Source organism: Acidimicrobiales bacterium, assembly GCA_041394265.1.
Classification (GTDB): Bacteria; Actinomycetota; Acidimicrobiia; order Acidimicrobiales; family SZUA-35; genus JBBQUN01.
This window is the reverse complement of sequence record JAWKIO010000005.1, coordinates 4302764-4360434: the sequence shown is the minus strand read 5'-3', so window position 1 is coordinate 4360434 and position 57671 is coordinate 4302764. Positions and strand designations below refer to the sequence as shown.

Here is a 57671-nt window from a genome sequence, read left to right as displayed (position 1 = left end):
GCGGTGGGTGAGCCACCACGCTGCACGTGGCCGAGGATGGTGACCCGAGTCTCGAAGCCGGTTCGCTTCTCGATCTCGGTCGCCACTCGGTTGGCGATGCCGCCCAGACGGATGTGGCCGTAGTCGTCGTACTCGTCGGCGGGGAGGTCGAAGGTGCCGGGGATCGGCTTCGCACCCTCGGCGACCACGACGATCGAGGCGTAGCGACCATTCAGATGGCGGCGGGACAGCGACGCACACACCTCATCGATGTCGAAGGGTTCCTCGGGGATCAGGGTGAGTGTGGCGCCGCCGGCGAGCCCGGCCCACGTGGCGATGTGTCCGACGTGGCGCCCCATCACCTCGACCACCATCACGCGGTTGTGGCTCTCGGCCGTGGTGTGCAGTCGATCGATGGCCTCGGTGGCAATCGAAACCGCCGTGTCGAATCCGAAGGTGCGCTCGGTGATGTCGATGTCATTGTCGATGGTCTTCGGTACGCCGACGATCGGCACACCAAGCTTGTAGAACTCGTTCGAGCACGACAGGGTGCCTTCGCCGCCGATGGCCACCAGCGCATCGATACCGAGATCCGAGATGCAGCTCAAGACACGTTCGACGCCGTCGTCGAAGGTGAACGGGTTCTCGCGACTGGTGCCGAGGATCGTGCCGCCACGTGGGAGCGTGCCACGAAGCGCGTTGATGTCGAGCATCTCGTACTCACGGTCCATCACGCCCCGGTAGCCATCGTGGAAGCCGATGAGCTCGTCGCCATAGACCTGCTCACCCTTGCGCACCACGGCGCGGATCACCGCATTCAGTCCCGGGCAATCGCCCCCGCCGGTCAGGATGCCGACTCGCATACGCGCGTACCTCCGCAGCTTTCAGATGGTCGTGTTTCGGGTTGAGAGATGCCCTGCATGACCACGCTGTCGAAGGGGCGAAGTGGATCGACTCCTCCGACAGCCTACGGGGCCGAGCCGTGCTCCCCATCGCCGACGGCATCGGCTCGGTCGACGGCCGCCTGACCATGGCAGACTTGGCTGCTGACAGCTCGCGACCGGAGGAACCACCATGTCACTCGTGATCTCACTCGATGCCGGAACCACGGGCGTTCGGGCGATGGCGGTCGATCAGGGCGGCAACATCGTCGCCCTGCGGTACCGGGAATTCACCCAGCATTTCCCGAAGCCAGGATGGGTCGAGCACGACGCCGACGAGATCTGGGAGGCGATGGCCGGCTGCATCGACGACCTCGTTCCCGAACTCGTCGAACCCGTCGCCGCCATCGGCATCACGAACCAGCGCGAGACCGTCGTGGCGTGGGACCGGCGAACGGGTGCACCGCGACATCGGGCCATCGTCTGGCAGGACCGGCGAACGGCCGACCGATGCCGGGCGCTCGAGGCCGCGGGCCATCTTCCGCTCGTTCGCAACCGCACCGGCCTCGTCCTCGACCCGTACTTCTCGGCCTCGAAGATGGAGTGGCTCCTGACCGAGGGCGGCGTCGAGTCCGATGAGCACCTTGCGCTCGGCACGATCGACACCTGGTTGATGTGGAAGCTGACCGATGGCGCCGTGTTCGCGACCGAACCGTCGAACGCCGCCCGCACCATGCTGTTCGACATTCGCCACCTGGACTGGTCCGACGAGCTCTGTGCGCTGTTCGGCGTCCCCCGGTCGGCCCTGCCAGAGGTGCGGCCGACCAGCGGCCGGTTCGGTGTCACCGCCGACACCACAAAACTGGGTGCCGGTGTCCCCATCAGCGGGGTCGCCGGTGACCAGCAGGCTGCGCTGTTCGGACAGGCCTGCTTCGAACCCGGCATGGCGAAGAACACCTACGGCACCGGCAGCTTCCTCCTGATGAACGTCGGCACGAGCTGTCCCGAGCCGGTCGAGGGCCTGCTCACCACGGTGGCCTGGTCGCTCGGCGACGACCAGCACGCCACCTACGCCTACGAGGGTTCGATCTTCGTCACCGGTGCTGCGATCCAGTGGCTGCGCGACGGTCTGGGCATCATCGACGAAGCCGCCGAGATCGGGCCACTCGCCGCCTCGGTCGATGACACCGGTGATGTGTACGTCGTCCCGGCATTCACCGGCCTGGGCAGCCCCTGGTGGGATCCATACGCTCGTGGGGCGATCGTCGGGCTGACCCGGGGCACCGGCCGAGCCGAGTTGGCTCGCGCCGTCGTCGAGTCCATGGCCTTCCAGGTGCGCGATGTGCTCGACGCCATGGGTGCCGCCTCCGGGCGGCCGCCGGCGGAGCTTCGCGTCGACGGCGGCGCGTCGGTCATGGACCTCCTGCTCGACATCCAGGCCGATCAGCTCGGCATCGACGTCACCCGCCCCCTCAACCAGGAGACCACCGCGCTCGGCGCGGCGTACCTCGCCGGCTTGGCCGAGGGCGTGTGGGCGTCGCTCGATGATGTCGTCGCCGCCTGGGGCGTCGACCGGACAGCCGCTCCGACCAGTGATCGCGCCGCCGCAGATCGACGCCATACCCGCTGGCTCCAGGCGGTCGAACACGCCAAGGGGTGGGCGACCGCCGACTGAGGCGTCAGGTCTGCCAGAGACCGAGCCGATTGCCCCACGGGTCGGCGACCACCGCCGAGCTGTGGGGGTCATCCTTGGTGACGGTGCGTACCGAGCCCCCGGCAGCCTCGAACGCGGCGAGCGCCGAGTCGAGATCGGGAGTTTCGACATAGACCACGGCGCCGGCCGCCTCGGAGCCGCGGGCGGCCTTCTCGCTGTACACCAGGCCGCCGGCCGGCGTGAGCCCGTTGTTCGGGAAGATCACGTGGTACACACCGTCGCCGAAGGGGGCGACGGGTTCGGTTCGCCATCCAAGGGCCTCGGTGTAGAAGGCCGCCGCCGCATCGCAGTCGTCGCTCAGCAGCTCGAACCACACGACGTTGGTGAGGGTGAGGTTGATCCGACCGTCATCGACGAGACGATGGCTCTCGACCGTCACCCCGTCGACCTGCTCGATCTCGGCCACGAGCATTTCCTCGAGGCCAAACGGTTCGTCGGGCAGCATCAGGAGGAACTCGTCGACGACGATGCCGTCCTTGTGGCGGTGCACGGCCACCGAGACGATGTCGGCGCGGAGGGACCCGATCCGGGAGGCGACCTGACCGAGGGCGCCCGGGCGGTCACTCATTCGGCAACGGAACAGGTGAGCAGACATGACCCGACTGTAGGGCGGTCGTCGTTCGCTCGGCGTGATCACGATGTGTTGACGTCGTTACACATCTCTGACGCAATGCTGTCACACCGACGATGACCCATCTCCGCTGGTCGCCGGACCCGATGTCTTGACCACCTGGTCAAGTTCTTCTTACTCTGGCGCTCGATGTCCTCCGCCGCCGATGCCTCCTCGCCGCCTCGACGACGGCTCACGCCGCGGGGCAAGGAACGCCGTGATCGGCTGCTCGCCTACGCCACCGAGCAGTTCGCAGCAAACGGCTTCCATCCCACCTCGGTGGCCGACATCGTCGACGGTGTCGGCGTCGGCAAGGGGGTCTTCTACTGGTATTTCCCCTCGAAAGACGAGCTGCTCCTCGAGATCCTGAGGGAAGCGCTCTACGACCTTCGTCGCACCCAGCAATCGGCCATCGTCGAGACCGACGATCCGCTCCAGCGGCTCGAGAACGGCATCCGCAGCTCGCTGGCCTGGATCTTCGAGCACGCCGACATCGTGCGGTTGATCAGTTTTGCGTGGACCGAGGAAACGTTCGCGGTCGCACTCCGGCGCGGGCGTGAGGTCACCATCGCCGACACTGCTCGCCATCTGACCGCAGCGATGTCCCAAGGGCTGATCCCCGACGCCGATGTCCACATGCTCGCCACCGCGATCCGCGGCGTCACCGACGAGCTCGGCCGCCAGTACCTGATCGACGCCGACCAGCTCGATGACGAGGTGGTCGACACCGCCGTGCGGATGTGTCTCTACGGCGTCGCCGGCGTGGCGGCGCACTGACCACGCCGCCGAGCCGAGGCGGCGATCGTGACTACGAGGCCGCGGCGGTGACCGGTTCGAGATCGGTGAGCACTCGTCGCAGACTGCGGAGCGCCTGCTGGGTGCGCTGCTGATTCTCGATCAGGGCGAAGCGGACGAAACCTTCGCCGCCGGGACCGAAGCCCTCCCCTGGCGAGGTGGCGACACCGGCCTCGCGTACCAGCTTCGAGGCAAACTCGACCGAACCCATGTGGGCGTACGGCTCGGGGATCGGTGCCCAGACGAACATCGTGCCCCTCGGCTTCGGGACGTGCCAGCCGATACGGTCGAGCCCGTCGCAGAGGACGTCGCGTCGGACCTGATAGATCTCGCGCACCTGCGCCGGATGATCGGTCGCTTCGTTCAGGGTCACGGTGGCGGCGATCTGGATGGGCTGGAACGTGCCGTAGTCGAGGTAGCTCTTCAGCTTGGCCAGTGCCCCGACCACTTCGGGGTTGCCGGCGAGGAACGCCACTCGCCACCCCGCCATCGAGTAGCTCTTGGTCATCGAGTACAGCTCGACGCAACAGTCCTTGGCCCCATCGACCTGGAGGATCGAGGGCGGCATGTACCCATCGAAGCCGAGATCGGCGTAGGCGTTGTCGTGCACGACGATCAGGTTCCGCTTCTTTGCGAAGTCGACGACCTTTTCGAAGAACGGGAGGTCGACGCACACACCGGTCGGGTTGTGCGGGAACGAGATCACGAGCGTGCGAGGCTTGGGCCAGGAGTACTCCCACGCCCGCTCGAGGTTGGCGATGAACTCGTCGCCCTCGGCGAGCGGCACCTCGCGGATGGCGGCACCGGCGAAGATCGGCCCCCAGATGTGGATGGGGTACGACGGCGCCGGGACCAGGGCGGCGTCACCGGGTGAGAGCAGCACCCACATCAGGTGGGTGAACCCCTCCTTGGCGCCGATCACGTTCAACACCTCGGTGGTGGGATCGAGCTTCACTCCCCAACGCCGCTCGTACATGTTGGCGGCGGCTTCACGCAGCTTGGGGATGCCCTTGCTTGCCGAGTAGCGATGATTGCGGGTGTTGCGGGTGGCCTCGATCAACTTGTCGACAGCGACATCGGGTGACGGCAGATCGGGGTTGCCGAAGCCGAAGTCGATCACATCGACCCCGTCTCGACGTGCCTCCATCTTCAGATCATTGATGATCGCAAGGACATAAGGCGGGAGGTGATTGATCCGGCGGAACTCCATCGTTGCAAGCTATCGGAACGCCTCCGCGGCTCGCGTCGAGATTCACCGCTCCCGCCGAGGAAACCCTCGGGACGAGGAATGTGCGTCGAATCAGGCGACGGTGCCGGCACACAGTGCTCGGCGAACCCCCACCGTGCGGGCCCACGTGGCGGCGGCGTTGCGGTCGGTCATCACCACGATCTGCACCGACTGCGCCAGCGGCTCGATGCGATCGAGCAGTGCCGTGACGTCGGCATCGTCGAGATCGCCGAAGTTGCCCTTGATCACGATCGGGATCGACACACCGGCGTTGTCGCGCACCCGCTCGGCGAGTTCCGACACTCCCTCGAAGACCGACTCGATCGACGAGGCATCGCCGGCTTCGATCCGAGCGATCCGGCGGCGCAGCTCGCTGACCCGCTGGCGGGACTCGGCGGCCTTGGCCTCGAGCCGGTCGATACGAGCCATGGCTCGAGCGTGACGGTCGAGCGCCTTCTCGGCAGCATCGAGCTCGGCTTGGATCATGCCGGGATCGACCCGGTTGGCTTCGAGATCGAGCCGTTCCTGCTCCATCAGCCAGCCGTCGGCCCAGATCGTGAGCTTCTCGGGTTCGAGGTCATCCGGCACCTCGACGTCGTTCTCGACCAGAGCGTCGTACAGCTCCCGCACACGGTCGAACCAGACCGGGTTCGGCGACTCCACCACATGCTCCTGCAACGCTCGCCCGAGATCGGCCGGCAACATGGGGCCGAAGAACTCCCGAGCCCGAGCCTTGATGCCATCCGCCACCTCGGCGAGCTGCACGGCGGTCTGGTCATACGTCATCGCGTGCCGAGCCTGGTCGACCTCGGCCTGTGCGGCGTCGACCTGATCCTCGGCCGCGCCGACCACGGCCAGCTTCTCCTCCGACGCCGTCGGCATGAGCCGGTACATGGCGTAGCCCGAGTAGCTGGTCTGGTTCACCTTGGCGAGCAGGGTGGCGATCTCGGCCTCCGTCTCGGCCGACCGCTCACGAGGACGGAACCGCCGTTCCACCTTCGGGTGGCAGAGCTGGTCCAGACGATCCTCGTCCTCGGGGCTCAACAGCACCGGCTTGGCGTCGGCTTCGGCGTCGGCGAGGAACCGCTTGGCATCAGCGAGGGCGGCCTCGGCCTGCTGCACCCTGGCGGCGATGGTGTCGAGATGACCCCGTGAACGAGCCTCGGCCCGCTGCAGCTCCTGCCACTCGGCAATGAGCTCGGCGATACCGTCGGGCGACTCGGTGATGACCGGGTTCGTGCCGTCGACGGCGGCGATCGCTTCGCGCATCCGGGCTCGACGAGCCTGGAGCTCGAGGTCGATCGGCTGCACGTGGACACCGTCGAGCTGATCCCGCAGGCGCTGCACCCGGGCAGCAGCGGTCGGCACCAGATCGGCTCGAACCTCTTCGACCCAGACCGAGTCGATCTGGGCGGCAGCGGCCAGCTGATCCAACTCGGCGACCATCTGGGGCAGGTTCGCAGCGCCGCCGGTGAACCGACTGGTCGCCATGACCACGTCCTCGGTGGTGAAGGGGCCGATGTCGGCGAGGTTCTCGCCGGTGACATCGACGAGGTGGCCGTTGTGTTCGACCAGACCGGCGAGTCCGAGACCCGAGCCGGTCACGAGCGATCGAATGGCCGAGATGAGCCGAGAACTCCGGGCCTCGTCGAGGCCGTGGACGACCGAGACGAACGGATGGAGGTCGGCGCTGCCGATGTCGGGCCCAAAGTCGAGGCGCAAGATTCTCATGGCCGAGTTGTCGTCGGGTTCGCCCGGCAACTCAAGCGGAAAGTTGAGGATTTCGCAGAAATATTTTCGAATCGCCGGAGGACCTCGGGGAATGGCGCACCGGCGCCCGGCGGGATGGGTCGGTCAGGCGGCGACGGACTGTTCGACCATGCGTCGGAACTCGCGCAACGCCGCTTCCATGATCTTGGTCTCGGCCCGGCGCTTGACGAAGCCTGGCAGTGGGACCATCAGATCGATCGTGAGCTCGTAGGTGACGCGGGTCGACGACGGGTCTTCCAGGTCGGGCTCGAACGTGTAGGACCCATCGATGCGCCGGGTGAGGTCGCCGGCCACGAGGGTCCAGCGCACGGCGTGAGGTGCGTCGCTGTAGTCGTAGTCGAGGGTGTAGCGGGTGGTGCGCCCCATGGCTTCGGCGCGGAAGTCGGCCCGAGTGGGTCGGCCACTGGCGTCGCGGGCGACGATGTCGACGGCGGTCACGCCGTGGGTCCACTCGGGATACTCCGCCAGGTTCGTCACGACGGCGAAGCAGGCGTCGGTGTCGGCGGCGACCAGCGTGTGGACGACGGCATGTTCACTACTCGACATTGGGGTGACCACTCGGACAGCCTAGTCCGCTTCTTGCTTTGGAGAGAACTCACCCCAACGAGCGCCGTACAACGACATCAAACCCATGCCGGCCAGCGGGACGAGCACGGTGAACGCAACGGGTGTGAAGGGAGCCAGACTCGCACCCGCCAAGCCCACGACGCATTGCACCGCCAGGCACGCCGCCAGCCGATTGCGGGCGAGCGCGGGCACGACCCCGCCAGTGAGGAAGAAGGCGCCCCCGAACCACAGCTCTTCGTAGCGGGATCGCCCGGCGGCCAGCACGAACGCCGCCCCGAACGCCACCGCGCCCACGAAGAAGCACACGACCGAGAAGACCGCGACCCCGTTGCGGACGATGTCGGCATCACTCAGCACACCCGCCAACGTGACGATCGAATGCAAGACGGTGACGACGATCGAGGCGCCGATGATGGCCGGTCGCACCGGCGCAGCGGAGACTGGTCGTGTCGAACTGGTGGCCCCGTCGGCAACTCGCTCGGGCTCGATCCCATCGGTGCCGTCGGCACCGGGGGCTCTTGCGGCATCGGAGGCAGGGTCGACACCGGGGGCAATGTCGGTGCGGTCGGGATCCGGCGAGGGTGGTGTGGTGGGAGTCATCGATCGCTACCTCGAGCCGCTGGTTGCCGGTGCGGATTCGTGTCGTCGGGTCCGGGTCTCGTGTCGGCGCCGGTGTCGATCGTGTCATCGATCGCCAGGCGGAGGCGATCGGCCAGCAGCTGGTAGTCGAAGCTGGTCTCGACTCGCCGGCGAGCGGCGAGCCCCATCGCTCGGCGGCGCTCGGGATCGTCGGCGAGTTGGCGGAGCGCGTCGGCGACGGCATCAGACTCGTCTGGTCGATCGACCACGATCCCGGTGACACCGTCGACCACGGCTTCGTCGGCGCCGCCGGACCGACCGGCGATCTGGGGAATCCCGACGGCCGCGGCTTCGAGGAATACGATCCCGAATCCCTCCTGTTCGAGACCGCCCCAGCGCTGGTTGCACGGCATTGCCATCAGATCGGCGGCGGCGTAGCGCTCGGCCTTCTCCTGGTCGGTGATCCGGCCGAGGAACTCGACCCGGGCACGGGCGTCGCCCGCCTGCCGACGCAGGCGCCCGAGTTCGCGCCCTGTGCCGCCGATCACCAGGCGCACATGGGGGTGAGAGGTGGCCAGCCGGCCGACGGCGTCGATCAGGGTGTGGAGCCCCTTGCGGGGTACCAGCCGTGTCACGACGGTGACGACGACGTCACGATCGTCATAGCCGAATTGACGCCGCAGCCGAGTCCGTTCGTCGGGCGACGGCGGCACGAGCCGTTCATGGTCGACGCCCGGGGGGATCACGACCGACGGCAGCGAGCGGCCGGCGCACCGCTCGGCTTCACGCAACGCATACGCACCGGCGGAGACCACGAGCGAGGCCTGGGTCAGGACCGAGCGAAGGGCGTGCGACGACCCGGGGAGTCGTCCGGGAATGGTGACCTCGGCGCCATGGAGGACGACGCCGTACGGCCGGTGCAGCCGGGGTCCGATCAGGCCGAGCGGCACTGCCGGATCGAGGAGGACCAGCGACGCATCGAGCCGCTCCGCCAAACGATCGACGCGGCGAGCCAACCACGGTGACGGCAGGAGGACCGGCTCGGGCGATCGCTCGATCCAGAATCGCTGCCGAGCGTCGAACGCCACCGCATGGGCGTAGGGAGTGGTGTAGACGTGCGCCTGCTCGGCGGGAAGCCGCTGCCACAGCTCGAGCAGGTAGTTCTGGATGCCCCCGACCTTCGGCGGGAAGTCGTTGGTGACGAGCAGATGTCGATGGTCGGTGGAGGACACGAGTGCTCAGTTTGCCTGTTCATCGGCGTCTCGGCGCGTGGACATGACCGCCGGCTCCACCACGCCGTGGAACTCGGCGCGCACCAGGTCGCTCGGGTCGTCCCTCCGCCGTTCGGCCAGCTGGTCGAGCCCGCAACGCCGAGCTGCCCAGACGGCATGTGCCCGGAGCAGTTCGTTGGGATGGTCGAGGTAGCGATCGATCAGCGGCCCGGTCTCCGGCCGGCCTCGCCCGAGATTGCCCAGGATGACCAACGCCGTCCGACGCACGACGTCGGGGTTCCGATCGGCCAGGTACCAGCGACCCACCCGGGCCATCAACTGCTGGTCCTCGGCCTCGAGCACCCAAGCGATGTCGATCCACGGGTCGGCCGCGGCGTCGGCCGGTGGTGGCGGCGAGTGGCGGTCGAGTCCGAGATTGGGTGGACAGACCTCCTGGCACTCGTCACAGCCGTACAGCCGGTCACCGAGTGCGGCTCGGAACTCGACGGGTATCGCTCCCCTCGCCTGGACCAGCCACGCCAGGCATCGACGCGCGTCGACCACACCCGGCGCCACGATGGCCGCGGTCGGACATTCATCGATGCAACGTCGACACGAACCACACCCATCGGACGCGACGGTGCGACTCGGGGTCAGCGGGGCGTCGGTGATGATGCCGCCCAGGACGAACCAGCTCCCGGCCTCTGGCACGAGCAGATTGGCGTTCTTGCCGTACCAGCCGAGCCCAGCCCGGTAGGCGACGTTGCGATCGACGAGGTGGTTGTCATCGGCGTGGACCTGGGCGAGATATCCGGCCGCTCGCAGCACGTCGGCGGCGGCCTCGAGCGCATCGCGCAACCGGCCGTAGTGGTCGGTCCACGCGTAGTGCGCCACGCGCCCGTGCAGCCCGTCGGGCGCTTCGACGTCGCCCCGGCGATAGTTCACTGCTCCGGCCACCACGGAGACCGCGCCGGGCAGGGCTCGGGTGGGGTCGGACGACCGATCCGGATTCCGGTACGTGAACATCATGTCGGCGGACAGCCCCGACGCCTTGCGCCTCGGCAGCACGCTGCGGGCCGGCTCGAGCACCTCGGCGGTGGTGACACCGACGGCATCGAGTCCGCCTCGCCGCCCGGCCGCGAGCACCGCGTCGGTCAGCGCTGAGGGGTCGTGATCGTCGGTGGCCGGGGGCACGCCACCCAGCCTGCCGCGTTCTGATGCGGAACGAGCGCGTCGGCCGGCACGTGTTTCAGCCGGCGCGGTGTTTCAGCTCTGGCACCATGCCTGCCGATTGGAGCCGCTTCATGGCGGCGAACGACGCCACGTCGATCACGACGGCCTCGTTCGGCTCCCGGTTGGTGATGAAGGTCACGACACAGTCGCTGCAGGCCTCGGTGGCCTGGAGTCGGCAACACGCACAATCAATGGTCACGCTCATGACCGTTACCGTACGGCGAACGTATGACAGCGCCCTGAGCTGCTCGAACACCGCTCGACTGCGAGCGTCTGCCGTCGTCGTGACGCCATTGGAAAGCGCCCGACGCCAGGTGCGATAGCGTCTGACGCCGTGAGAGCTCTGGAATTCCGCCGCTCAGAAGTCCGCTACGCCCGCGCCGCCGTCGCGTCGCGGCTGCGGCCCGGGTCGGGAGCCAAGACCGGCCCGCTGCACCTGATCGATGGCGCGGCCCCCTCACTCCCGGGTGAGGGCTGGCAGCGAGTTCACACCCGTCTCGCCGGCATCTGCGGTTCGGATCTGTCCACGGTCGAGGGTCAGGCGTCTCGTTACTTCGAGCCGTGGGTGTCGTTCCCGTTCGTGCCGGGCCATGAGGTCGTCGGCACGCTCGACGACGGGCGGCGTGTCGTGCTCGAACCCGTACTCGGCCACGCCGCCCGGGGATTCGAACCACCGTTCGACGGCGCCGCTCCCGGCGACGGCAACGACTACCGCCACCTCGTCAGCGGCCCGCTCGATCCCGGGATCCAGATCGGCTACTGCACCTCCACCGGCGGGGGCTGGTCACAGGAGTTCGTGGCCCACGACTCCCAGCTCCACGTCGTGCCCGACCATCTCAGCGACGAAGCCGCAGTCATGATCGAGCCGGCCGCCGTCGGCGTGCACGCTGCGCTGCGAACCCCGATCGGGCCCGGCGACTGTGTTGCGATCATCGGTGCGGGCACGGCCGGACTCACCACCTTGGCGGCGGTCCGCCGGCTCGCCGACCCCGCCACGATCATCGTGGCAGCCAAGTATCCCGAACAGGTCGATCTCGCCCGCTCGCTCGGCGCCGACCTCGTCGTCGCACCCGGCGAACTCACCCGGGCCGTCCGCCGCTTCACCGGGAGCCACATGATCGGCGACGATCTGTCGGGCGGCGCCGACGTGGTGATCGACGCCGTCGGCAATGAGGCATCACTCGAGCAGGCCATCGGCATCGCCCGTCCCCGAGGGACCGTGGTGCTCGTGGGGATGCCGGGGCGGGTCTCGGTCGACATGACGGCGCTGTGGCATCGGGAGACCGCCCTGCTCGGAAGCTACACCTACGGCACCGAGACCCTCGCGGACGGCACGGTCACCACGTCGTTCGCGCTGGCCACCGACCTGGTCGACACGGCCGATCTCGGACGACTGGTCTCGGCCACCTACCCGCTGGCGGCCTACGAGGATGCGCTCGACCATGCGGCAAACGCGGGGCGTCGTGGCTCCATCAAGGTCTGCTTCGATCTGCGCTGACCGGACGACACCACTGACGACATCACGGTCGACGCCACGCGGGCGCGACGGCGAGCGGAGGGGCGATGTCGAGCGCCCGAACCGACGTTGCTAGGCTCTCCCTCCATGGAACCCACCGCTGCCACCTCGTCCACCCTCGTCGCCGATGCCCCCGCCGAATCCTCATCGGTCGACCTCCCGGCAGGTGAGGACACCCTGATCGAAGAAGAGCTGCTCGTCGAGGAGATCTCGATCGACGGGATGTGCGGGGTCTACTAGACCCGGCCCGCTCGCCAGACGCTCCCCCACGCCGCATGTCGTCGTCTTCGCCGGCCCGCCCGGCCGCTGCCGCTGCGATCGATCCGTCGATCTTCGACGCGTCACGGCCGTGGCAGCTGCACCATCGTGTGGCGCTCCGGCCCGAACCGTTCGGGGCGATGGCGTACCACTACGACAACCGGCGCTTGAACTTCCTCCGCTCGCCCGAGCTCGTTGCCCTCGTCGAGTCGCTCGACCGGCATCCGTCGGCCCGGGCCGGCTTCGAAGCGCTGGGCATCGACGAGCGTCGCTGGCCGTCGTTCGAACGAGCCCTGGCATCGCTTGCGCTCTCGGACTTCCTCGAGCAGCGCGCCGACGACGACACCGCCCCCTACGCCGCCGCACCACTGGACTGACGCCATGACCGCTCTGACCGACGAACTCAAACGTGGCCTCGACGCGCCGATCTGCCTCACCTGGGAACTCACCTACGCCTGCAACCTCGATTGCATCCACTGCCTCAGTTCCTCGGGCCGACGCGATCCTCGCGAGCTCGATACCGCCGAAGCCAAGGCCGTCATCGACGAGATGCGCCGAATGCAGGTGTTCTACGTGAACATCGGCGGCGGCGAGCCGATGATCCGGCCCGACTTCTTCGAGCTGGTCGACTACGCCACGAGCAGCGGTGTCGGCGTGAAGTTCTCGACCAACGGATCCCGCATCGACGCCGAGCGAGCTCGCCAACTGGCGGCCATGGACTACCTCGACATCCAGATCTCCCTCGACGGTGCCGACGCCGAGACCAACGACGCCGTGCGCGGTGAGGGATCGTTCGCCACCGCCATCGCGGCGATGGAGCACCTCCGGGCCGCCGAGTTCGGCCCGTTCAAGATCAGCGTCGTGATGACCCGTCACAACATTCCCCAGCTCGACCGGTTCGAGGAGCTGGCCAATCGCTACGGGGCCGAGCTCCGACTCACCCGCCTCCGCCCCGCCGGCCGTGGCGCCGACTCCTGGCACGAACTCCACCCGTTGCCGGAGCAACAGGTCGAGCTCTATCACTGGCTGCTCGATCGCCCGATGGTGCTGACCGGCGACTCGTTCTTCCATCTCAATGCGCTGGGCGACGAGTCACTCCCCGGGCTGAATCTGTGCGGTGCTGGTCGAGTCGTCTGCCTGATCGACCCGATCGGCGACGTCTACGCCTGCCCCTTCGTCCTCCACGACGACTTCAAGGCCGGCAACGTCCGCTCCCCGGGCGGGTTCGAGGAGATCTGGCGCCGCTCCGACCTCTTCGCCGAGCTCCGGGGTCCGCAGTCGGCCGGCGCCTGCGCCAGCTGCGGCCAGTTCGACGCCTGCCAGGGCGGGTGTATGGCGGCCAAGTTCTTCACCGGCATGCCGCTCGATGGTCCCGACCCCGAGTGCGTCAGCGGCCACGGCGAGCCCGTGCTCGCCGCCGTCGGCACCGACGCACTTCCCCAGGGCACGAGCAATCACTCCAAGCCGGTCAAGGTCCTCCTCACCAAGAAGCCCTGACGTCCGCCCACCGCCCCGGTTCTGTGCGTCATTCCCACCGCCAATCACCGTTCTGTGCGTCAAAGTTCCCGTGACCGGCAACTTTGACGCACAGAACGGAGGACGCGAGGAGTTTGACGCACAGAACGGCCGAGTGAGGGGCGTTGCGGGCGTCAGGGAGACCAGGCGGCAGCGGTGATGGCGAGGAGGACGGGAGCGTCACCACTGGTGTCGAAGACGAAGGAGAGCGACTCCCAGTCGAGGCCGCCGAAGGCCTCGGTGCCGCTGAAGTGCAGCTCGACCCACTCGGCGTCGGGGAAGACCTCGGGGATGTTGCTGGGTATGTTCCCGACGCCGACCTGGACGTTGTAGCCCATCGCTTCGGTGCTGGTGACCGCCGTGCTGCCGGCCAGTGTGCGGAACCGCTCGGTCATCGTGGCCTCGATCGGATCACCGACGCCGGCCTCGACACCCCAGGTCACCACGGTGGTGTCGTCGGCGGCCGGGGTTCGCAACTGCTCGGCGGTCAGCACCACGGCGTCGTCGCCGATGAACGCATCGGATGCCACCGTGAGGCCACGATCGTCGACCAGACCGGCGAGGACGTCAGGAGAGGTCAGCCCTGCGATGGCAAGCCGAACGACATCGTTGCCTCGGAGGGGCGAGTCGCCGATGCGTTCGGGTGGCGAGACCGAGGGTTCGGGTCGGAGCAGACCGTTCTTCATCCAGCCGACGACACCGTCGGCCGTCTGGACCGGACTCCATTGCCGGCCGTCGATGTCTTCGATCACGTCGAAGAGTGTCAGCCCGGTCTCGCCGGCGCGGACCGAGCCAACGGCCGCGCTGTCGGTGGACGGTTCGGCATAGAGCGTGACGATCGAGCCGAGCGGGGCCTGGGAGACGAAGCGGGGCTCGAGCAGGCGCTGCCAGCTCGGGTCGATCTCGATACCCGAGACCGGCGAATCGTCGCTGTCGCCGGATGAGCCGTAGGGGTCGGACCCGTCGTCGGTCTCGGTGCCGTCGGCTGCCGTGCCGTCGGTCTCGGCATCGTCGTCGCCGTCGGCGGCCCCGGTATCGGTTTCACCACCGGCGTCGGCAGCCGACCCTTCGCTGGTCACCGCAGCGCCGTCGGCCGACGAGGTCACCTCGCTCGATGCCAGCTGCGACGACCCATCGGATCCTCCGCAGCCCGCAACCAGTGCGGTAGCGACGAGCATTGCGGCCACTCGCATCGCGCCCGAGGCGCCCACGCGCCGTTGCTCGGTGTCTGGTTCCTGGTTCGGCATGGATCCCCTCCCGATCGTCTGCTCGGTCGATGGTAAGCGCTCGTCGTGGCGAAAGCTGCGCGACGACCGGCGGGCCACTACGGTCGGCGCCCAACACAACGCGACGTCCGGGACCGACGAGCACGAGGAGCATCGACCATGAGCATGATTGGCACGCGAGTAGTCCGGAAGGAAGACCCCGAACTGCTGACGGTGGGCGGCAAGTACGTCGACGACATCGCTCCGGCCGACGCCCTGTTCGTCACGTTCGTCCGATCGATCCTGCCTCACGCCACACTCACCGGCATCGACACCTCGGCTGCCGCTGCGCTCGATGGCGTCGTTGGTGTCTTCACCGCCGCCGATCTCGGATTCACTGGTCGCCCTCACGCGATGCCCATGCTCAACCAGGGCATGCTCCGCACCTGGCTGGCGTCGGACCGCGTCCGCTACGTCGGCGAACCCGTGGCGGTCGTCGTCTCCACCAGTCGGGAAGCCGGCGTCGACGCCGCCGAGCTCGTCGACATCTCCTATGACGAGCTGCCCGTGCTCGTCGATCCGCTCGAGTCGGTGGCCGACGAGTTGCTGCTGTTCCCCGAGGCCGGCACGAACGTGGTCTTCGCCATGCCGGATGCCTCCGAGGGCGATCCGTTTGCCGACTGCGACACCGTGGTCGAGCTGTCGTTCCGCAATCACCGCATGGCCCCCTGCCCCATCGAGCCCCGGGGCACCTTGGCGATCTGGAACGGCCAGCGCCTCACCATCTACTCCTCCACCCAGGGTTCGCACGGCACCCGAGATGGACTGGCCGCCGCGCTCGGCATCGACAAGGACGAGCTGCGGGTCATCGCTCCGGCCGTCGGCGGCGGGTTCGGTGCGAAGAGCGGCGCGTACCCCGAAGACGTCGTCATCGCCACCATCGCCCGCCAGCTCGGCCAACCGTTGCGATGGGTCGAGACCCGTACCGAGAGCATGCTCGGCCTCGTCCACGGTCGTGGGCAGCTGTTCGAGGCGAAGATGGGTGGAACCAGCGACGGGCGCATCACTGCCTACTCGCTCCGGGTCGTCCAGGACGGCGGTGCCTATGCCGAGATGGGCTCGATCCTGCCCTTCATGACCCGCACCATGACCTCTGGCTGCTACGACATCGCCAACGTGGCGTTCGACAGCCGCTCCGTGGTCACGAACACCGTCCCCACCGGTGCCTTCCGCGGCGCCGGCCGCCCCGAGGCCGCTGCCGCGGTCGAGCGGATGATCGACCTCTTCGCCAGCGAGGTCGGTATCGACCCCGTCGAGATCCGCAAGAGCAACGTGCACGCTCCCGATGCGTTCCCGTTGACCACGCCGACCGGGGCCAGGATGGACTGCGGCGACTACGCAGGCTCCCTCGACCGGGCGCTCGAGGCGGCGGGCTACGACGAGCTGCGGGCCGAGCAGGCCAAGCGGCGGGAGAACGGCGACCACAAGCTTCTCGGCATCGGTCTGTCCACCTACGTCGAGATCACCAACCCGACCAACGCCGGCGAATATGGCAGCGTCGAGATCCGTCCCGACGGCACCGCCCTGCTGCTCACCGGCCAGTCGCCGCATGGCCAGGGGCACTACACCACCTTCGCCCAGCTCACGAGTGAGCTCACCGGGATCCCGGTCGACAAGATCGAGGTCCGTCACGGCGACACCGACGAGGTACCACGAGGCGCCGGTACCGGCGGGTCGAAGGCCATGCAGCTCGGCGGCACCGCGATCTGGCAGGCGACCGAATCCGTGGTCGAACGGGCCAAGGAGATCGCCGCCGAGCTGTTCGAGGCCAACCCGTCCGACATCGTCCTCGACACCGAGAACGCCTCGTTCTCGGTGGCCGGCACCCCGGCGATCACCAGGTCCTGGGCCGAGGTCGCCGAGCGTGAAGCCCAGATCAGCGGGAGTGCACTCCGATCCGAGATCGACTTCAAACCGGCGGGAGCCACCTTCCCCTTCGGCTCGCACGTTTCGGTCGTCGAGGTCGACACCGACACCGGCCTCGTGACCGTCCTCCGCCACATCGCCTGCGACGACGCCGGCACCATCGTCAACCCGATGATCGTCGACGGCCAGGTCCACGGCGGCGTCGCCTCGGGCATTGCCCAGGCACTCATGGAGGAGTTCAGCTACGACGCGAACGGGAATCCGCTCACCTCCACCTTCATGAACTACAGCATCATCTCGGCCACCGAACTGCCGTCGTTCGAACGGGTTCCGATGGAAACCCCCACCCCGATGAATCCCCTCGGGGCCAAGGGCATCGGCGAATCCGGCACCATCGGGGCCACCCCGGCGGTGCAGAACGCCGTCGTCGATGCGCTCTCCCACGTCGGCATCCGCCACGTCGACATCCCGGTCACGCCCGAGCGGGTGTGGCGAGCGATTCAGGACGCGGCCACGGCAAGCTGAGGGCATGGCCTCTTCCACCGATTCGTCACTCACCCCGGCCGTCGACTGGGTCGACGGCCGGCTCGTGATCATCGACCAGACCGCGCTCCCCACCTCGCTCGAACTGCTCGCGCTCACCACCACCGACCAGGTCGTCGACGCCATCTACCGGCTCGCCGTGCGAGGCGCGCCGGCCATCGGTGTCTGTGGCGCCTACGGCATGGTGGTGGGATTCGACGAGGCCAGGCCGACCGATCTCGATGCTGCCCGATCAGCGATCGATGCACTCACACACCGGATCGGCACGGCCCGCCCGACGGCGGTCAACCTGGCGTGGGCCGTCGACCGGGTCCGCACCGCCACCCTCGGCGCCACGACCGTCGAGTCGATCCGAGCGACCGCGCTCGCCGAAGCGCAGGCGATCCAGGCCGAAGACATCGCGTCGTGCGACGCCATCGGCCGCCACGGCGCCGACGAGCTCGTCGACCGTCACCGGATCCTCACCCACTGCAATACCGGACGCCTCGCAACCGCCGGTCGGGGCACCGCGCTGGGTGTCGTCTACACCAAGGCCGAACGTGGCCATCCGGTCGAGGTGTACGCCTGCGAGACCCGTCCGCTCCTCCAGGGTGCCCGGCTCACGGCATGGGAGCTGGTCGACGCCGGCCTGCCGGCCACGCTGCTCAGCGACGGTGCCGGTGCCGCACTGCTCGGCACCGGCGGCATCGACGCCGTCATCACCGGCGCCGACCGCATCGCCGCCAACGGTGACTCGGCCAACAAGATCGGCACCCGAGCCCACGCCATCGCTGCGCACTACGAGGGCGTGCCGTTCTACATCGCCGCTCCCCTGTCCACCTTCGATCCGGCCCTGCCGTCGGGCACCGACATCGAGATCGAGTTCCGGGCCGACGATGAGGTCCGCCGCTTCCGTTCCGAACAGTCGGCGCCTTCGGGCATTGCCACCTGGAACGCGGCGTTCGATGTCACGCCGGCCGAGCTGATCACCGGCATCATCACCGAGGTCGGTGTGCTCCGTTCGCCCTTCGTCGATTCGATCGCCGCCGCCTTCGCAGCGAAGGGCTGAATCCGGCGACATCAGGCCGACAGCACCTCGACCATCACCCAGAACTCGCAGGCCCCGGCGGCGAGCGTGAACACGTGCCAGATCTCGTGGTAGCCGAAGACGCTGGGCCGTGGGTTGGGTGCCTTGCGAACGAAGCACGTCGCCCCGGCCGTGTACAGCAGGCCTGCGGTGAGCAGCAGCGCCGCTGCCGCTGATTGCTGTGCCCCGGCCAGGAACGGAATGGCCACCAGCGGCAACCCGCCGAGCAGTGGGAAGAGGCAGCTGCAGGGGTCGTGGTCGGCGGTCAGCCGGGTCATCTTCAGCCCGACACCGACGATCGTGAGCAGCCAGCTCGCCACGACGATCCCGATGCCGAGTGCTCCCCCGATCACGACGAGGCCGAGCGGCGTCGTCGCTCCGGCCATGTGCACGAAGATCATCGAGTGGTCGAGGCGGCGCATCCAGAATCGGGCCTTCACGCTCTGGGCCAACCGGTGGTACGCCGCACTGGTGGCGAACATGACGAGTGCGGTGATGGCGTAGATGGCTGCCGGCACTCGCTGCCCGGCATCGTCGACCGAGAGGAGCAGCCAGCCGCCGGCGGGAACCGACACGGCAGCACCCAGCTGGTGGAAGCGGCCCCGCAAGCTCGGGCGTGCCCCGTAGATCGGGTGCTGCACGAGAAGCTCGGTGGTCCAGGTGGTGGGGCTGAAGGTGGGAGTCAAGATCACTGCGGCCATGGCTCAACGATGAGGCCACCGAACCGTGGGCGAATCGGGGCTTCCCCCCGGTCCCCAGCGCCGAATCGGGGACGGCGGGCAGCTTCGGCTGAGCACGACCACCCACTCGATTTCGCGCCGTTGCTGGAACCTGTCCCGCATCCCCGCCGTTGATCACCATGTCTCGATGAAGGAGGGGTGGCATGGCATTCGTGATCATCGGCGCCGTCGGCGCAGTGCTGCTCGTGTTCTCGCTCATCTTCGACGATGTGCTCGAGGGCGTCCTGCCCGACGGCGACCTCCTCTCCCTCCCGTCGATCGCTGCTGCCATGGTTGCCTTCGGCTTCGGGACCGCCGTCCTCGATCGGCAGGTCGGGCTTCCGGTCGGGCTCGCGGTGACCGGAGGCTCCATCGCCGCCGTCGTCGCAGCCCTCGGCGCCGTCCGAGCCAGCCGGGCCGCCATCGGCATGGCCACCGACGCCACGCCGACCTCGAACGATCTGCTCGGTGCCACCGGCCGGGTCATCACCGAGATCCCCACCGGCTCGACCGGCCAGGTGCTGGTGCGCCTCGGCGGGCAGCCGGTCAAGCTCACGGCTCTCACCGGACCTTCGGGTCCCACGCTCTCCACCGGGACCGACATCGTCGTCGTGTCCGTGGAGTCATCAACCAAGGTGACCGTGCAGGCCGCTGCCGACTTCTGGTCAGCGAACTGATCCAGGCACCACCTTCGAAAGGAACCACCCATCATGACCGCACTCCTGTCTGCCGTTGGAGTGATCGTCTTCCTCCTTGTGACCGTCGGCATGTTCGTCCTGTCACGCATCAAGGTGGCGGGCCCGAACGAGGCCTTCATCATCACGGGCCGCAAGGGCAAGGCCGTCACCAATCCCGAGACCGGCATCGTCAGTACCGACCTGTCGGGCCAGAAGGTCGTGATGGGCGCCAGCGTGTTCGTCGTGCCATTCGTGCAGAAGCTCGGCGTGCTCGATCTGTCGTCTCGTCAGATCGCCATGTCGGTAGGGTCTGCGGTCTCGGCCCAAGGCATCAAGTGCGCCCTCGAGGGCGTCGCCGTCGTCAAGGTCGGCGGCACCGAAGACGCCATTCGGGCGGCGTCCCAACGGTTCCTCGGACAGCAGGACGAGATCGACCACTTCACCCAGGAGGTGCTTGCGGGCTCCCTTCGTGCCATCGTCGGCCGACTCTCGGTCGAGGAGATCATCAAGGACCGCGCCGCCTTCGCCCGTGAGGTGGCCGAGGAGGCCGAGTCCTCTCTGACCAACCAGGGGCTCGTGCTCGACACGTTCCAGCTGCAGGACATCCAGACCGAGGGGAACTACCTCAAGGACCTGGGTCGTCCCGAGGCTGCTCGGGCCGAGAAGGAGGCCTCGATCGCCGAAGCCATCGCCCGGCGCGAAGCCGAGCAGGCCCGAATCAAGGCCGAGGAGGAAGTGGCTATCGCCAACCGTGAACTCGAACTGCGCAAGGCCGCCATCAAGGCCGAGACCGACGCCGCCAACGCCGATGCGATGGCCGCCGGTCCGATTGCCAAGGCGGCCCGCGACCAGGACGTGATCGCGGCCCAGGAGAAGGTCGCCCAGGCCCAGGCCCAGTTGAAAGAGCGCGAGCTCGACACCGAGATCCGCAAGCCTGCCGATGCCGCCCGCTACGCGGTCGAGCAGGAGGCCGAAGCCAACAAGTCCCGCTCGATCCGCGCCGCCGAAGCGGCACGCATCGCCGCAATCGAAGCCGCCCAAGCCAAGGCCGAGGAGTCTCGACTCGTCGGTGCCGGCGAACGTCAGCGCCGTGAGGAGCTGGCAAAGGCAGCCGAGATCGAGGGCCGAGCCGAAGGCGCAGCCGAACAGGCTCGTCGTGAAGCCATCGCGGCCGCCGTCCGAGCCGAAGGTGATGCCGACGCATCGGCAATTCTCGCCAAGGGCGAGGCCGAAGCCGAGGCGATGGCGAAGAAGGCCACGGCGTACGAGCAGTACGGCGAGGCGGCCATCATCGATCTGTTGGCGCGCATGTTGCCCGACGTCATTCGTGAGGCCTCGGCCCCGATGGCGGGCATCGACAAGATGACCGTCATCTCCACCGAGGGCGCCTCCGGCGTCACTCGCCAGGTGGCGGGCAACGTCACACAAGGCATGCAGCTCGCGTCCGACCTCGTCGGCGTCGATCTGGGTGCCCTCTTCAGCCGCCTCGCCGGCGGCGTCATCGGTGAACACCCGGCTGCCGGATCCTCGGCGTCGGGTGCATCGACCAAGCAGCCGGCGGCGGTCGGCTCGTCGGCAACGACAAACTCAGTCGGAGAGGGAGCGTCGGACCTCACCCAGTAGCTCGATGCTGCGAAGCGCCATCGTCTGGTCGACGGCCATCGTGCGAGTCACGATGTCGTCGACCCCGATGGCGCCCAGCCGAGCGAATTGGTCGGCGACCTCGTCGACCCCGCCGACGACCAACTGCTCCAACCCGAGTCCCCGATAGCCGGCATCGACGATGGAGGTCGCGGTGGCTCGGGTGGAGCGGTCGTCGGATCCGACGAGCACGTCTCGCCGAAGTGCCACGCGGGGCGTCGTACCGTGCACCGCGCACCGATCCCGATAGTCGGCAATCGCTCGCTCGAGGTCGTCGCCGACCAGGCTCGGTGCCGCGTACCAAGCATCACCCTCGCGGGCGGCCCGCTCCATCGGCCCGGGCCCGGTGCCGGAACCAATCCACCACTCGACGGGACGAGGGGGCCGAGGCGAGATCGACGCCTGCACGACCCTGAGCGACGGGATGTCGACGACATCGCCGGCGAACAGCCGCTTCATGGCATCGATCGCCGTGTCGGTGACGGGCCCTCGCCGGCGCATCGGCACACCCATGGCCGCGAAGGTGTCCTCGCCCCACCCGATGCCGGTCTGCACGATGAACGGGGCGTCGCTCATCGCCGCCAGCGTGCCGATCTGCTCGGCTGCGAGCACCGGGTGCCAGAGTGGGAGGAGCAACAGCAGACCGATCGGTCGATCCCTCGGCCAATCCGCCATGATCCGGCCGATCATCGGCACGTTCTGGACGTACGGCGCCTTGCGTCCCATCGAGTGGTGGTCGCCGAGGCTGAGGTGGTCGAGCCCAGCCTCGCCCGCCACCCGACCTCGGTCGATCACGTTGCGGACGGCGTCGGCGTCGCTCTGACCCTGCTGATTGCTGTTGATGCTGATCCCGATGCGCACGCCCCGACCCTAATCGCCTCCGCACCTCACGTTCTCGAGACGTAGAGCGACACCCCCATCGTTCTCGAGACCCAGAGCGGCGGATCTGTCGCTCTGGGTCTCGAGAACGGGGAGAGGTGTCGCTCTGAGTCTCAGGAACTGGCCCGGTAGCCTTGGCGGGATGAACGAATGGTCGACCCAGGCCCCCACCGATGGCGCACACGCCGCCCTGTCGATCCTCGGCAACACCGTGCGTGGGCCGGTCGAGCACGTCGAGTGCTTCCCGGCGCCGCTGCATTGTCGAGTCGTGCGCTTCACCACCGACGAGCTCACCTCGGTCTGCCCGGTCACCCAGCAGCCCGACCTGTCGTCGGTCGTCATCGAATATGAGCCCGACGCCCGGTGTATCGAGTCCAAATCGCTCAAGCTCTACCTGTGGTCGTTCCGGGATCGCGCCGTGTTCGCCGAGGCCCTCGCCGCCGAGATCGCCTCCGAGGTCATGCAGAGCGCCAAGCCGAAGCGGGTCACGGTCACCCTCTCTCAGCGCCCTCGGGGCGGCATCGCTATCGAGACCGTCGCCGAGCTCGATGGCAGCATCTCCTGACCGACTCGACGCACGAACGTCGCCCGAGGTCGGCGACGCGAGGCGCACGACGCTGCTGATCCCACTGGGAGCGACCGAGCAGCACGGGCCGCACCTGCCGATCGGCACCGATTCGATCATCGCCACGGCATGGGCCGAGGCCGTCGCCGAACGAGTCGACGGCGTGCTCGTCGCCCCGACGCTCCCCTATGGCTCCTCCGGTGAGCACCAGGCGTTCCCCGGCACCCTCTCGATCGGCAACGAGGCGCTCCACCTGGTCCTCGTCGAACTGGCCCGATCCGCCCGCCACGACGTCGATCGAGTCGTGTTCGTCTCCGGCCACGCCGGCAACGCGCACACACTCGACGCCGCAGTCAACCAACTGCGAAGCGAGGGCCACGATGCCCACTACGTCGTGCCTCGGCTCCCCGGTGCCGACGCCCATGCCGGCCACACCGAAACCTCGCTGATGCTCCACCTGGCACCTCACCTGGTGCGGACCGACCGAGCGGTGCCCGGAACCACGACACCGTTGTCGGAGGTCATCGACCGGCTGCGGGCCGAGGGCCTTGCGCCGGTCGCACCGACCGGTGTCCTCGGTGATCCAAGCGGTGCCGATGCTGACGAGGGTCGCCGGCTGTTCGAGCTGCTGGTGAGCGGTCTCGCTGCTTCGCTCGCGTGAGACGTGGCTGCTAGCTTCGGCTCCGGTGCTCATCGGACCGAGCGCCATCCGTCTCGCAAGGAGCAACGATCGTGAAGACCAGGGCAGCCGTTCTGTGGGGAATCAACGAAGAATGGAAGATCGAAGAGGTCGAGCTGGGTGAGCCGGGCCCGACCGAGGTCATCGTCAAGACCGCCTACGCCGGCCTGTGCCACTCCGACGAGCACCTCGTCACGGGCGACCTCGCCGCTCCCCAGGAGCTCCTCGACCTCATCGGCGTCGAGTCGTTCCTCCCGATGATCGGCGGGCACGAGGGCTCGGGTGTGGTGCAGCAGGTCGGCAGCAACGTCACCAGCGTCGCCGTCGGCGACCACGTGTCGGTCAGCTTCGTGCCGTCGTGCGGCAAGTGCCACTGGTGCGCCACCGGGCGCCAGAATCTGTGCGACCTCGGTGCCACCACCCTTGCCGGAGGCATGATCGCCGACGGCGTCTACCGTCACCACATCGACGGCAAGCCGGTCAACCGGATGGCGCAGCTCGGCACGTTCTCCGAGTACATGCTGCTCAGCGAGTCCTCGGTCATCAAGGTCGAACCTGAGTACCCCCTCAATGCGGTCGCCCTCGTGTCGTGCGGCGTGGCCACCGGCGTCGGGTCCGCTCAGAACCGGGCCGGGGTGAAGTCGGGCGACACCGTGGTTGTCGTGGGCGTCGGCGGTATCGGGGCCAACGCAATCCAGGGCGCCAAGCTCGCCGGCGCCATGAACATCGTCGCCATCGACACCAACCCCGACAAGAAGGAGAAGGCCGAGGAGTTCGGCGCCACCCACTTCTTCTCGAGCTTCGACGACGCCCTGCTCAATGTCATGGAGATGACCCGGGGCATCATGGCCGATTCGTGCATCCTCACCCCGGGCGTCACCACCGGCGACCTGGTCGAGCCGGCCATGAACATCATCTCGAAGGACGGCACCGTCGTCGTCACCGGCCTTGCTCCGATGGAGCAGCGCCAGGTCACGATGGATCTGTTCGGCCTGTCGATGTACAACAAGGAGATCAAGGGTTCGATCTTCGGTTCGGGCAGCCCCCGCTCCGAGATCCCCCGGCTGCTGCGCCAGTACGCCGGCGGCCAGCTCAAGCTCGACGAGCTCATCACCAAGACCTACACCCTCGACCAGATCAACGAGGGCTACCAAGACATGCGCGACGGCAAGAACATCCGTGGCGTGATCGCGTTCGATTGAGCGAGGTCAGCGCCGCACCGCTCGGCTACTCCCCGGCCACCCTCGCTGCGCTGCAGGCGGGGGTGGTCGGCCGCAGTCGGGAAACGGAACTCGTCGTCGCCGCCCTGATGGCCGGCCGTCACCTCTTGCTCGAGGGGCCACCCGGCACCGGGAAGTCGACCCTGCTCCGCACCGTGGCCAATGCCTCGGGCATGGGCTTCGTGTTCGTCGAGGGCAACGCCGAACTCACCCCGGCCCGCCTCGTCGGCCACTTCGATCCGGCGCAGGTGCTCGAGACCGGCTACCGGCCCGACATCTGGATCGACGGTCCACTCGCCGAAGCGCTTCGCTCGGGCGGCCTCCTCTACATCGAGGAGATCAACCGGGTGCCAGAGGAGACGCTCAACCTGCTCGTCACCGTGATGTCGGAGCGAGAGCTCAACGTGCCGCGCCTCGGACGCATCGAAGCCCACCCCGATTTCCGGATGGTCGCCGCCATGAACCCGTTCGACGCCGTCGGCACGGCTCGCATCTCGGGCGCCATCTACGACCGGGTCTGCCGTGTCGCCATGGACTACCAGAGCGCTGACGACGAGGTGGCCATTGCCCGGGCCAACACGCCCGAGCGGGTCGATCTCGTCCCCGACCGCATCGTCGAGTTGGTGCGAGCTACCCGCAACCATCCCGAGGTCCGCGTCGGGTCGTCGGTCCGTGGTGCCATCGACTGGCTCGTCCTTGCCAACGATCTGGCGGCGTTGCGAGGTGGCGTCCCGGCTTCGAGAGACGTCGGTCTCGATGCTGCGTTGGCTGCGCTGTCGGGCCGTATCCGGCTCCATGACTCCTCCACCCAGTCGCCTGAGGCCGTCATCACCGAGCTGTGGGACCGCATCATGGAGCGCCCGGAGCCGACCGAGCCGAACAACGACGACGGCGATGCCGAGGGAAAAGCCCACCGCCGCCCGGAGGCGGCGGGAACGACCCCTCGGTAGACGACGACAAGATCCTCACCGGCGACGACGCCGAGCAGGCCCTGCGCGACGATCGACGCCGGTCGATCAGCAGACGGGATCTCGAGCGCAACCCGAACTTCGACGACGTCTCACCCCAGCTCGGTGAGCTCGACGTCGAAGCGTTCGAGGAACTCTTCGACGACGCCCCCGACGACGCACTCGAACTCCTGGCCCGCATGTCGCAGGCCACCGATCGTGACCTCGCCGCCCTGGCCCGCCGGCTCGCTGGTCGGCTGATGCTCGATCTGGCCCGCACCGGCGAGGCCAAGAGCCGTGGGGTCGGCCGCCTGACCGTCGCCCGAGCCGACGAGTCGAGCAGCGACATCGACATCGACTCGAGCCTCGACGGCATCCTCGGTGCTCGCAGCGAACGGCGACCAGTCGCACTCGACGACCTGTTCACCTCCCGTTGGCAGCAACCGGCCACTGCGATCTGCCTTCTCGTCGATCGGTCGGGTTCGATGAACGGAGCTCGACTCGCCAGCGCCGCCCTCGCCGCCGCCGTCTGCGCCTGGCGGGCACCAAAGCAGTTCGCGGTCGTCGCGTTCGGCGATCGAGCCATCGAGATCAAGGGGCTGCTGTCCACCAAGCCGGCCGAAACCGTCGTCAGCGAGGTGCTTGCGCTGCGGGGGCACGGCACCACCGACGTGGCGCTCGCTCTCCAGGCGGCGCAGCGCCAACTCGCCACCAGCAGCGCCACCCGGCGAATCACGCTGCTGCTCTCCGACGCCGAGGTCACCACCGGTGGCGATCCCGTCCCGATCGCTCGGAGTCTCGACGAGCTCCTGGTCCTCGCTCCTTCCGACGAGCTCGAGCATGCCCGACGACTGATCGAAGCGGCCGGTGGCCGTCTGGCCGAAGTCGGCACCCCGATGTCGGTGCTCGGCGCCCTACGTCGCGTCCTGCAATGACCCCGGCACTGCCGCCTACATGGCGCGTCGTCCCGGACGCTGCGCTACGAACGCGGGATGACGGCACGTCGTTGATCGGTGGCACGCCGCTGGGCATCGTTCGACTGAGTCCGTCCGGTGCTGCGACGGCTGCGTCACTGTTCCGAGGAGAGCCCATCGGCCAGCCAGGACCTCGGGCCGATCTCGCCCGACGCCTGCTCGAGCGGGGTATGGTCCACCCACAGCCTCCGGGTCCGGGGCCCGGTCGGCACGATGTCACCGTCATCGTGCCGGTGCGCGGCGATCAGCACGGCGTCGAACGGACACTCGCTGCCCTCCCACCGGTGGCGCAGGTCATCGTCGTCGACGATGCCTCAGCCACACCGATCGTCCTGCCCAGCGATCTGGCCTCCTCGCCATCGAAGGTGGTGCGCTGTGACACGAACCTCGGACCGGGTGGCGCCCGGACTCGAGGGCTGGCGGAGGCCGATACCGACCTCGTGCTGTTCGTCGATGCCGACGTCGAACTCGAACCTGGGGCGCTCGACACACTGCTCGAGTACCTCGACGACGATGCGATCGTGGCGGTCGGCCCGAGGATCATGGATCGGGCGGCAGCTCCGTCGCACTCGTCGCCTCCCCTCGCTCAGGGCGTCGCGCAGTCGGTGCTCGCCGACTACGAGGCCGAGCACTCCCCGCTCGATCTCGGTCCCCGGCCGTCGGCCGTACGCCCCGGTGCGCTCGTGAGCTACCTGCCGACGGCGTGCCTCCTCGTGCGGCGTCGAGCCCTCGGCGAGGTCGGGCCGTTCGATCCGGAGCTCCGCTTCGGCGAAGACGTCGACCTCGTATGGCGGCTCCGCTCGATCGGCACCGTTCGCTACGTTCCCCAAGCGATCGCCACCCACCCACACCGGCCGAACCTGACGGCGTTCGTCCGCCAGCGAGTCGGTTACGGATCGTCGGCCGGCCCGCTGGCCCGGCGCCACGGTGCTGCGGTCGCTCCTCTACGAAGCTCGGGTTGGACGCTCTTGACGCTGGCGCTTGCGCTCGGCGGTCGCAACCGCCTGGCTGCCCTGCTCCACCTCGGAACCACGAAGGCGCTCGTTCCCAAGCTCGGCCCGCTCGGCGATCCACTCGTCGAGGCGGCACGCATGACCACCACCGGCAACGTCTGGGCGGCACGCACAGTCGCTCGCAACGCCGGGCGAGTGTGGTGGCCGGTGGTTGCGCTGGCGCTTGCCGTGCCGGCAACGCGGCCGATCGCTCGTCGCTGGATGGCGTGGTCGCTGCTGGAGCGAACCATCGGTGCACGCGAAACAGACCCCCGCCAGGTGGCGATGGGTCTGCTCGATGATGCCGCCTACGGCACCGGTGTCTGGGTCGGGGCGCTGAAGCAACGAACGCTCGTGCCTTTGCTCCCGGCGCTGAGCGGTCAGTCGACCTCGGGGAGGTTGACGATCAAGTCCAGCAGCTGGACCACGTCGAGGGTTTCGACGCTGCGCAGACGCATCTGGGCCTTCAAGTCGTCCTGATCGCTGACCACCGCAATCGGGAAGTGCGACGGGTAGCTGTCGACGAGCTCGCTCAGCTTCTGGCCTGGGGTCATCCCGGGCTGGATCAGGCGGCGGCGCACCTTGGTGGGTGCGGGCATCTGGTCTTCGCCGCCGACCGCCGGATCGAACACGACGTCGACCGCGGGACCGTACTCGCCGGTGACCTGGTCGAGCTTCTCGAGCAGGTAACGCCGGCGATCGGCGAGGGCGGAATCCCGCCAGCCCATCGTGGCAGCCGCATCGCCGTCGATCAGCATCACCATGTCGGGGGTCGACGCAATGCGACGGGCCTCGGCATCGTCGGGGATCATCGCTGACGGCTCGGCGACGGGTTCGTAGCGACCGGCATCGGGATCGATGAACGAGGACGTGTCGGAGATGTCGAAGGTGACCTCATCGGTCGCCTCGTCGGCATCGCCGTACGGAGCGTCGGACTCATCGACCGGAGCGTCGGTCTCGTCGTCGTCGGCACCGAAGCCGTAGGAGGCCATCACGTTGGCCAGCGCCTGGTCGTCGTCGGCGCTCGAGCGGCCGTCGTAGAACGAGGCGACGTCGGACGTCGCGACGTCATCGTCGACAGGGTCGAGGTCGTCATCACCGGCAAGGAAAGCATCTTCGATGGCGGCCTCACCCGTCGCTGGTGCGACGAACTCGGCGTCGACCATCTCGTCGTCAACGATCTCGTCGGCATCGGCCAGCTTGTCGGCGACGAACTCGGCGTCGGCCATCTCGGCGTCGATGATCTCGTCATCGGTGTCGTCCGTCTCGTCCGTCGCCGGCGCAGGGTCTCCGAAGAGATGGGTTTCCTTCATCTCTCGCGGATTGCCGAAGAGTGTCGCATCGGTGCGACCGGTCGGTTGTTCGATCTCGACGTCGTCGGGCAGGAAGCCACCGATCTCGATCTCGGCGTCTGGCGCCCCCGGCGGCATGGGCGGCTGGGGAATGCCAAAGCCCATCCCAGGAGCATCGGCTCCCTCGGCAGCGTCGGATGCCACCCCGTCGACCGACGGCGATGTCTCGACGTCGAAAGACGGCGATGCCTCAGCGTCGGTCGAGGTGGGCGACGACAGCTCGCTGTCGATCGCCGAACCGAGGTTGGTCAGGCGCTCGTGGACCTGGCCGAGTGTGGCGTCGAGGTTGCCAATGGCCGCAACCGACTCGTTGGCCGCTGCATCGGCCGAGTCGACCTCGCCGCTCAGCGACTGAGTGGCCGTGTCCAGGGCAGAGCGGGTACCGGTGATCCGAGCCCGCATGATGTCGATCTGCGAGGCGAGATGGTCGCGCTCAGCTTCGACCTGACCGAGCTGGCTGGCGAGGTCATTGAACAAGCTGCGTCGCTCGGCGGCACTGGTCTCGCGGGTGCGGGCGAGATCATCGAGCGCAGCTTCGACGGCTCGTCGCTCGTCGGCCAGGGTCTGGATCTCGACTTTGAGCTCCTGCCACTGGCCCGACACGTCGTCGAGCTGGGCCTCGAGGTCGACCCGAGCCTGCTCAGCCACGCGCACGCGGTCGCTCAGCTGGTCGCGCTCGACTCGCAGCGACGAGGCATCGCGCCACGCTGCGTCGCGCTCGGCGACGGCGGCATCGAGCTGGTTGCGAAGACCGGACTCGGTCTCGGCCGCCTCGCCGATGAGGCGCTGGGCATCGGCCAGATCGGCCTGCGCCTGTTCGAGCGAGGTGAGGGTGTTGGTCCGCTCGGCTTCGACGTCGGCGGCGGCGGTACGGGACTGCTCGATCTGGGCCCGCAACGACTGGAGCTCGGCTTCGAGCTCACGCTGACGAGCGAGCAGACCTTCACGATCGGTCATGGCACGATCGCGCTCGGCCCGAGCGTTCTGGAGATCGCTGTTGGCGCTGGTCAGCTGCGTCGCCAATGCGTTCGACTCGGCTCGCCGTTCCTCGACTTCGGTCTCGAGACCGGCGACCGGGGCGGTGGTGTTCTGGCGCTCTTCGGCCAGGCGGGCGACCAGCCCGCGCAGGCTGGCCAGTTCTTCTTCGATGCTCGCTCGGGTGTCGGCCGGCGCCGGCGCACCTGAAGGGGTCGACGGGGCGGGCGCGGCGTCGACCGGGCTGGCAGGAGGGGGCGGAGGGGGTGGCGGGGGAATGCTGCCGGTCGAAGGGGCCGGCGCGCTCGGCGGCGCTGGGGGTGGAACGGGAGCAGTGGCGGGTGCAGCGAGAGCGTCTGGCGAGGGAACGGGGTCGGGCACGATGGGCTCGAGCACGCTCTGGCCGGCGTGCTTGGAGAGATCCGGGAGGCTGGAGGTCGGTCGCGGAACGGCCTGCCCGGCCACGAGCTGTGAGGTGTCGGCCCGGCCGAACGAGGGGTCGCTGTCCCAGCCGCTGGGTCGATGAAGCCAGAGATAGCCGTCGCGGCCGACGTTCTGTTCAGTGGCCTGCGCCGCTACGCGGGAACGGAACTCGGGATCTTCGTCGATCACCCGCTGGGCCACCGACATCGCACGACGAGGGAGTTGCGGCACGTACAAGAAGCTGCGCATCGCCACCGGAGGCTCGATCGGCGGGGTGGCCTCGACTCCCTGACGCGCCACGGCGAAGGCCAACTCACAGGCTCTGGCCAGCGGCTCTGATTCCACGGGGACTACTCCTCTCGGTCAATACGCACCACGTCGTTTCCGTGGCCGCACCATCGACACAAGATCTGATCGACCGTTTCGCTGAGAATTTCAGTCTGTTCGACTTCTAAAGTTCCGCCGACCGAGAAATGGTGGTACTCGCGAGTGGTCCGGGTGATCTCGACGTCGAACCGCGTCAGGTTGCCACAGGCAGTACAGCGATAGCGTTTGTGCTCCATCGGCTCAGCGTACCGACCGGTACCACCGGGAATCCGCCCGGCCCCCATCGAACAAACGTTCTTGACATCGAACAATCGTTCGGCTTTCCTGATCGCTCATGGTTTCGCCCATTCCCCGCGACGCCCCCGCCGGCCGCCAGCTCTCCTTCGACTCACTCGGCACACCGCTGGCCGATGTCACCTTCTGCGTCCTCGACCTCGAAACCACCGGTGGCTCGCCCGAAACCTGTGGGATCACCGAGATCGGTGCAGTGAAAGTTCGTGGCGGCGAAGTCCTCGGCACCTTCCAGACCCTGGTGAATCCGGGCTGCACCATTCCGCCGAACGTCGCCGTCTTGACCGGTCTCACCGACGCCATCGTCCATCGGGCCCCGCCTGTCGACGCCGTACTTCCCACGTTCCTCGAGTTCATCGGCGGCGCCGTGATCGTTGGCCACAACGTTCGGTTCGACCACTCGTTCCTCCAGCACGCCATCTACCGCTATGGCGGCCCCCTCCTCGGGAACCAGCGACTCGACACGCTGGCGCTCGCCCGCCGCCTGCTCGCCGACGAGGTCCCGAAGTTTGCGCTCGGCGAGTTGGCCACACGACTGCGACTCCCCCACCAACCCACGCACCGGGCGCTCGACGACGCCTGGGCCACGGTCGATCTGCTCCACCTCTTGATCGAGCGGGCGTCGTCGTGGGGCGTCACCGGTCTCGACGACCTCGTCAATCTCCCGACGATCGCCGGACACCCCCAGTGGCGAAAGCTGTCGCTCACCTCGAAGCTCCCCCGCAAGCCCGGCGTCTACCGGTTTCTCGATGCCAACGGGCGAGTGCTCTATGTCGGCAAGGCCACCGACCTCCGAGCACGGGTCCGCAGCTACTTCAGTTCCGATCAACGTCGCAAGGTCGCCCAACTGCTTCGGGAGACCGCCGACATCGCGGTTGACGTGACCGAATCGACGCTCGAGGCCGAGATTCTCGAGCTGCGAGCCATCCTCGCCGAACAGCCTCGCTTCAACAGCCGTGGCAAGCGCGCCGCGAAGCCATGCTGGGTCCAGCTCACCACGAGTGAGCGCTTCCCGCTGTTGTCGATCACCACCAGCGCACCGTCGTCAGCCGTCGCCATCGGTCCGCTGACCTCACGCAAGCAGGCGGCCCTGGTCGTCGACGCCATTCACGGCGCCATTCCGCTGCGGCGATGCACCACCCGGATCTCCCGCACGGCGACGATCGCCAACGACGGCTCGGCCTGCTCACCGTTCCAGCTCGGCACCGCCGCCTGTCCGTGCCATGGCGCCACCTCCGAGGCTGGCTATGCCGACATCGTCGCGCTCGCCGCACGGGCGATGTCGGGTGACTACGGCCTGATCCTCGATCCGCTCGAAGCGAAGATGCGCCAACTTGCCGAGGCCGAACGGTTCGAGGAAGCCGCGGACTACCGAAATCGGGCGGGCGCGCTCGCCGCTGCCGTCCAGCGCCAGCAGCGGGCGTCGCTGTTCCAGCGAGTCGAGCGCCTCACGATCGAGACGGCTGACGGCATCACCATCGAGCTCGGCAACCACCACGACCAGGTCCCGAGCCGAGCCGAACCCGGCCAGCTGTTCGGCACCGACGAGCGCCGTTGGAGCGTCGACCTCGGGTCGCTCGACGAGGTGCTGTGCGCCGCTTCGTGGCTCGAACGCAATGCCTGTTCCGTCCGGGTGGTCCGAACCGAGGGCACGCTGTCCTCGCCGTATCCACCGCTGCCGTCGTACCAGCCCCCGGCGTCGGATCGAGCGGTGGAGCGTCCGCTCAGGCGGCGGCGAACTGATTCGTGAAGGTCCGGAGCCGTTCGAGCACGGTCGCCACCCTGCCGTCGGCCAGGGCGGCCCGGGCCATCTCGATGCCCTGACCCAGATCATCGGCGAGACCCGCCACCGCAAGTGCGGCACCGGCGTTGAGCACGACGATGTCGTGACGAGGGCCGGTGTCGGTGCCGTCGAGGATTCGCTCGAAGATCGCCACGTTGTCCTCGGCGCCGCCGCCGGCCAACTCGTCCATCGATGACGGCGGCGTGATCCCGAGTTCGACGACGTCGACCTCGGTCCGCCGAACGCCGTTCGGGGTTGCCACGTAGATGATCGAGGGACCGGTGGTGGAGATTTCGTCGAGGCCGCCGGCACCCGAGACGACCCACGCCAGTTCCGAGCCCAGCCGTTGGTACACCTCGGCCATACGCGACGCCAGCGCCTCGTTGGCCGTTCCGATCAGCTGCCGCTTCGGTTGGGCGGGATGGGCGAGCGGACCGAGAACGTTGAACACCGTCGGGATCCCCAGTTCGGTGCGGACCGGGCCGGCGAATCGCATGGCCGGATGAAAGGTACGGGCCAGTGCGAACCCGATACCAATCTCGGTCACACACCGCTCGAGTTGCGCCGGTTCGAGGTCGACGTTGATGCCCAGCGCAGCCAGGAAGTCGAAGGCGCCCGAGGTGGACGACGCTCGGTAGTTGCCGTGCTTGCACACCCGGGCACCGGCGCCCGCCGCGACGAACGACGCCATGGTCGAGACGTTGAGCGCATGCTTCTGACGGTGGACCGACCCACCGGTCCCGACGATGTCGATCACGTCGACGTCGAGTTGGAGGAGCTGGGCGGAGTCGACCATGCCACGAGCCAATCCGACCAGCTCGTTGACGCTCTCGCCCTTGAGCCGCAGCCCGACGATGAGGCCGGCAATCTGGGCGTTGGTGGCTCGACCGGCCAGGATTTCATTCATCGCCGCCCGAGCCTGACGCTCGTTCAGGTCGACGTTGGTGGTGATGGCTCCAAGGATGGCGGGCCAGCCACCGGCGTTGATGAAGGCGTCGGCTGCGGACTGGTCATCGGCTGCATTCGTCTGAGTCACCGCGACAACCTAACGCGCCGCGGGAGCGTGGGACGTTGTGTACGCCAGCGAGCGGTCCAGCAGCGAGGTGCGTCACCGGCGGGCGTGCCCGCGCGCCGCTTCGGTGCCGTCGAGCGACCAGTACGCCACGACGAGGGCGATCAACTCGTTGAATGCTCGCCAGTCGAAGGGCTTCACGTGGAAGGCGTTGACGCCGGCGCGCACGGCGTCGATCTGGTCTCGATGATTGACCGAAGAGGTGAGGACCACGATCGGCACGGTCGCGAAATCGGTGCGTGCCCGCAGCTCCTTGACCAGGTGGATCCCCCCGCCCCCGGGCGTGTTGAGGTCGACCAGGACCAGATCGGGAGGTCGTTCGGCCGCATCGACCAGCGCCAGCAGGTCTTCGGCCGTTTGCGTCATCGCCGCCGGTGGCGGTTGACCGGCGTTGGCCAGCGCTGCCGTGACGAGCCGCTGATCGACGGGATCGTCCTCGAGAATCCAGATCGTGAGATCACGCGCTGCACCCAAGGTCGGCGTGAGCTCGCGATGCGTGCGGTCGGCCGACATCACAGCGTTCGCCGGCGAGGCAGCCGAATGACCATCGAGGTCGGCCCGCCGACCTGCGTGATCGCACGAATGGTGCCGTGGTGGCTCTCGACGATTCGCCGACACATCGACAACCCGATGCCCTGGCCCTTCGAGTCCGCCGAGAGTCGCTTGAACGGACGGAAGACGTCGTCCTCTTGGTGCTGGGCGAAGCCGATGCCTCGATCGGTCACGACGATCTCGACGAAACGGTACTCGGGGGTCGAGGTGATCGTGATCGACGGCGGCGCATCGCCGGCGTAGGTGATGGCGTTGGCGATGAGGTTCTGGAACAGCCTCCGCATCGCCGTCTCGTCGCAATGCAGCGTGGGAAGATCGCCGACCTTCACCACGGCATCCGACTCGGCGATGTCGCTCGCCAGGTCACCGAGGACCGAGGCGACCACGTCCGAGAGCGACACCTGAGCGAAGACCGGGTGTGCGTCGGCGGTGGCGTAATCGAGGAGTGAATCGAGGACGGATCGCATTCGGTCGACCGAACCGAGGATGGCTCCCAGATGGTCGCGGTGCTCGTCGCCCTCTTCCTCCATCGCCATCTGTGTGAAGGCGTAGATCGCACGCAGCGGTGCTCGGAGGTCGTGTGATGCCATGTGAGCGAACTGGTCGAGCTCGGCGTTGCGGTGCTCGAGCACCTCGTTCTTCATCTGGAGTTCTTGCTGTGCTCCATGCACTTCCGACAGATCGGTGAGCATGACGGCCATGGCGGATGGGGACACGCCAGGGCCCGGCAGCATCGTCCGGTCGATCCGAAACACCCGGTCTCGAAGCTGAGAGGCAAAGGTTGGCGCCACGCCGTCGCCCGTGGCGAGCGTCTCGAAGTCGTCTTCCGGGTTGCCGAAGACGGCGCGCGCCGTCTTCGGATAGGCGGTGTCGACGCAGGCGCCGATCAGATGGGACGTCGTGCTCGACGCCAACGATCGCGCCGCCTCGTTCAATCGGATGATGCGGCGGCTGCGGCTGATCACCCAGATCGGCGCAGGGATGAGGTCGACCAGCCGCCCCAGCTGGATCTCACGGTCCGACGAGCGGGTGCGCCCAACCGCGTGTCCTCCAAGGTCGAGGCCGAGCGCCGCCACATATCGTTCACCGTCGACCGTCAGCGACGACTTGTGCAGCCGCACCATCGGCAGCCCGAGTTCGGTCGCCGAGATCTCGACGAGGTGATAGCCGAAGTCCCGAGCGACCTCGTTGCCCGAGAGCAGAATGTCGACCCGGACATCACCACTGCCGAACATCTCGTTCGGTCGACGACCGAGAACTTCGCCGACCTCGTATTCGAGCAATGCGGCGGTTCGGTGATTGAGATAGACCACACGATCCTCGGCGTCGACCATGAACGCCAGAGCCGGGATCCGGTCGAGCAGCTGATCGGGAGGAGCCGTGCCCGCGATCACGTCGTCCTCGATCGACGCCAACGTCATCAGGACTTGCGGGGCGGCGTTCCCGGTGGAAAACGTGCGCTGCAGCGACAGCCGCCGCTGCCCCAGATCGATGGCGCTCAGATCGAACCAGCGGACTCGGCGGTCCGCCGAGCTGGCGAGGAAGTCATCGACTGCCGCGACCAGCCCACACCGATCGGCCACGCCGGCCTCGCCTCCGGAGCCGCAAGCGGTGTCGTCGATGGAGCGGGCAAGGATCGGACCCCACGGTCCGAACGTCGCCACCACGGTTCGATCACTCGACACGAGGCAGCCGGACGGCGCGTCGGAGGCGTCGTTGGATCCTGCCTCGCCCTCGCCGCTCACCCACTGCACGGCGCCACGCTAGCCGCTGGTTGTGGCCGCAGTTGGCCGCACGGCAAGCAACGGAGAACGCCGAGCATCGGACAAAGCTGGTCACCCTATCGTTGCTTGTTGGACCATCAACACCTTGGTGGCGAACTTCACGTATTCTTTCCTCCATGCCCTACGGAAGCAGAGTGAACGCTTCACGGACACCCTGGCGAGTCCTGATCGTCGGTCCGGGTCATCACGCTCCCCACTTGACGGCAACGCTCCGCGCTCTCGATTCGAAGGTCCTGGTCGATCGAGCCGAGTCCAGCGATATCGCCGAACGCTGTCTCGCCTCGCCCATCCACTACGACGCCACCTTCGTCCTCGACTCGATCGAACTCCGGCCCGACGAGACGTTCGCCGACCTTCACGCCCGCCTCTCGGTTGGTCGCACCCCACCGCCGATGGTGGCGATCATCACGTCGGCAAGCGACGGCGAGACCCGGCCGATCGAGCGCTTCATCCCGGTCGCGGTCGACGCCAGCACCCTCAACCTGCGGCGCCTGATCAGTGCGCTCCGCACGGCGCGCGAGCTGCATCGTTCCTCACGCCTCGACCAGCTACTCGCCGTGCTCCGTGCCGACCTCGCTCCCGACGAGCAGGGACGGGTGCCGCTGCAATCAGCCCTCGACTCGCTCAGGGACGCGATCGACGTCCTCGGTGCGCATCTCTTGATCACCAGTGAGGCCGACAGCGTGCAGTGGGAGGTGGCCAGCGGCGACGACCTCGACCCCGAGGACCACTCAGCGAGTCGGCAACCCGTCTCCACCGGCTTCACACCAGTGCTGGCGGTGCGGCGCACCACTCCGTCGCTGAGCGCGGCGCTGCTGCTCGGACCGCTGTCGGCCAACTCACAGGCCCGAATCCGGCCCGGGCTCGTTGCGTTCGTCGACCTGATCCTGGAGCGAATCCAGTTGGCGTCGGAACGTCGAGCGTCGGAGCGAGAAGGGATCGTCCATCAGCTCTTCGACGACGGAGCCGAGGCGAACGTCGTCATCGGTCGCTCGAGCCGACGTCGAGCGCCGGATCCCACCACCGAGTCGGCGCTTCGTCTTCGCCAGGCTCTGACCGACGGACTGCCGCAACTCGCCCCGGCGGTCATCGACGCCCTCCTGCGGCACGACCTCACGCTCGTCCACCAGCCGATCATGGACTCCACCGGCCGCATCATCGAGTCCGACATGTTGCTCGGTGCCCCGCTGCCTCTTCCGCAGGCTGCCGGTCACGCCGAGACCATCGACCTGTTGCCGCTCGACTCGCTCGAGTCCGAAGCAGCCGCCATGGTGACGAGCGAGGTGGCGATCCCCATCGGCCACTGGCTCATCACCCGAGCGCTGCCCACGTTGCAGCGTTTGCAGACCGACCACGAGCTCGAACCCGAGCACCGGGTGCACCTCGCACTGCTCCATCGTCAGTTGGCCGCGGGCGGAACCGTCGAGTTGATCGCCGCCCAGCTTGCTCGACTCGATCTGCCGCCGGCGTCGATCGCCATCGATGTCGCCGAGCCAACGCTCATCGAGCATCACGACACGATCTCCGCCATGTCGCAACTGGCCGAACTCGGTGTTGCGCTCTACCTCGATGGGTTCGGTGGCGCAGGGTCGAACTTCACGCTGCTTCGAACCTCGCTGGTACGAGGCGTCAAGCTGTCACGCGACGTCGTGCGGGGAGTGTCGGCCGACGAGCGGCAAGCCTCGATCGTGTCGGGCCTCGTCGCCCTGTGCGACGAGCTGGGGCTCGAGATCATCGCAACGGGCGTCGACCATCGAGCCGACCTGGCGTGGCTCACGCAGTACCCGCACGTGAAACTCCAGGGTGCGCTGGTCGGTCCGGCGATGACCGAAGCCGAGCTCCACGGCGACACCGTGAAGCAGGCTTCCTGATCAGCGTCGGCCTCGGCCTCGTCGTCGAGCCGGTGATCAGAGCAGGTCGGCCGAGAGCGATGCCCGATTGATGTCGGTCAGCTCGGTGACTTCGAGGTAGGCCGGATGGGTGCACACGACTCGGGCCGGCCCGTTGGCCAACTTCTCGGCCTGTTCTGTGGTGAACGGCCACCACAGGTAATGCACGCTGGCGGTCGTTTCTTCGCGGGTGAGGGTCGAGTCGTGACCGGCGTCGACCTGGGCGGCGATGATGTCGACATCGTCGCCCGTGCCCAGATGGATCTCGTAATGTCGCTCGATCCCGACGAGCTTGGGCAGCCACTCTCGGAGCTGCTCGTCGGTCGTGAGCTCGAGGAACAACGTGGCGGACAGCTTGCCCGGGCGAGAGATGAGGGGGTTGTAGGCCCGTAGCTCGGCGCGGATGCCCTCGTCGGTGTTGATCTTTTCGACCCTGGCCATTTCCTGGATCTGGAACCGGATGGTGTCGCGGTTCTCGAACAGCAGCGTCTGGAAGATGCCGACGTGCACCCGGCGCTGCTTCTTCAGGGCGATCACGTGGGCCCGGAACGCCTCACGCTCGCGTTCATAGGCTCGTTGATCGACAATGTCATCGAGAACGAGATCGCCAGGCACGTAGTCGTCGCTCATGCTCAACGCTCGCTTTCGATGCCGTAGGCACGGGCGACGAAGGTGATCGGGTGGACCGGGTCCTTGCCGGTCTCCAGCTTGATGCCACCGTTCGCGAGCGTGCAGTCACCGACGACGGTGTCGTTGCCGGCCTTCTCGATCGTGGTCGCCATCTTGGTTGCGACCTTGCGGGCGATCTCGACGTTGGTGGCCCGCAGGCCCCACATACCGTCGATACCCGAGCATTCGGCGACAACAGTGGGCTTGGTGCCGGTGAGCTTGAGCAGATCGCGGCTCTTCAACCCGATGTTCTGGGCTCGGAGGTGGCACGGCGCGTGGTAGGTGACCTTCTCGGGCACCTCGTTGGGAAACTCGGTGTCGAGCGCGGTGCCCTCGCCCTTGTGGACCTTCATGAGGTACTCGGCGGCGTCGTAGGTGTGCTCGGCGACGAGCTTGGCATCGATCTTGGCAGCACCCTCGAGATAGTCGGCATAGTCGTACTTCAGGACGTAGCCACAGGTGGGCTGGATCACCACGATGGCGGGTTCTTCGCCCTTTGCCTGTCGCTCCTTGATGGCCTTGGCCAACACCTCGACGTTGTGCTCACCCTGCTTGACGAACTCGCCGACGTTGCCCTCGTGGAGGAAGGGCGCTCCGCAGCAGCGTTCGCCTTCGGGGAGACTGCATTCGATCTTGTTGTGTTCGGCCACCGCCACGAAATCCTTGGCGATGCTGGTGTTCGAGTATTCGACCTGGCAGGTCGGGAAGAGGATGACGTCGCCCTGCTTGTCGTCGGCCGCTGGGGCTGCTGCGTCGTGCTGCTTCATCCAGGTGGAGAAGCGCTGCTTGGCGTACGGGTCGAGAATGCGCTCGCTCGAGATCCCCGTGACCTTCTCGAGGACTTTACGACCCGCCGAGCCGGGCTCGCCGACGAGCTTGTTGGCCAGTGGCGCCGCCAGCGAACCGAGCTTGCCGCTCAGGTCGGTGCGCCCAACGAACTCGTCGGTGAGACGATCGCGGGCCGACACGTGACCGTTCGCATGCTTGGCCTGTTTTGCCCGCAGCATCAGTCGGGGGAAGTCGAGTTCCCATTCGCTCTGGCCCGGGATGTAGGGGCAGTTGACGTAGCAGAGCTTGCAGTTGAAGCACTCGTCGACGACCTGGAACCGTTGGTCGTCGGTCAGGCGCTTGGCGTCTTGGTCGTCGTGTTGGTCGATGAACTCGAACAAGGTCGGGAACGACGTGCAGTACTTGAAGCAGAGCCGGCAGCCGTGACACAGGTCGTAGACACGATCCAGTTCCTCGCGCAGGTCGTCCTCGTCGAGATACTTGGGATGGTGCGGGTCGTAGGTGATGGTCATGGCGCGGGCTCCGAGTGAGTGACGGCGGGATGGACGTGAACGTGGATCGGGGAGCTGCCGAGGTCGGCAGCTCCCCGATCGCCAGAGGTGGTCGGTTCGCGGTGGGCGTATCAGCAGCGCTGTCCCACCGGCGGACCGGCGGGGATCAGTCGAGCGACGCGAGGCCCTCGCCGAAACGGCCGGCGTGGCTCTTCTCGGCGCGAGCGAGGGTCTCGAGCCATTCGCCGATCTCGTCGAAGCCTTCGTCGCGGGCGGTCTTCGCAAAGCCCGGGTACATCTCGGTGTACTCGTAGGTCTCGCCGGCGATGGCCGACTTGAGGTTGTCCTCGGTCGAGCCGACGGGCTCGCCGGTGGCGGGGTCGCCAACCTCGGCGAGGAAGTCGAAGTGACCGAACGCGTGCCCGGTCTCGCCCTCGGCCACGGAGCGGAAGAGCGCGCTGATGTCGGGGTAGCCCTCGACGTCGGCCTTCTGCGCGAAGTAGAGGTAGCGACGGTTGGCCTGGCTCTCACCAGCGAACGCTTCCTTCAGGTTCTCTTCGGTCTTGCTGCCCTTGAGTTCTGCCATGTGGCTTGCTCCTTGATGATCGTCGCTCGTCGACGATGGTTGGTTATTCGGATGTACACGAGCACGGCTCGACGGTCTGCATCAGATCGCCTCCCGTGCGCAATCGGGACACGCGCCCCGAAAAATGACGTGGATTTGATCGACCACGAAGAACGCGTCGTCGGGCTGACGGATCTGCACCGGCGACTCGCTCTGCACATCGACCACCCGTCCGCACCGTTCGCACACGAAGTGGTCATGCTCGCCGACGTTCGGATCGAACCGAACCGGACCAGAGCCGACGTCGACGGCGTTCACCTCCCCGAGTTCGACCAGGTCGTTCAGGACTTGATACACCGTGCGCAGCGACATCGAGGGCATGACCCCTCGCACTCGATCCCACACGACCTCGGCAGTGGGATGTGAGCGATCACCGTGCAGCGCTTCGAAGACGGCCAAGCGTTGCGGTGTGACCTTTCGGCCGTCGCACCGATACCGCTCAGTGAGCTCCTGGGGTGTCCGCATCGGGCGACACCATATAGGTGCCCTCCCGTGACAACAATCATTGTTGAGGAGAGTTTTCCCTGTTCATCGTCCGTTCACGGCCCGAACCCATTGATTTCGCCACAATCAGGCAAATATCGTTCCCCAGGACACGCCCGTCGGCCTGACCGGTGCCGGTGCAGCGGCAACCGATAGCGTTCTGCTCGTGGGATACATCGACTGGAACGTCATCCGCTCCTCGGCTCTCGCCGGGCTCATGATCGTCGTGCCGGCTGCCCTGATCGCCCAGTTCCTGCGCTCCACCGCAGTCGGCGGCCTGGCGTGGCTCTTCCTGTTGATCGTGTTGATCGGCTTCGTCGTCGCCGGCTTCGGGGCCGGCTTCCTCCGTTCCGACACGCCGATGAAGCACGGCGCCATTTCGGCGATCTGCGCCTACGTCATGATCCAACTCTTCGGTGCGGTCTGGCGCCTGACTCGTGGCGAGTCGATCAATCCGGCCACCTATCCCCTGCTCGCGTTGATGGCGGGATCGTTCGGCCTCGTCGGCGGCCTGTTCGGCGACTGGCATCGCCGCCGCAGCCAGCGCTCGTGAGCGTTACGATCGTCGTCCTGGGTGAGTTGGCCGGGTGACCGCGGTCGACGCCGATCACCGGCCTTGGCCGGAACGATGCGTCGTCTGAGGAAGGTCGGGGCTCCGTAGGACAGGATGCTGGCTAACGGCCAGTCGAGGCGACTCGCAGGAAAGTGCCACAGAGAACAAACCGCCGATGGACCGGTTCGCCGGTCACAGGTAAGGGTGAAACGGTGCGGTAAGAGCGCACCAGCGCTCGGGGCGACCCGAGCGGCTCGGTAAACCCCATTCGGAGCAAGGTCGATCGAAGGTACGGGCTGTCCGTCCCCGGCGCTCGCGTCGGAGCCTTCGGGTGGACCGCACAGATGGATGGTCACCGATCGGGATCCTGGCAACAGGCCCGTGAACAGAACCCCGCCTACAGGCCGACTCACCCAGCCCCGGCTACCCGCCGCTCACCGACCGGTCGGCGCACCCCACGCGAACTGTGCGTCATTCTCACCGCAAATCCCGTTCTGTGTGTCAAACGCGTCGGCAGCGGGAAGTCTGACGCACAGAACGGGATGGCCGGTGGGTTTGACGCACCGAATGGGCGACGCAGCGGGGCGTCAGGCGGGGTCGTCGGTGCGGATGTCTTCGAGTTCGAGACCGAGACGGACCTCGAATCGACGGATGTCCTCGATGCTTGCCTTCGCCCGGACATAGTCGTTGTCGGCCAACGCAGCGAGGGCGCCTCGACACGCCGCCTGGAGCCCGACGTGATCGGCACCGAGCAGGTCGTCGGCGATCGGCGGGTCGTGGTGTTCGAGAACGGCGGTGGCCATCGCCGGCCAGTCGTCATGGGGCATGCGACCGACGACGTGGCGCAGATCACCGAGGATCGCCTCGACCGACTCGGCCGCGGCCGCACGCCGCTGCTCGACGCTGACGTCGGCACCGCTCGAGCCGCTGCTCGTTTCCTCACTGTTGTCCACGACACCTCCGGCATCGATGTCCTGGCCGCCACGATCGCCAAAGGGACCGAGCTGCGGCGCGCTCGTTCTCACCTTAGACAGCAGTGGGCTCGTGGGCGGGGACCGTGCACGGTCTTCTGCGCCAGGAGCACCGGCCGAGCAAAACGGCGAGAGCCGGCCCGAAGGCCGGCTCGTACGTCACACCGTCGGCCGTCGCCGCAGCGGTGGCCGATCGCCAGATCAGTCCATGGGAAGGCGGGCGAAGATCTCGACCTTCGCCTCTTCGAACTCTTCCTCGCTGAGCGTGCCGTTGTCGCGCATCTTGTGCACGTCTTCGATCATCTGCAGCAGTTCGGGGGCGGTGAGCTCGCCCTTGCCCTCGAACAGCTTCGACGCCGAGGTGGGCGTGGGGTTCAACTCGGTGACGGGCGGGGCTGCGTCGTAGACCGACGCCGGCTGCGGGGTACCCGAACCGGTCTTGTTGGCGACCTTGGACGCCCGCTTGGCTGCCTTGGCGCGGTCGCGCTGGAGCTTGGCAAAACTCGATCGTTGCTTGGCCATGTTGATGCCTTTCTGACTCTCGGGCCACACACAGCGAGATCCAGGCAAGGATCGCCGGCGGCCGTGCAGAACCGGGATACAAGATTCTGCGACCCGTCCAGACTAGGCACAGATCCGCGTTCGGCCTACGTCATGAGAAGCTTTACTTGCCGAACAATCGCGGTCGTCCGCAACATCGGCCGAGGCCCGACACGGCAAACGGATCAGATCGTGACGAGCGTCACCATCGCGAAGTGCGACAGGCCGGCAGCCACGGTGAAGGCATGCCAGATCTCGTGATATCCGAAGACCTGCGGCCGCGGATCCGGTCGACGACGCAGGAACACCAGCGCCCCCACGGTGTAGAGCGCTCCCCCGAAGACGAGCAACCACAGCTCAGGACCGGTGAGCGAACGGATCAGCACCGGGGTCAACACCAGCGCGGCCCACCCGAGCACCGGGTAGAACCCGTTGCTCCAGCGCATCCACCGATCTGGTCCGACGAGCTTGAGGACGATGCCGGCGACGGCACAGGTCCACACCACGGCAAGGGCCGAGATCCCCCACGCCGGCGGCAACGCCAGGAGGCACACCGGTGTGTAGGTACCGGCGATCATCACATAGATGGTCGAGTGGTCGAGTCGTTGCATCCGTCGTTGTGCGGCGTCGCTGTGGGCGAGCCGGTGGTAGGCAGCCGAGACCCCGAAGACGGCCATGAGGCTCAGCCCGTAGATGATCACCGCGACCTTGGTCTTCGCTCCTTCGGCGAGGACGACCAGGGTCATGGCCGCAGGGATCGAGGCGAAGAACGCCCACGAGTGCACCCGCCCGCGCCAGGTCGGTCGAGGCAGCCCGGTGGCGATGGAGACCGTGGCCTCCGATACCGTGGCCTCTGAGCCGGGAGCCAGCGAGACGGGCTCGGCAGGTGAGGTGGCGGGGGCTGGCGATCGGCGGGACATGATCACTCCAGATGATGGGTGTCGTTGAACGCATGCAGCGACGGCCCGCGTGACGATACCTCGATCCGCGAGATCGAGGCCTGCGCCACCATCGATCGCCACGACACCTCGATGCCGACCCCCAGTGCCCAGGCCATTGCCGCCTTGATCGGCGACACATGTGTGACAACAGCGACATCTCGCTGCGCCGCAAGCGGCGCCAATTCATCGAGAAGTTCGCCGACGCGTGTCGCAAGCTCGACGAGCGTCTCACCGTTGGGAGGGCGAAAGTTCGGGTCGGCTCGCCACGCCGCCCAGGTCTCAGGGGTGATCTCGGCCAGGGGTCGGAGATCGAAGTCGCCGTAGTCGAGCTCGATCAGCCGCTCGTCGATCGTGACGTCGTCGGCAATGGCCGCCGCCGTCTGCCGGGTGCGGGTGAGCGGGCTCGAATAGACCGTGATTCCCGCCGGCAGGGCGGCCCCAATGCACGCCGCCTGTTCTCGCCCGACGTCGTCGAGCTCGGGGTCAGCCCGACCGAGAAGAAGCCCGGAGGCGTTCGCCGTCGTTCGCCCGTGGCGCACCACGTAGAGCGTCACAACACACCACGCACGAGCTGACCGGTGCGAAACAGCTGGGTCCGGTTGTCGAGCTGGTCGAGCTCATAGCGTCGCCAGGCCCACCATCCCGCACCCACCGCGACGAGTTCGAGCAGCACCGGCACCACGGCCCCGCGAGAGAACTCCGGGACGGCTTCCTCGAAGCCGACGCCGAAGACCGGCCACCACATGAGCGCCTTGCTGGTCCACGTGCCGTCGAGCACGAGGTGGAACATCAGCCCGATCGGGATGCCGAGCCAGCGGCGGCGAACGAGCCGCCGTTGCTGGGTCAACGCCATCACGAGTCCGAGCGCTGCGACACTGCCGAGCAGCGTGTGCAGCACCAGTGCCCGCCCGGTCACGACCTCGAGCACCGGCAGCACCGCACCGATCGCGACCATGCGGTAGTCGACCATCGGGCTGCGGAAGATCTCGGCAACGAGGATGGGCGCCATGATGGCGAACCAGAGCAGCATCAGCGGATCAGGATGCGACCACACGAATCGCAGGTGACCACCGCATCGTCGGGCAGGTGCTTCATCTTGTCAGCCTCGACCGCCGACAGCGACAGATGACAACCCGAGCAGCTGTTCGACACCAGCCGGGCAACCGCGACACCACCCATGTCGCCCCGAAGCTGCTCGTAGCGGACGAGGAGCTCCGTCGGCACCACTGTGGCTGCCTCTGCCCGGGCCGCCTCGTTGGTGACGACCTGGGCGTCGACCTCCTCGAGCGCAATCTCGAGCTCGGTCTGCTTCGCCGTGATGGCCTGGCGAGTCGTTTCGCATTCGGCGTTGGCGCTGTCGACCCGGGCCTCGATCTCTTCGAGCTGCTCCATCAGTTCGAGCTCGTCGTCCTCCATGGCGTTCTGGCGATCGGCGAGGTGCTTCGACTCCTCCTGTAGTGCAAGGAGATCCTTGGTGGCGGTGACCGAGCCGTCGTACAGCTTCTTCTCGATGTCGGCGCGGCGGTCGCGCACCGAGGACACCTCGTCGTCGATCCGCTTTCGCTGCCGCTCGACGTCGCTGCGTTCGGCCGTGACCGTAGCGAGCGCTCCCGTCTGCGCAGCCAACGTTGCTTCGAGCTCGGCCAGCTCCGAGCGGAGCGGGTGATGTGCATGCCGGTGATGCAGCTGATCGAGGGTGGTGTCGAGATCTTGGACGATCAACAGCTGGTCATAACCGGGTGCTGACATCAGCCCTCCGAGGATGGTGGTGCGGTGGGTGCTGGGGTGGGTGGCACCGTAGTCGACGGTGCGCTCGGGTCGGGAAGTGTCGTCTCGGGAATGGTCGTCTCGGTCGTGGTGGTGACCGGGTTGAAACAGTCCTTTTCCCCGTCGCCGTCGGAGTCGACCATGACCGTGTTGCTGGTCGAGCCACCACGATCGCCGGAGTTGCAGAAGTCGATTTCGCCGTCGACCTTCAGGTAGCGGCCACCGCCGTAGGACTCCGGCTCGGCAAAGGGCACGGGCTCGAGATTCTCGTGATACACGTTGTTGTAGGCGCCCCAGATGGTGGCCGGGACCTTGCCACCGAACATGTTGCCCCAGCCCGGCACGTTGCGCATCGGGATCTTCTCGTCGGGGTGACCCATCCACACCGCAGTGGTGAGGTAGGTGGTGAACCCGACGAACCAGGCGTCTTCGTAGTTCTGGGCCGTGCCGGTCTTGCCGCCGGCCTCGTGGCCGCCTGCGAGCCGGGCCGCTTGGCCGGTACCACCGACGACGTTGCTGACGAGGGTTTCGGTGATGAGCCGGGCCGATTGCGTCGAGATCGCTCGGCGAGGGTCGGGGCGATGCTCATAGAGCACGTTGCCGTCGCGGTCGAGGATGGTCTGCACGTAGTAGGCGTCGTTGACGATGCCGTCGTTGGCCATGGCGGCGTACGCCGTGGCGATCTCCATGGGGTGGACTTCCTTGGAGCCCAGCGGCAGCGAGAGCACGGCGTCTTCCGGCGCGAGTGTGGTGATCCCGAGGCGGGTGGCCACCTCGATCACCTTGTCGTTGCCGACCACCTGACCGAGGCGGACGAAGGCACAGTTGTTCGACGAGCGAGTAGCCGACGCGATCGACTGCACGCCGCCGCCGCCGCCTTTCACCTCGTAGGGGTCGGGGTAGCCTCCGGGATTCTTGAACTCGCACGGCGAGTCGCCACGCACGGTGTCCCGGGGCGTGTACCCCGCTTCGAAGAGCGCTGCGAGGACGAAGGTCTTCATCGAAGACCCCGGCTGCCGGACACCGTCGGTGGTGAGGTTGAACGCCTCGAGCTGGAAGTCGGGACCACCGACCATGGCACGCACTGCCGAGGTCTTGGTGTCGACGGACGCAATGGCCACCGTGAACCCGCGCTCGTCCTCGGGCAGGTGTTCAGCCCGGGCCGCCAGTGCCGCAGCCTGCGCCCGCGGATCGAAGGTGGTGTGGACCTCGAGACCGCCGAAGTACACGAGCTGATAGCGGGCGGCCTGGTCGTCGCCGAGCGGAATCGGGCTGGTCGGATCGAGCAGTTCGTTCAGCGCCTCCTCGACGAAGTAGTCGGTCGGCTTCAAGTCGTAGGGTTCGGCCCGTTCGGCCGGCAGGGGAGCTACCCGGATCTGCTCGGCGATGTTCTCGTTGATGACCTCTTGCGAGAGCAATCGATCGACGACCACGTTGCGACGATCGCGAGCGCGCACGGCATTGACCGTAGGGTTGTAGCCATTCGGGTTGCGGATGAGCCCGGCCAACATCGCCGCCTCGGCCCAACCGAGTTCACTGACGTCTTTCATCCCCCAGTAGGTCTCGGCCGCTGCCCGCACCCCGTAGGAATTCGCACCGAAATACACGGTGTTGAGGTAGCGCTCGAGGATCTCGTCCTTGGTGTACTCCTCCTCGAGCCGTAGGGCGTAGAAGGCCTCGGTGCTCTTGCGGTCGAAGTTCTGGTCGGCGCTGAGGAAGGACAGCTTCACGAGCTGCTGGGTGATGGTCGAACCGCCCTGCTCGATGCCGCCGGCATTGATGTTCTCGACCAACGCTCGGAAGATGGCCCGGTAGTTCACCCCGTCGTGTTGGTAGAAGTCGGCGTCTTCCATCGCCAGCACGGCGTCGATCACCGGCTGCGGGATGTCGTCGAGCGAGACGGGCTCGGAGTTCTCACGGGCCAGGTAAGTCAGGAAGGTGCCGTCGGCCGCGTACATCGACGACCGTTCGACCACCGCACCGAGTTCGAGGGTGGCAGCAGTGCTTTCGGACGAGGTGACGATGTTGGAGACCTGCGGGACGACCGTCAACGCTGTCGCCGCCAGCACGCTGGCCACAGCCGCCAGGATGATGGCCAGGGAGGCGAATCGCTTGACCAGACGAAGGATGAGCAGCACGGGTGATCATGCTAGTCAGGCCGGGGGCACGATCCTGGTCAGCGATGCGAGTTGGTTCGCTCCGCCGACCCGGACAGTACCGATGCGAACGGGTCGGCCCCGGCGGCCATCGCGGCATTGAAGACGGCCTCGACGGCGCCAGTGCCCGATGCTGGATCGGTCACCGCCAGCCCGAACAACGGCCCCTCGCCATCGGTGGCCACCACGATGGTCACGTCCTGGGACTGCACTCGGGTTCGCCCGGCGAAGATCACACCCAACGACAGGTCACAGAGTTCGGCGGCGGCTGCGGCGACAGCGTTGACCTCGTCAGGGCCGACGGCCGCAGCGTGACGCCGATCCCCCGGCCCGACAAGGCGGACATCGGCCAGCACACCATCGTCGGCCGATTTCGCAAGCACCCGAATCGCCGCCGCGGTCGGCACCTCGCGATCACCGTTGACGGCGAGCGCTACCGACCGGACGAGTCGAGCGACGAGGCGCTGTTCGTGAGGGGCGAAGGGCTCAGGACGAACAACGGCCGCTGCGAGTGGTCCGGTTGCCGACTGCTGACGACAGATGAGCAGGTGCTCGTCCTCGAGCGGGAGTTGCACGAAATCGTGTGCCGACTCGTCACACAGCGCGGCCCAAAGACGCCCGGCGACTTCGAAGCCGGCACGGTCGAGTCCGCTCCAGCCTTCGGGCAGGCGGGAGGCCACCGCAGCCAGCGGTCCGTCGCCCGATCGAGAGGCGACGACGACGCCGCTCGCACCGAACCCTTCGGCGAGCGCAGCAAGGGCCAGTTCGACAGCGAGCTTGCGGACCTCGGGGGCCTGCCGAACGCCGAGGAGTTGTGAGACTTCGGGCGCCCGATCGGTGGCCAGGGCATCGCCGAGAATGCCGGCGAGTCCTCGACCGAGCCCTGACGGCTTGTGTGTCTCCACGATGCCACTCCCTCCAGGCGGTGTCGTGCGGCCGCGGAACACCGCCCGCGACCTGTCGCTGCTACTCGTCATCGCTGACATCGCTCAGGCGTCGCCTCCTGGTCGATTGCCGACCATGTTCGCAGATCCTCGACCGGAATGGCGATCGTCAGCCCGATGGTCGGCTCCATGCCTTGGAGCATGGCGACGACGCGACCGTCGACGTCGAGCACCGGGCCTCCCGAGAACCCGGGCACGGTTTCGACATCGATGAGCATGACGTTGCCATCGACGCCCCATGTCGCTCCATCCCCGTAGAGATGCACGGTTCCCTGAAGCACCTCGGTCTCGTTTCCTCCGGCGTGCCCGGCGACGAACACGATCGACCCGATCGCCGGGTTGTGCTCGGCGAACTCGAGTCGCACGGCCGAGACGGCGGGTGCCGTCGCCACGTCGAGATCGGCAGCCAAGGCCGAGATCGGCTGCACGATCGGCTCGACTGCCTGATCGAATTTGACCGCCTCGCCGCCCTCGACCAGATGACGGTTCGTGTACGCGGTGTCACCGACGACGAATCCCGAGCCCCGGAGCAGCCCATCACACCCGACGCCAGACACTCCGAGCGTGGCGGCATCCGCCAACGCTCGCACCCGCAGCTCGGTCGCAGGATCGATGGTGACGGTGGCCGATGCCTGGTCGCCTCGACCGGCGACGATCCCGGGGCCACCGACTACGAGACCGAACGCGCCGGCGAGCAGACATCCGACTCCCACCCGCCCGGCGATACGTCTCGACATGACGACGACCGTAGAGGTGGCCGTGCCGACCGGAGAATGGCAAACTCCCCCAGCGAACCGGGAGCGCCCTGAGTCATCTCGCCTGCATCGCAGGCGTGTGGTTGTTCGCTCAGGCCTCGCCGAGCAGGTCGAACACCTCGGCCCGCAGTTGGTCGGTGATCCGGAAGAAGGACACGCCGTAGTAGCTGGTGCGGTCATTGGCCGGACGAATCGTGCGAACCTCGACCACACCCTCGGCGCCGTTGATCGCGAACCGGATCTTGGCGCCGACTCGAATGTTCTCGTTCGCCTGCGATGTCAACAGCGCGCCACCGACCGACAGATCGATGATGTTGGCCTGGACCTTGGCCGGCGAGCCTTTGAACAGCTTGCGCCTGCTCGGCGGCATCCAGATGGCTTCACCACGTGCAGCTCGTCGCTCGGCAATGCGAGGAAACTCTGCTGGCCGCCGCAGGTCTTCTTCGTCGACGAACTGTCCCATGCCTTCTTCATCGGCTGTACCGGGCGTGACCTGATAGGCAAAACGACCCCCTCGCGTGACGGGCGTGTTTCAGGTCAGTGTGCGGTCTCGATTCGCAAGCGCCAGTGCACATCCCAGCGCCGAGAACAGGGGTGACGGACCGTCGAGGCTCGCCTCGGTCATGCCGGTTCCCACGAGGATCACGAGCAGTGCCAGCGAGTCGACTCGCCAGGTCTCGACCCGCCGTTCCACGACTCGGGAGCGGCTCGTGCGAACGGCGCGAGCAATGGTGACAGCGACCGCCCCGACGATCAGGCTGCAGCCGACCGCCCCGGTCGTCACGAGCATGGTCAGCACCAGATTGTGCGAGTGAAATGCTTCGAAGCCGACGTCGTTCCGAAGGTAGGACTCGGTCCACAACGAGAGTTCGGCAAAGGCTCCGTGGCCCGCGAGTGGTGCCTCACTCACTCGCCTGATCGCCTCGGCCCAGATCGCCTCGCGCCCGGTCAGCGAGTCGATGGATCGCCCCGTCGTGTACGACGTCGGCGACGAGCTGGATGTCACGAACCCTGCACCGAGCACGACGCCGAGCAGGATCACAGCGATGGCGAGCAGCTGGCGGCTCCGAGAGCGAATGATCGGCACCACCTGGATCCCGATGGCGACAACGGTGCAGATCGTCGCAGCGCGAGAACCCGACCCGATCATGGCGACGACGGCGATTGCGCCCATCACGACGGCCGCCCAGGATCGGCGGGATCGGAGGATGACCACGACCATCGAAATCACCAGTCCTGCCAGCGTCCCGAGACGATTCGTCGCCGACGTGATCCCGCTCCAGCGCTCGTGCTCGCCCCCGAAGAGATCCAACGCGAACAGATCCGCCGGCAGTCCGACGGCGATCACGAGCGAGACCGCAACGGTGAACAGGCGCGCCATCGCCGTCGCACCGAAGCGCTCGACCACCCAAATGGCGGTGACCACGAGGTTGAGCGCGCCAAGGGTCTGGATGATCGTCTGTGGCGGGTCAACAGACCACGAGGCCGTCGCGAACGCCCATGCAAACCAGCCCATGAGCAGGATCATCTGCGGAGAAGCGAGCGCACGCCGCAGGTGCCCGGACCAGAGCAGCGCCGTGCCGAGCACGAACTGACCCGGACCGATGAGTGAAAGGCGCAACACGTCCACACCCTCCGACGTCAGACCGACCTTGCCGAAGTCGATGGCGGACACGAAGAGCTGGTAGACGACCGCCGCCGAGACCAGTAGCGGCAGGTGGGCATCTTCCACGCCAGAGGTGCGTGCCCGGCGGCCGTGCGGCTCACCGGCCGTGACGATCATCGCAACACGATCGCCACGACGACGACGCCTGCAGCCTCATGGCGACGAGCGGCTGTCCTCAACCGCCTGAGCGTCGTGCGATGTCGCTCCCCGAAGACCACCACGCCGCGGCAACGGCCGACGTCGGGGTCGCCGGTCGCATCTGCCGGAATGAGGGGCAGCTGGGTCTTCGGACTGATCGGGTAGACCCACCTGCCGCCGTCGAGCCACTCGTCGGGCAGCAGAGGTTCCGCTTTGCCGGCCTGGTCGACCAGGAGGCTGTCGTGCCCATCGCTCCATGCCCGGTGCAGCGCCCGCTCGACCTCCGCGGTCGACGTCGACGCATCGAGAGCCGGAATGCCGAGCTCCGATGCAGCATGGGCGGCGGACCGCACTCGACCTTGCGATCGGCTGAGTGCCACCGCGGCAAGACCCGCCGCCGCCGCCACCCCGACGGCAACGGCCAGCGACTTGTTCGAGGACGCCGACTCGAGGGCCGAGGGTGCCGATCGGCCGACGATGGCCACCTGTGGCTGGAGCAGAGACCGTTCGAGCCGGGCACCATCGAGGTCGCCCTCGATCGACCGGCGTTGGTTGCTGTAGGAGTCCAGCCGGTTGCGTGCCTCGTCACGGTCGACCGAGGCGAGAGCAGCCGCAGTAGCGTCGACGGCGCTGTCCGTAGCGGCGAGCGCAGCGTCCAGATCGCGTTCCGCTTCTGCGATCTCGGCCTCGACCTCGACGAGTCGATCCTCGAGCGTGCTGATTGCAGCGTCCAAGGGTGCTGTGCGCCGGCCTTCGAGCTGCGCCAGCGTCTGTTCTGCGGCGTGCTCGGCACCGGCGACCGCCGAATCTGGATCAGCCGCCTCCACCTCGATGGTCACCAACAGCAGTGCTTCTGGCTGCTCGACTCGATAGGCGAACAGCATGTCGCCCAACGTTTCCTCGACTGACGACCGCTGCTCCTGAGCAGCGAGCACCGCCTCTTGGAAGACGACGTCGAAGAACGGCCAGCTGACTTCCTGGGTCACTCCGAGCTCGACCACGGCGGTCGAGCTGTCACCGTCGGACGTCGCTGCCGTACGCATTGCTGCGTAGGACACCGTGCCGGCAAGCACTGCTGCCAGGAGCCCGACCAGGAGCGTGACCCCCGCACTCCGAATCGTTGCCCAGTCACCTCGGTGCATCAACCGACTCCTCGTTCGTGTCGTTGCCGTCGATGTCATGGGTCGACCGTCGGCGGTACGGACCTCGAATCAACGACTGGATCATTCGGTGGCGCGGTGATGCCTCGGCGATCAGCGCCCGCTGGCTCGGCGTGAGGACATCGAACATGATGGCCGCAGCGACGTAGACCAGGGCGCCGACCGTCACTCGCAAGCCCAGCCACCACCCATCGACCAAGAGCACACAGAGGAGCATGACGAGGCCGGCGGCAAGCGCTCGCACCAGCCCCATCAGCAGCTTGCGATCGACGATCGCCGGCCGAAGACGCTGGAGCCCGACGATTGCGACGGCCGTCTCGACGAGGATGTACGAGATGGCACCGCCGAGTCCTCCATTCGAGAACCATCGCTGCGTTGCCGGTACCACGACGACATCGATCGCCGCGGTGGCGAAGGCCGCACCCAGCATGAGCCGAGCCCAGAGGGCGGACTCGCCCAGAACGATGGCCATCTGCCCGAGAAACGTTGCTGCGTAGGTGGGAACCACTGCGAGACCCATGAGTGCCAGGATCGCACCAGCAGCGTCGAACTCGGCGCCGAACACCAATCGGGCGATGTCACCGCCTGTCACGACGAGGCCGAGACCGATTGGAACCGCCGCCGTGACCATCAGGCCGAGCCCGACTCGCGCCATGTCGTCGATCTCGCTGGGCGACCGTTTGGCAATCCGGAACATCGCCGGAAGCACGCTGGCGAGTGCTGCAGTGGAGATGAAGTACACGGAGGTATACAGCTGGTCGGCAGCGCCGTACCAACCGGTGGCATCCTCGTCGCCGAAGAGAGCAATGACCACGACATCGATCTGGTGGTAGATCATCACCGCCCCGGTGGTGGCGAAGTACGGCCATCCTTCCCGGAGTGCATGCCGCCAAGGCAAGGAACTCGAATCCACGTCACCGGTGCCGCTTCGGCGGGAGATGATCAGAAACCCCAGGGCAGACAAGACAGCCGGAGGGATCCATGCTGACGCGATGAGTGCGAGCGGTGCGTCGGCAAGAAGCAGCCCGAGCACACCGCCGACGAGCACCATCTTCACCCCTCCGTCGATCGCAGCGATGGCCGCCAGCTGCTCCCGACCGTGGAGGATCGATCGCCAGACGTTGCCGACGACGGTGGCCGACGTTGCGACGCCGACCACCAGGCCGACCGACAGGCTCCTTGGGCCGAGCACCCACAGCGTGATGGCGGCAACAGGCCAGAGGACAATGAGCATCAACCCGCGGGCAGCAAGTGCGCCGCGTCGGATCGGACCGAGCGTCGCCGGATCAGCGGCGGCGCTCCTCACGATGAGAGCGTCGGTTCCGAACGCAGCGATCGCCGCAACGATCAGCCAGATGGCCTGCGAAGAGTAGAGACGACCGACGTCTGCTGCTCCGAGGCGCCGAGGCAGCACGGTCGCGAGCACGAAGGCCATCGACCAGGTCCACATCTGACCGATGAGTGTCCAGCGGATGTTGGTCACGATCCGATCGACGCTCCGGCTCGTCACGCGGGTCGCCGTTCGTCGTGACCAGCTGCGATGAAGTCGAGGAACGAGCGTCGTCCACCGATCGCCGAGGCGAACGAGTCGTAGTAGCGGAGATTGAACGCACCACTGAACAGCACCGATGCGAGTGGCCAGACGACCCTTGCGGTCGTGACTGCTCCTGCGACCAAGAGACGTTGGACGATGGCCACGGCCGTCGGCCGGCCGACGGTGGCGACAACGAGCGCTCGATTCGGGGCGCGGCGCTCATGGAACTCACGAGCCAGCGACTCGAGCAACCACGTCCGTCCACCGTCGACTGCGAAGGTGGCGTCCGCCCGGCCGTAGGACCTCGCCATGTCGAGCCACGCCGCAAGCTCACGCTCGGCGTAGTGATACGCATGGGCATCGGCAGCAAACTCGAATCGACCGCCAGCTTCCTCGAGCCGGTAGCCGAGGTCGACGTCCTCAGCTCGGCGGAGCGTCTCGTCGAACCCCCCGGCCTCGAGGAAGAACGACCGTCGCATGGAAGCGTTCCCCGTGTAGAGCAGCCGGCCGGATGGCTGCCACTCACCGGCCAGCAGCGCGGCATAGGACCGTTCGAGCATGCATTGCTCCCATCGGACCCACGGTTGGAAGTCGTGGTCTTGCGGGGTCAGCATCGGCCCCACGACGACGAGTTGGTCCGGCCCCGACTGATGGCGTTCGAGGTGGCGACCGAGCCATTGCGGTGACGGCATTACGTCGTCGTCGAGGAAGACCACCACGTCTCCCCGTGCGGTCCCAACGCCACGATTTCGTGCGCTCGCCGGCCCGGCGTTCTCCTGCTCGACGACGATGAGATCGAATGGCGGTGCCGCAGCTTCGAGCATGTCCACCGTGTCATCGTCGGGTCCATCGACCACCACGACAACCTCGAAACAGGCCGCGTCGACGGCCGAGGCGGCAAGCGCCGACAGCACGCGATGCAGCGACGACGCTCGGTCGTGCGTTGGGATCACCACGCTGCAGAGGACGTGAGCGGGCGAGGGCTTGGTCATCCCGCCGCTCCGAACGTCGCTCGGATGTCATCGAGCGAGGAACAAAGGCGGAGCGGTACCGCAAGACGGTGGCGGTTGATGAAGGCAATGTGTGCTGGGTCGCCAGTCAGGACAACGAGGTCGCCCCCATGCCGACGGCGTCGCCGTCGCTCGGCAAGCAACTGCCGCAATCGAACCGCATCGACGGTCTCCTCAGCCCCAAGGTGGACGACCGCCTGCCCTGCGACGTCGATGGTCGACAACCGCTCGAGGGCATGATCCCCATAGACCAACGCCACACCGAGCTGGTTCAACAGCCGTTCGAGGGATGGCGCCGAGATGTCACCCACGCCAGACCCAGCGACGGCGCGCCCGGGTCGTTGCAGGAGGACGAGCGCCTCCCGTACATCACGGGCGTAGCGAGGGCCGAGGCGTCTCGGCTCCATCACCAACCGGTGTGCCCATTCCAGGCCGAGTGACCGAAGCACTCGGGGCGCCCGGCGAGCTTCGCCCGTGAGAAAGTCCAACGCCCCTCCGACCCCGATCAACACCGATGCTCCCGTGAGCTCACCGAAGCGTTGAATCCAGTACTCCTGTTTCGGGTGCCCGAGCGCGACGAGCACGATGTCGGGACGGAACGCTCTGATGCCTTCGAGGAGTGCGGGCTCGAAGTCCTCGCAGCGATCGAAGACCGGACAGTCGAAGCCCTCGATCGTCAGCTCAGGTCGCATCGAGCGGAGCAGATCGGAGGCTGCTGTCGCCACACCTTCTCGGGCCCCGAAGAGAGCGATGCGGTGGCCGCGAACTGCGCTGCTCGCAGCCAAGAGCGGGACCAGGTCCGCACCGGTGACTCGCTCGGGAACCGCGTGGCCGTACCAGCGACTCGCCCACACCACCGGCATCCCATCGGCGACGAGGAGGCCCGCTTCACCGAGCAAACCGGCCAGGACTGCGTCGTGCCGAGCGTTCACGATGTAGTCGGTGTTGACCGTACAGACCTGGGTCCACCGCCCACTGCTGCGCCCCCGCTCGACGAGATCGCCGATCAGTTCGACTGCCTCGGCCTCGGTCACTTGATGCGCCGGTACACCTCCGACGAGCGAGAACGGAGGCTCCTCGTCGGGATCGGCACCCGCAACCAAGGGGGCTCGGGGCTCGGCGTTGCGCGTCGTCCGTGTCCACGCTGCGGCCTCCGTCCCGAGCATCGAGGTGAGATACAGACGCAGTTTCCAGAGGATCGCAGCCGGCGATTGCAGCAGGGCGATCCACACCGACCTCGGAGCGTCTGCCAGGCGAAGGGCTGCGGCGAGACTTCCGATCTGGATCGCCCCTGACAAGATCCAGCTTCGGTGCCATCGCGATTTCGGACCGCCCGCCACCCAAAGCGCAACGTCCACAAGTGTTCCGGTCCCGATGGCCGCCATCGTGATCGAGAACGGAGGCACGAGCTGGTCGAGAACCGAATCGATGAGTCGCACCCGCTGACCCGTGCCCTGGGGCTTGGCAAGATCAGACGGGAGACGCGCCATCGATGCACGCGCCATCGCCATTCGTCCCTGTTCCCACCGGAGATGCTGCTGACGAGCACCGTCCAACGAGTCCGGCATCTCGGCCTCGATGACAGCGAACGGCTCGAACTCGACACGAACGCCGCTGCGCACGAGCGCCAGATGCATTTCGATGTCCTCGGTGAGGTGGTTCGACCATTGATGCTGCTCCAGCACGCTGGCCCGAAAGACCATGCCATTGCCGAACAAGCCCGCAGAGAGCCCGAGGTGGTGGCGACCGGCGGGACGCAGCCGATGCCGGAGTGCGAACGCGGCCGAGCGCAGCGCAATGGCAGGGGCCCCGTCCGGATCCTTGACGCCGTAGTTCATCTGCACGACCGCGGCACCGGCGACGAGCCGCCGGTCGACGATGCCGAGGATGTCGGGGGAGACCGCCGTGTCGGCATCGATGATCACGAACGCGTCCGGTGCCTCGGCGATTTGGGAGACGAGCCAGTTCAGCGCCGGACCTTTGCCGCGTTGACCGACCTCGTACTCGTGCACGGTGGCACCGGCGTCCTTGGCCCGTGCGGCCGTCGCGTCCGAGCAGTGGTCGGCCACCACGTGCACCTCGAACTGATTCTCGGGATAGTCGAGCGCGAGCAGTCCTTCAACCGTCGCTGCGATCAACTGC

At 67.3% G+C, this 57671-nt stretch carries 55 protein-coding genes and 1 other RNA gene (2 of these 56 running past the window's edge); 20 read left to right on the top strand and 36 right to left on the bottom strand.

Features of this window, described 5'->3' with window-relative positions; all coding sequences use genetic code 11:
• Positions 1-842 carry the 5' portion of an ATP-dependent 6-phosphofructokinase gene (locus R2733_21005; protein ID MEZ5378990.1) on the bottom strand. Its footprint begins 187 nt before the window's first position, so the window shows 842 of its 1029 coding nt (coding positions 1-842); it begins with the start codon at positions 840-842; its stop codon lies off the left edge, out of view.
• A gap of 211 nt (positions 843-1053) precedes the next feature.
• Here R2733_21005 and glpK point away from each other — a divergent pair, with 211 nt between their 5' ends.
• Complete coding sequence (gene glpK, locus R2733_21000; GenBank protein ID MEZ5378989.1) at positions 1054-2535, top strand: glycerol kinase GlpK; 1482 nt, start codon at positions 1054-1056, stop codon at positions 2533-2535.
• Positions 2536-2539: 4 nt separating this feature from the next.
• Here the strand turns inward: glpK and R2733_20995 are convergent, their stop codons facing one another.
• Entirely contained in the window at positions 2540-3169 is a 630-nt protein-coding gene (locus tag R2733_20995) for a VOC family protein (GenBank protein MEZ5378988.1), read from the bottom strand.
• Positions 3170-3334: 165 nt separating this feature from the next.
• On the opposite strand from R2733_20995, the gene R2733_20990 reads away from it, so the two are divergent.
• Positions 3335-3961 (top strand): TetR/AcrR family transcriptional regulator, encoded by a 627-nt coding sequence (locus R2733_20990; GenBank protein ID MEZ5378987.1) that lies wholly within the window; start codon positions 3335-3337, stop codon positions 3959-3961.
• Positions 3962-3992: 31 nt separating this feature from the next.
• Here the strand turns inward: R2733_20990 and R2733_20985 are convergent, their stop codons facing one another.
• The 7 genes from R2733_20985 to R2733_20955 all read right to left on the bottom strand — a co-directional run bounded on the left by R2733_20985 (position 3993) and on the right by R2733_20955 (position 10772).
• Positions 3993-5189, bottom strand: coding sequence for an aminotransferase class I/II-fold pyridoxal phosphate-dependent enzyme (locus tag R2733_20985; GenBank protein MEZ5378986.1), 1197 nt, complete (start codon positions 5187-5189; stop codon positions 3993-3995).
• 90 nt (positions 5190-5279) lie between these two features.
• The gene (locus R2733_20980) at positions 5280-6938 is read right to left on the bottom strand and encodes a hypothetical protein (GenBank protein ID MEZ5378985.1); all 1659 of its coding nucleotides are present in this window, start codon (positions 6936-6938) and stop codon (positions 5280-5282) included.
• A 123-nt stretch (positions 6939-7061) separates the two neighbouring features.
• Positions 7062-7535 (bottom strand): SRPBCC family protein, encoded by a 474-nt coding sequence (locus R2733_20975; protein MEZ5378984.1) that lies wholly within the window; start codon positions 7533-7535, stop codon positions 7062-7064.
• A gap of 9 nt (positions 7536-7544) precedes the next feature.
• The gene (locus tag R2733_20970; GenBank protein ID MEZ5378983.1) at positions 7545-8144 is read right to left on the bottom strand and encodes a hypothetical protein; all 600 of its coding nucleotides are present in this window, start codon (positions 8142-8144) and stop codon (positions 7545-7547) included.
• Positions 8141-9355: a glycosyltransferase family 4 protein gene (locus R2733_20965; protein ID MEZ5378982.1), complete on the bottom strand. Its 1215-nt coding sequence runs from the start codon at positions 9353-9355 to the stop codon at positions 8141-8143. The genes R2733_20970 and R2733_20965 overlap by 4 nt, the downstream gene beginning before the upstream one ends.
• 6 nt (positions 9356-9361) lie before the next feature.
• Positions 9362-10528 carry a tRNA epoxyqueuosine(34) reductase QueG gene (gene queG / locus R2733_20960; GenBank protein MEZ5378981.1) on the bottom strand — a complete coding sequence of 389 codons (1167 nt, stop codon included), beginning with the start codon at positions 10526-10528 and terminating at the stop codon, positions 9362-9364.
• A 55-nt stretch (positions 10529-10583) separates the two neighbouring features.
• Positions 10584-10772, bottom strand: coding sequence for a hypothetical protein (locus tag R2733_20955; GenBank protein MEZ5378980.1), 189 nt, complete (start codon positions 10770-10772; stop codon positions 10584-10586).
• A gap of 129 nt (positions 10773-10901) precedes the next feature.
• On the opposite strand from R2733_20955, the gene R2733_20950 reads away from it, so the two are divergent.
• The 4 genes from R2733_20950 (at position 10902) to mftC (ending at position 13838) form a co-directional block, all read left to right on the top strand.
• Positions 10902-12065 (top strand): zinc-binding dehydrogenase, encoded by a 1164-nt coding sequence (locus tag R2733_20950; protein MEZ5378979.1) that lies wholly within the window; start codon positions 10902-10904, stop codon positions 12063-12065.
• A gap of 105 nt (positions 12066-12170) precedes the next feature.
• Entirely contained in the window at positions 12171-12323 is a 153-nt protein-coding gene (gene mftA, locus R2733_20945; protein ID MEZ5378978.1) for a mycofactocin precursor MftA, read from the top strand.
• Between the two features lie 35 nt (positions 12324-12358).
• Positions 12359-12718, top strand: coding sequence for a mycofactocin biosynthesis chaperone MftB (gene mftB, locus R2733_20940; GenBank protein ID MEZ5378977.1), 360 nt, complete (start codon positions 12359-12361; stop codon positions 12716-12718).
• 4 nt (positions 12719-12722) lie between these two features.
• A complete protein-coding gene (mftC, locus tag R2733_20935) occupies positions 12723-13838 on the top strand; it encodes a mycofactocin radical SAM maturase (protein ID MEZ5378976.1) in 1116 nt (371 codons plus the stop codon).
• Between the two features lie 152 nt (positions 13839-13990).
• On the opposite strand, the gene R2733_20930 is transcribed toward mftC, so the two are convergent.
• Positions 13991-15103, bottom strand: coding sequence for an SH3 domain-containing protein (locus R2733_20930; GenBank protein ID MEZ5378975.1), 1113 nt, complete (start codon positions 15101-15103; stop codon positions 13991-13993).
• A gap of 138 nt (positions 15104-15241) precedes the next feature.
• Between R2733_20930 and R2733_20925 the strand changes: the two genes are divergently transcribed.
• On the top strand, positions 15242-17512 hold the full coding sequence (locus R2733_20925) for a xanthine dehydrogenase family protein molybdopterin-binding subunit (protein MEZ5378974.1): 2271 nt from the start codon (positions 15242-15244) through the stop codon (positions 17510-17512).
• 4 nt (positions 17513-17516) lie between these two features.
• Positions 17517-18578 (top strand): S-methyl-5-thioribose-1-phosphate isomerase, encoded by a 1062-nt coding sequence (gene mtnA, locus R2733_20920; protein MEZ5378973.1) that lies wholly within the window; start codon positions 17517-17519, stop codon positions 18576-18578.
• A gap of 11 nt (positions 18579-18589) precedes the next feature.
• Here the strand turns inward: mtnA and R2733_20915 are convergent, their stop codons facing one another.
• Entirely contained in the window at positions 18590-19297 is a 708-nt protein-coding gene (locus tag R2733_20915) for a hemolysin III family protein (GenBank protein ID MEZ5378972.1), read from the bottom strand.
• A 182-nt stretch (positions 19298-19479) separates the two neighbouring features.
• Here R2733_20915 and R2733_20910 point away from each other — a divergent pair, with 182 nt between their 5' ends.
• Both R2733_20910 and R2733_20905 read left to right on the top strand, forming a co-directional pair.
• Entirely contained in the window at positions 19480-19992 is a 513-nt protein-coding gene (locus R2733_20910; GenBank protein MEZ5378971.1) for a hypothetical protein, read from the top strand.
• A gap of 33 nt (positions 19993-20025) precedes the next feature.
• Positions 20026-21615, top strand: coding sequence for an SPFH domain-containing protein (locus tag R2733_20905; GenBank protein MEZ5378970.1), 1590 nt, complete (start codon positions 20026-20028; stop codon positions 21613-21615).
• On the opposite strand, the gene R2733_20900 is transcribed toward R2733_20905, so the two are convergent.
• Complete coding sequence (locus R2733_20900) at positions 21580-22494, bottom strand: LLM class flavin-dependent oxidoreductase (protein ID MEZ5378969.1); 915 nt, start codon at positions 22492-22494, stop codon at positions 21580-21582. The genes R2733_20905 and R2733_20900 overlap by 36 nt on opposite strands.
• Before the next feature lie 160 nt (positions 22495-22654).
• Between R2733_20900 and queF the strand changes: the two genes are divergently transcribed.
• From queF to mftF, 6 genes are all read left to right on the top strand, one after another.
• The gene (queF, locus tag R2733_20895) at positions 22655-23077 is read left to right on the top strand and encodes a preQ(1) synthase (GenBank protein MEZ5378968.1); all 423 of its coding nucleotides are present in this window, start codon (positions 22655-22657) and stop codon (positions 23075-23077) included.
• Positions 23061-23738 (top strand): mycofactocin biosynthesis peptidyl-dipeptidase MftE, encoded by a 678-nt coding sequence (gene mftE / locus R2733_20890; GenBank protein MEZ5378967.1) that lies wholly within the window; start codon positions 23061-23063, stop codon positions 23736-23738. Before queF ends, mftE begins: the two co-directional genes overlap by 17 nt.
• A 71-nt stretch (positions 23739-23809) precedes the next feature.
• Complete coding sequence (locus R2733_20885) at positions 23810-24958, top strand: NDMA-dependent alcohol dehydrogenase (protein ID MEZ5378966.1); 1149 nt, start codon at positions 23810-23812, stop codon at positions 24956-24958.
• Entirely contained in the window at positions 24955-25926 is a 972-nt protein-coding gene (locus R2733_20880) for a MoxR family ATPase (protein ID MEZ5378965.1), read from the top strand. Before R2733_20885 ends, R2733_20880 begins: the two co-directional genes overlap by 4 nt.
• Positions 25815-26858, top strand: a complete 1044-nt coding sequence (locus R2733_20875; GenBank protein ID MEZ5378964.1) for a vWA domain-containing protein — start codon at positions 25815-25817, stop codon at positions 26856-26858. Before R2733_20880 ends, R2733_20875 begins: the two co-directional genes overlap by 112 nt.
• Positions 26855-28369 carry a mycofactocin biosynthesis glycosyltransferase MftF gene (gene mftF / locus R2733_20870; GenBank protein MEZ5378963.1) on the top strand — a complete coding sequence of 505 codons (1515 nt, stop codon included), beginning with the start codon at positions 26855-26857 and terminating at the stop codon, positions 28367-28369. The genes R2733_20875 and mftF overlap by 4 nt, the downstream gene beginning before the upstream one ends.
• Here the strand turns inward: mftF and R2733_20865 are convergent.
• Together R2733_20865 and R2733_20860 are read right to left on the bottom strand one after the other, a co-directional pair.
• Positions 28270-30984: a hypothetical protein gene (locus tag R2733_20865; protein ID MEZ5378962.1), complete on the bottom strand. Its 2715-nt coding sequence runs from the start codon at positions 30982-30984 to the stop codon at positions 28270-28272. The genes mftF and R2733_20865 overlap by 100 nt on opposite strands.
• A gap of 5 nt (positions 30985-30989) precedes the next feature.
• Entirely contained in the window at positions 30990-31202 is a 213-nt protein-coding gene (locus tag R2733_20860; GenBank protein ID MEZ5378961.1) for a hypothetical protein, read from the bottom strand.
• A gap of 98 nt (positions 31203-31300) precedes the next feature.
• Between R2733_20860 and R2733_20855 the strand changes: the two genes are divergently transcribed.
• Positions 31301-33007: a DEDD exonuclease domain-containing protein gene (locus R2733_20855; GenBank protein ID MEZ5378960.1), complete on the top strand. Its 1707-nt coding sequence runs from the start codon at positions 31301-31303 to the stop codon at positions 33005-33007.
• Here R2733_20855 and trpD read toward each other — a convergent pair.
• The 3 genes from trpD to R2733_20840 all read right to left on the bottom strand — a co-directional run bounded on the left by trpD (position 32982) and on the right by R2733_20840 (position 36418).
• Entirely contained in the window at positions 32982-34076 is a 1095-nt protein-coding gene (gene trpD, locus R2733_20850; protein MEZ5378959.1) for an anthranilate phosphoribosyltransferase, read from the bottom strand. The two genes, R2733_20855 and trpD, sit on opposite strands and share 26 nt — an antisense overlap.
• A gap of 72 nt (positions 34077-34148) precedes the next feature.
• A complete protein-coding gene (locus R2733_20845) occupies positions 34149-34625 on the bottom strand; it encodes a response regulator (GenBank protein MEZ5378958.1) in 477 nt (158 codons plus the stop codon).
• Positions 34625-36418 (bottom strand): PAS domain-containing sensor histidine kinase, encoded by a 1794-nt coding sequence (locus tag R2733_20840; GenBank protein ID MEZ5378957.1) that lies wholly within the window; start codon positions 36416-36418, stop codon positions 34625-34627. The genes R2733_20845 and R2733_20840 overlap by 1 nt, the downstream gene beginning before the upstream one ends.
• A gap of 227 nt (positions 36419-36645) precedes the next feature.
• Between R2733_20840 and R2733_20835 the strand changes: the two genes are divergently transcribed.
• Entirely contained in the window at positions 36646-38319 is a 1674-nt protein-coding gene (locus R2733_20835) for an EAL domain-containing protein (GenBank protein ID MEZ5378956.1), read from the top strand.
• Between the two features lie 36 nt (positions 38320-38355).
• Here the strand turns inward: R2733_20835 and R2733_20830 are convergent, their stop codons facing one another.
• From R2733_20830 to R2733_20815, 4 genes are all read right to left on the bottom strand, one after another.
• On the bottom strand, positions 38356-38967 hold the full coding sequence (locus R2733_20830; GenBank protein MEZ5378955.1) for a DUF3501 family protein: 612 nt from the start codon (positions 38965-38967) through the stop codon (positions 38356-38358).
• Positions 38968-38969: 2 nt separating this feature from the next.
• On the bottom strand, positions 38970-40307 hold the full coding sequence (locus R2733_20825) for a heterodisulfide reductase-related iron-sulfur binding cluster (GenBank protein MEZ5378954.1): 1338 nt from the start codon (positions 40305-40307) through the stop codon (positions 38970-38972).
• A 145-nt stretch (positions 40308-40452) separates the two neighbouring features.
• The gene (locus tag R2733_20820; GenBank protein ID MEZ5378953.1) at positions 40453-40872 is read right to left on the bottom strand and encodes a rubrerythrin family protein; all 420 of its coding nucleotides are present in this window, start codon (positions 40870-40872) and stop codon (positions 40453-40455) included.
• Between the two features lie 81 nt (positions 40873-40953).
• Positions 40954-41376: a transcriptional repressor gene (locus R2733_20815; GenBank protein ID MEZ5378952.1), complete on the bottom strand. Its 423-nt coding sequence runs from the start codon at positions 41374-41376 to the stop codon at positions 40954-40956.
• Positions 41377-41560: 184 nt separating this feature from the next.
• On the opposite strand from R2733_20815, the gene R2733_20810 reads away from it, so the two are divergent.
• Positions 41561-41947, top strand: a complete 387-nt coding sequence (locus R2733_20810; GenBank protein ID MEZ5378951.1) for a hypothetical protein — start codon at positions 41561-41563, stop codon at positions 41945-41947.
• Positions 41948-41969: 22 nt separating this feature from the next.
• An RNA gene (gene rnpB / locus R2733_20805) (RNase P RNA component class A) lies at positions 41970-42363 on the top strand.
• A gap of 171 nt (positions 42364-42534) precedes the next feature.
• Here the strand turns inward: rnpB and R2733_20800 are convergent.
• From R2733_20800 to R2733_20730, 15 genes are all read right to left on the bottom strand, one after another.
• Positions 42535-42972, bottom strand: coding sequence for a hypothetical protein (locus R2733_20800; protein ID MEZ5378950.1), 438 nt, complete (start codon positions 42970-42972; stop codon positions 42535-42537).
• A gap of 147 nt (positions 42973-43119) precedes the next feature.
• The gene (locus tag R2733_20795) at positions 43120-43440 is read right to left on the bottom strand and encodes a hypothetical protein (GenBank protein MEZ5378949.1); all 321 of its coding nucleotides are present in this window, start codon (positions 43438-43440) and stop codon (positions 43120-43122) included.
• A 203-nt stretch (positions 43441-43643) separates the two neighbouring features.
• Entirely contained in the window at positions 43644-44378 is a 735-nt protein-coding gene (locus R2733_20790) for a hemolysin III family protein (protein MEZ5378948.1), read from the bottom strand.
• A 2-nt stretch (positions 44379-44380) separates the two neighbouring features.
• Positions 44381-44938, bottom strand: a complete 558-nt coding sequence (locus R2733_20785) for a histidine phosphatase family protein (protein ID MEZ5378947.1) — start codon at positions 44936-44938, stop codon at positions 44381-44383.
• A gap of 11 nt (positions 44939-44949) precedes the next feature.
• Positions 44950-45429, bottom strand: a complete 480-nt coding sequence (locus R2733_20780) for a hypothetical protein (GenBank protein MEZ5378946.1) — start codon at positions 45427-45429, stop codon at positions 44950-44952.
• On the bottom strand, positions 45429-46148 hold the full coding sequence (locus tag R2733_20775; GenBank protein MEZ5378945.1) for a C4-type zinc ribbon domain-containing protein: 720 nt from the start codon (positions 46146-46148) through the stop codon (positions 45429-45431). Before R2733_20775 ends, R2733_20780 begins: the two co-directional genes overlap by 1 nt.
• Positions 46148-48304: a transglycosylase domain-containing protein gene (locus tag R2733_20770; GenBank protein MEZ5378944.1), complete on the bottom strand. Its 2157-nt coding sequence runs from the start codon at positions 48302-48304 to the stop codon at positions 46148-46150. Before R2733_20770 ends, R2733_20775 begins: the two co-directional genes overlap by 1 nt.
• A 38-nt stretch (positions 48305-48342) precedes the next feature.
• On the bottom strand, positions 48343-49227 hold the full coding sequence (locus R2733_20765) for a hypothetical protein (GenBank protein ID MEZ5378943.1): 885 nt from the start codon (positions 49225-49227) through the stop codon (positions 48343-48345).
• A 68-nt stretch (positions 49228-49295) separates the two neighbouring features.
• Positions 49296-50003, bottom strand: coding sequence for a serine protease (locus R2733_20760; protein ID MEZ5378942.1), 708 nt, complete (start codon positions 50001-50003; stop codon positions 49296-49298).
• Between the two features lie 109 nt (positions 50004-50112).
• Positions 50113-50484: a PilZ domain-containing protein gene (locus tag R2733_20755; GenBank protein MEZ5378941.1), complete on the bottom strand. Its 372-nt coding sequence runs from the start codon at positions 50482-50484 to the stop codon at positions 50113-50115.
• 69 nt (positions 50485-50553) lie between these two features.
• Positions 50554-51804 carry an O-antigen ligase family protein gene (locus R2733_20750; protein MEZ5378940.1) on the bottom strand — a complete coding sequence of 417 codons (1251 nt, stop codon included), beginning with the start codon at positions 51802-51804 and terminating at the stop codon, positions 50554-50556.
• Positions 51801-52967 carry a hypothetical protein gene (locus R2733_20745; GenBank protein MEZ5378939.1) on the bottom strand — a complete coding sequence of 389 codons (1167 nt, stop codon included), beginning with the start codon at positions 52965-52967 and terminating at the stop codon, positions 51801-51803. The genes R2733_20750 and R2733_20745 overlap by 4 nt, the downstream gene beginning before the upstream one ends.
• Positions 52954-54468, bottom strand: a complete 1515-nt coding sequence (locus tag R2733_20740) for an oligosaccharide flippase family protein (GenBank protein ID MEZ5378938.1) — start codon at positions 54466-54468, stop codon at positions 52954-52956. The genes R2733_20745 and R2733_20740 overlap by 14 nt, the downstream gene beginning before the upstream one ends.
• Before the next feature lie 23 nt (positions 54469-54491).
• Entirely contained in the window at positions 54492-55511 is a 1020-nt protein-coding gene (locus R2733_20735) for a glycosyltransferase (GenBank protein ID MEZ5378937.1), read from the bottom strand.
• Positions 55508-57671, bottom strand: the 3' portion of a protein-coding gene (locus tag R2733_20730; protein ID MEZ5378936.1) for a WecB/TagA/CpsF family glycosyltransferase. Its footprint extends 197 nt past the window's final position; 2164 of the gene's 2361 nt are visible here — the last part of the coding sequence; its start codon lies beyond the right edge, outside the window — the gene reads right to left on this strand; its stop codon occupies positions 55508-55510. Before R2733_20730 ends, R2733_20735 begins: the two co-directional genes overlap by 4 nt.

What these genes read in the sequence shown, in the direction of transcription:
- mftC (MEZ5378976.1), top strand. Translation starts at nt 12,723, where the DNA reads ATGACCGCTCTGACCGACGAACTCAAACGTGGCCTCGACGCGCCGATC.
- R2733_20910 (MEZ5378971.1), top strand. Translation starts at nt 19,480, where the DNA reads ATGGCATTCGTGATCATCGGCGCCGTCGGCGCAGTGCTGCTCGTGTTC.
- R2733_20825 (MEZ5378954.1), bottom strand. Translation starts at nt 40,307, where the DNA reads ATGACCATCACCTACGACCCGCACCATCCCAAGTATCTCGACGAGGAC.
- R2733_20995 (MEZ5378988.1), bottom strand. Translation starts at nt 3,169, where the DNA reads ATGTCTGCTCACCTGTTCCGTTGCCGAATGAGTGACCGCCCGGGCGCC.
- R2733_20905 (MEZ5378970.1), top strand. Translation starts at nt 20,026, where the DNA reads ATGACCGCACTCCTGTCTGCCGTTGGAGTGATCGTCTTCCTCCTTGTG.
- R2733_20860 (MEZ5378961.1), bottom strand. Translation starts at nt 31,202, where the DNA reads ATGGAGCACAAACGCTATCGCTGTACTGCCTGTGGCAACCTGACGCGG.
- mftF (MEZ5378963.1), top strand. Translation starts at nt 26,855, where the DNA reads ATGACCCCGGCACTGCCGCCTACATGGCGCGTCGTCCCGGACGCTGCG.
- R2733_20760 (MEZ5378942.1), bottom strand. Translation starts at nt 50,003, where the DNA reads ATGTCGAGACGTATCGCCGGGCGGGTGGGAGTCGGATGTCTGCTCGCC.
- R2733_20985 (MEZ5378986.1), bottom strand. Translation starts at nt 5,189, where the DNA reads ATGGAGTTCCGCCGGATCAATCACCTCCCGCCTTATGTCCTTGCGATC.
- mftB (MEZ5378977.1), top strand. Translation starts at nt 12,359, where the DNA reads ATGTCGTCGTCTTCGCCGGCCCGCCCGGCCGCTGCCGCTGCGATCGAT.
- mftA (MEZ5378978.1), top strand. Translation starts at nt 12,171, where the DNA reads ATGGAACCCACCGCTGCCACCTCGTCCACCCTCGTCGCCGATGCCCCC.
- R2733_20855 (MEZ5378960.1), top strand. Translation starts at nt 31,301, where the DNA reads ATGGTTTCGCCCATTCCCCGCGACGCCCCCGCCGGCCGCCAGCTCTCC.
- R2733_20930 (MEZ5378975.1), bottom strand. Translation starts at nt 15,103, where the DNA reads ATGCCGAACCAGGAACCAGACACCGAGCAACGGCGCGTGGGCGCCTCG.
- R2733_20990 (MEZ5378987.1), top strand. Translation starts at nt 3,335, where the DNA reads ATGTCCTCCGCCGCCGATGCCTCCTCGCCGCCTCGACGACGGCTCACG.
- R2733_20955 (MEZ5378980.1), bottom strand. Translation starts at nt 10,772, where the DNA reads ATGAGCGTGACCATTGATTGTGCGTGTTGCCGACTCCAGGCCACCGAG.
- R2733_20790 (MEZ5378948.1), bottom strand. Translation starts at nt 44,378, where the DNA reads ATGTCCCGCCGATCGCCAGCCCCCGCCACCTCACCTGCCGAGCCCGTC.
- R2733_20820 (MEZ5378953.1), bottom strand. Translation starts at nt 40,872, where the DNA reads ATGGCAGAACTCAAGGGCAGCAAGACCGAAGAGAACCTGAAGGAAGCG.
- R2733_20970 (MEZ5378983.1), bottom strand. Translation starts at nt 8,144, where the DNA reads ATGACTCCCACCACACCACCCTCGCCGGATCCCGACCGCACCGACATT.
- R2733_20755 (MEZ5378941.1), bottom strand. Translation starts at nt 50,484, where the DNA reads ATGGGACAGTTCGTCGACGAAGAAGACCTGCGGCGGCCAGCAGAGTTT.
- glpK (MEZ5378989.1), top strand. Translation starts at nt 1,054, where the DNA reads ATGTCACTCGTGATCTCACTCGATGCCGGAACCACGGGCGTTCGGGCG.
- mtnA (MEZ5378973.1), top strand. Translation starts at nt 17,517, where the DNA reads ATGGCCTCTTCCACCGATTCGTCACTCACCCCGGCCGTCGACTGGGTC.
- R2733_20795 (MEZ5378949.1), bottom strand. Translation starts at nt 43,440, where the DNA reads ATGGCCAAGCAACGATCGAGTTTTGCCAAGCTCCAGCGCGACCGCGCC.
- mftE (MEZ5378967.1), top strand. Translation starts at nt 23,061, where the DNA reads ATGGCAGCATCTCCTGACCGACTCGACGCACGAACGTCGCCCGAGGTC.
- R2733_20830 (MEZ5378955.1), bottom strand. Translation starts at nt 38,967, where the DNA reads ATGAGCGACGACTACGTGCCTGGCGATCTCGTTCTCGATGACATTGTC.
- R2733_20845 (MEZ5378958.1), bottom strand. Translation starts at nt 34,625, where the DNA reads ATGTCGGCCGACCGCACGCATCGCGAGCTCACGCCGACCTTGGGTGCA.
- R2733_20915 (MEZ5378972.1), bottom strand. Translation starts at nt 19,297, where the DNA reads ATGGCCGCAGTGATCTTGACTCCCACCTTCAGCCCCACCACCTGGACC.
- R2733_20980 (MEZ5378985.1), bottom strand. Translation starts at nt 6,938, where the DNA reads ATGAGAATCTTGCGCCTCGACTTTGGGCCCGACATCGGCAGCGCCGAC.
- R2733_20735 (MEZ5378937.1), bottom strand. Translation starts at nt 55,511, where the DNA reads ATGACCAAGCCCTCGCCCGCTCACGTCCTCTGCAGCGTGGTGATCCCA.
- queF (MEZ5378968.1), top strand. Translation starts at nt 22,655, where the DNA reads ATGAACGAATGGTCGACCCAGGCCCCCACCGATGGCGCACACGCCGCC.
- R2733_20780 (MEZ5378946.1), bottom strand. Translation starts at nt 45,429, where the DNA reads ATGCTGCTCTGGTTCGCCATCATGGCGCCCATCCTCGTTGCCGAGATC.
- R2733_20750 (MEZ5378940.1), bottom strand. Translation starts at nt 51,804, where the DNA reads ATGATCGTCACGGCCGGTGAGCCGCACGGCCGCCGGGCACGCACCTCT.
- R2733_20925 (MEZ5378974.1), top strand. Translation starts at nt 15,242, where the DNA reads ATGAGCATGATTGGCACGCGAGTAGTCCGGAAGGAAGACCCCGAACTG.
- R2733_20775 (MEZ5378945.1), bottom strand. Translation starts at nt 46,148, where the DNA reads ATGTCAGCACCCGGTTATGACCAGCTGTTGATCGTCCAAGATCTCGAC.
- R2733_20745 (MEZ5378939.1), bottom strand. Translation starts at nt 52,967, where the DNA reads ATGCACCGAGGTGACTGGGCAACGATTCGGAGTGCGGGGGTCACGCTC.
- R2733_20815 (MEZ5378952.1), bottom strand. Translation starts at nt 41,376, where the DNA reads ATGCGGACACCCCAGGAGCTCACTGAGCGGTATCGGTGCGACGGCCGA.